Source organism: Citrobacter sp. RHBSTW-00887, from assembly GCF_013728095.1.
GTDB lineage: Bacteria > Pseudomonadota > Gammaproteobacteria > Enterobacterales > Enterobacteriaceae > Citrobacter > Citrobacter braakii.
In genome coordinates, this window is the sequence record NZ_CP056267.1 from 172,332 (window position 1) to 230,002 (window position 57,671).

A 57,671-nucleotide genomic window follows, 5' to 3' on the forward strand; every position below is an offset into this window, starting at 1 on the left:
TTTCAGCAGCCGCAATAGATCCGGAACCCATCGCGACGCTGTCTGCACCCTGGGCATTTGCATCGGCACCTGTTGAACTGGTCTTGAAGTATTTGGTGCTCCCCGTAGTGACAATATCGCCGACAGAGTTTTCGATATTGGTGACGCGAGTATCAAGGTTGCTAACCTGGGTATTCAGGTTATTGATGCTTTCGGTATTTGCGGCAACACGGCTGTCAGTGACTTTCAATTGACCAACGTTTACGGCATCGGTGTCTGCGCTTCCTGCTGCAACATTGGTGATCTGCCGCTGGCCATCGCCACTGCCTACAGAAACTTCGCCCACTGACGTTTGTGGCGTATCCATGTTGTAAGCGGTATAGCTGCTTTGTGCGCCGACGGTGGTTTGTGAATTGCTGCCGAGCGCGATGCTGTTGGCGTGATTTACCTGTGCGTTTGAACCAATGGCTATGCCGTTGAAGGCTGATTGACCCACGACTGCGCCATAGCCAATACCGACTCCCGAATCGCCATTGACGATGGTTTTCGCGCCGACGGCAATCGCGTTTTCACCCACCGCCAGGGAATCTTCCTCATCCGAGTTGGAGTGGAAATATTGTGCCGACGTCGTGGAAACGGCGGCGATAGCATTTTGTAACTGACGAACTGTTACCGCATCTTGCGCTTCAGAGCCGTCCGCAACGTTGGTAATTTGACGATAGCTTTCTCCATCCGTCCCCAATGACAACGCGCCCAGCAACTCTCTGTCTGTTGTATCGTAACCAATGACGACGCCATCGCTTGTTACGCTCGTTGCTTGTATGCCGGTTGTAATAGCGCGGTTAGAGCTGGAGCCACTGCCCAAGGCGATGCTGCCCTCAATGCTGCTGCTGCTGTTTTCTCCAAGCGCCAGACTCGAAGCACCGGATGCGACGGCGTTGTAACCCACTGCTGTTGCGCCGTCACCCGTTGCGTATGCATCCTGGCCTTCAAGCCCGTTATCGTTCGTGCGGATGTATTTCACGCCGGTACCATTTTCCGTGATATAGGTTTCGCTGGTATCACCGGTTATTTGGTTAATAGATTCATTATACTGAGAAATCAGCATGTTAGTTTCATGGAGCTGAGAGCCATTAACGGCGTCAGTACTGTCACTGGCGATTTCACCTGCTGCTACATTGGTTATCTTATTGGTACCGCTGGTACCGTGGCTGGCGCTGAACGCACCCTCTTCGTCATCCCAGCTCAGTGCATCGGTACCAAGGTTGGTGATGGACGTATTGATATCCGCAATAGCAGAGGTGTTTTGATCTACTTTCTGGTTGGTTTCATACAACTGTGAGCCGTTTACCGCGTCTGTACTGTCCTCAGAAAGCTCCCCGGTGGCGACATTGGTTATTTTACTGGTACTTCCACCGTGGTTTGCGCTAAAAGCCCCGATGTCTTCGTCCCATAACAGAACATTATCAGTGAGGCCGGTAATGGACGTATTAATGTCGGTGACAGAAGTATTCAGGTTCTCAATTGCGGTGCTGTTCTGAGATATGTTGGTGGTATTGGCGGCGATATCGGTCGTGTTCTGATCCACTTTTTCATTGGTTTCGAACAGCTGCGAACCGTTAACCGCGTCGGTGCTGCTCTCAGAAAGCTCCCCGGCGGCGACATTGGTGATTTTGTTTGGCGTACTACTTCCGTGGCTGGCGGAGAACGAATTGGTTGCCTCATCCCAGCTCAGTGCATCGGTACCAAGATTGGTGATCGTCGTATTAATATCTGCAATATCTGATGTGTTTTGATCTACCTTCTGGTTGGTTTCATACAACTGTGAGCCGTTCACCGCGTCTGTACTGTCCTCAGAAAGTTCCCCGGCGGCGACATTAATGATTTTGCTGGCGCTTCCCGCGTGGTTAGCGCTGAATGCTCCAGAGTCAGCATCCCACAGCAGGGCATCATCGGTTAGCGTGGTAACTGAGTTGCTCAGGTTATTGATATTGGTGGTGTTGGTGGCGATATCAGTGGTGTTCTGAGACACATTTTCGTTGGTGGCAAACAACTGGGAGCCGTTAACGGCATCGGTGCTGTCTGCGGCCAGAGTGCCTGCCGCCAGATTGGTGATCTTGCTGGCGCTTCCCGCGTGGTTAGCGCTGAATGCACCAGAGTTAGCATCCCACAGCAAGGCATCATTGGTGAGCGTGGTAACAGAGTCGCTCAGGTTATTGATATTGGTGGTGTTGGTGGCGATATCAGTGGTGTTCTGATTGATGCTGGTCGTATTAGCGGCGATATCAGTGGTGTTCTGATTGATGATGGTCGTATTAGCGGCGATATCGGTTGTGTTCTGGTTAATGCTGTCGGTATTGGTGGCGATATCAGTAGTGTTCTGATCCACTTTCTCATTTGTATCAAACAACTGGGAGCCGTTAACGGCATCGGTGCTGTCTGCGGCCAGGGTGCCTGCCGCCAGATTGGTGATCTTGCTGGCGCTTCCCGCGTGGTTAGCGCTGAATGCGCCAGAGTTAGCATCCCACAGCAAGGCATCATTGGTGAGCGTGGTAACAGAGTCGCTCAGGTTATTGATATTGGTGGTGTTGGTGGCGATATCAGTGGTGTTCTGATTGATGCTGGTCGTATTAGCGGCGATATCAGTAGTGTTCTGATCCACTTTCTCATTTGTATCAAACAACTGGGAGCCGTTAACGGCATCGGTGCTGTCTGCGGCCAGGGTGCCTGCCGCCAGATTGGTGATCTTGCTGGTGCTTCCCGCGTGGTTAGCGCTAAAGGCACTGGTGCTGTCATTCCACAACAGCGCGTCTTCGGTTAATCCTGCGACAGAGGCACCTGTGTTAATGATAGAAGTGTTAAGTGCACTTAATGCACTGCCTACGTTATTGTAGGTGCCTGTGCCTACCTCGTAGAGGGGAGCATTCACTGTACCATCAGAATTAACGGAAGCCCCTCCGCCGAGTCGGTTGGCGACGGATTGACTTAAAGAATGAATTTGCGCACCTGTGACGGCATCAGTACTGCTGGAATTGATGTCGCCTTTAGCAACATAGGTGATCTGCCGTTGAGTGGTGCTGTTACCCACGGCGACGGAATTGTCTTCCAGGGCGGTAGAGCCTGTGCCAAGGGCAACTGAGCTGGTGCCTATCGCTTTTGCGCCATTACCAAATGCAGTGCTGTCGTCACCGCTCGCAGTGGATTGATTACCTAATGCAACGGATGTTGCTCCGCTCGCAGTGGATTGATTACCTAATGCAACCGATTTTGCACCGCTCGAATTGGCATAAACACCCATTGCCATCGAATAACTTCCACCGGCTGAGGAAGAGGCTCCCATTGCAATGGCCCGGTCACCGGCAGAAACCGATTTTACGCCAAGCGCTAGCGAAGAGTCGCCGGAGGATTGGCTGTATGAACCAATGGCGGTACTCCATTTCCCCATCGCATCGGCCTTATAACCCATCGCGGCGCTTGCGCCATCTTCGCTGGTGTAAGTATTGGCTGTGGCATTGGTACCAATTGCAACCCACCCTGTTCCCGTTGTACCTGATACGGTAACACCGCTTCCGGTATCGTTCCCCGCGTTGGCCAGCGCATCCGCTGAGACCATAATACTGCCAAGACCGATGAGTGCGGAAACAGCCAGCTTTCTGCGACCGCTTTTTTTGCCGTGGCTTTTTGCGGTTTCGCTGGTGACAATAAATGTTCCCGTAGCGGCATTCCAGATGACTTTAAATATTTTGTTCATGGATAAGTGCTTTCCTTTTATAAAATAGTTGTATCAATGGCTATTATTTTTTTGATTTCTTTTTTGTATCTTTAATAGGTTGTATGCTGTCAAAAATAACATTTTTCATGTTAATGCCTATTTTTAGATACTTAAGATTATTGGGCGATACGCCTTTTAATGTCAGCGTGACGTTTGTCCATGCTCCCGGTAAGAGTTCTATTGTCGAATCCATTTGCGTGTTGAGCAGGAGTTGTTTCCAGCGAGGCAGATCTTTTGCCTCGGAAGGTTTTTTCGTACCCCATGTCATATTAAACGCCAGGTTTGATACGGGAATGCTGAGTAAGTTAACCAAATCAAGATGAATAACACTTCCATCATCTATTGGCTCAATAGATAGAATACGCCCGGCTAAGCCGATATTGCCGTTGTTAATAATAAAATAGTGTGTTTGTGATGGGTCCAGTTCTGTGTAGTCGAATAGCCGTTGTTTGCGTTCAATGCGTCCAACGACTTCGGCGACCTTCTGTGTCGCGTTAATAATCGTAGTTTGTTGTTTTTCTAATAAATTTATCTTTTCTTCTTGTTCTTTTTGTTGTTTTTTTAGTTCTTCGACAAGGTGTTTATCTGCAAAGTAATCACAACCCGATAACAAGAATGTGAATCCCAAAACAAGCAGCGGAACAAATTTTCCATTATTGTTCATATAAAATATCCTTATTTATAATTTATATGGTGTAAATAGTTGTCTGTTATTTATACAGCTAACTCACCATTCTGCGGGCATTGCCAATAACCCATTAACGTATGGTTATAATGAAAATATTCATTGCTTATATGAAATTTTGAAAATACCCAATATTATTTATTAATTACCCATAGCAATGCCTTATAAAAATATAATCATAATATTTATATATAGGGGCATTGTTTTATAGATGATAATGTTATTTAATTTTGTGGGTCAATTATATTCTGTGGGTCATGAAAAAAGAGGATGAAAAAATTCATTGTATAAATACAAACAGACATGATGGTGGGATTTTTTTTCTGAAAAGCAGAGATTGCCGTTAAAAATGAACTTGTATATAAGCGGTGTAAATATTTACAAGAAAAAATTCGGAATATAGCCCGATGCTCTCAAGCCACCCGCCGTTCGACGGGTGTCTTGAGAGCCTGTGATGCGGGAGTGCTTAGAACTCGCTCTTCGCGAAGCCCGTCATCTCTTTCAGGCCCATTTCACGGCCAAGCTCGGTCATCGGGTGAACGACGATCAGGCCGCGCACGCTCTTCTTCAGCTTGCCCATATCGGCCTGTTCTTTTTTGGTGATAGCACGACGGAAAGGAAGTTTCGCCAGCTTTTGCGCTTCTTTGCTCAGCTTCTGACCGTGGACGTCACGCAGACGCGCGATCTCGGTTTCCAGCGTTTCTTTCTCTTGCTCCAGCTCGGCATATTTGTCGGCGGCTTCCACCAGGGACAGGTCTGCCTGCTGGTGGCGGATAGCGTCCAGACGATCGCTCAGGCGTTTAATTTCGTTTTTTTCGACTTCTTTCATAGGATAGCTTCTGATAAAAATAGGATGAATATCCTATAGTATGCGCGCAGAGCGGGATTATTCACAACTAATCGAAGATAAATAATCAAATGTTGCAAGTATTATTCAGCTAATGAAAATACTAATATTTTGATTAATAAGGAATTTTAAGTGATAAGGTCGGCCGTGGTGCTTTTTATTGACGGGTTTATAGTGAAGCACGTTTTCCTCAATATAATCGCCCAACCGATCCTAAACTTAAATGAGCAACCACGCAGGCTGAGCGCGGTTAATACATGGAGGAGGGAAGATTATGGCGAAAATAGGTGAGAACGTTTCGGCCCTTATTGATAAGACGGTCGATTTTATGGCTTCAAGCCAGGCTTTTCGCGAATATCTGAATAAAACACCACCGCGCAACGTTGTCCCTACTGAAATACCGCAGGAGAATGCGCAGCTGTATCTGCAACGTCTGGCGTATTATCGGCAGCTGTATCGACCGCAGCAGGAAGAGAAGTAAGCCTGCAGGGTCTTATTTTTGAAAGGCTTTTTTTAAGCTGATTTTAGAAATCAGCTCTGTCAGGGAAAGTACCATCGTGGAGCGTACCATCTGCTGGTAGCGCTGAATCTGCATTGCGTGCAAACCTGAGTCTGAGGTATCAAACTGCGGTGGCGGCGGGAGTGCCGTCACGCAGTGGAGTTCGCCAAACGGGCCAAGAATTTCGTCGTCGGTGAACGCGTATTCATTACCGTCATGGTTTAACTCTTCCCGCAGCGCCATCAGAAGCTCCGCATCTTCATACTCCGGCCGGCTGAGTACGCCCAGACCGTAAATTAGCTTCAGACGAACGGAAAGATCGCCCAGCGGACCGTCGCCGTCGAGCAGGGGTTCTACGGCATATTTTACCGCATAGTCGTCTTTGCGAAATACCTGAAGCACAAGGATATTCACCGCTTCGGTGAGCAGTTCTACGGCGGTGATGAGGAAGCTGCGTACGGTTTTGCCAGCATTCAGACGCTCAAGCACACGATTTTCAAAGGCCTGCGTTTGTTCCATTATTGCCTGCATATCTGACAATCTGTCATTTGGGCGCAGGCTGACCTGCGCCACATTCTCTATCATTTGGTTGCGTTATATGCGTTAACCGCCTCCGCCACCACATCACTGTTGGCATCCAGACCGGAAACCTGCGCCAGCGCGGCCTGTGGACCTTTTTCGTCAATCAGCGCGGCCAGTTCCTGGGCCTGCGGATCTTCTTCACTGCGATAGTGCATCGCTGCAGCAATACCGGTGACCAGATTCGCGTGCGGCAGGCCATACTCCAGCGTGCCCAGCAGCGGTTTAATCAGACGATCGCCCGCGCTCAGTTTACGCAGCGGCTGACGACCCACGCGCTCAACGTCATCTTTCAGATACGGGTTTTCAAAGCGACCGAGGATTTTCTGAATGTATGCCGCATGTTTTGCTGCATCAAAGCCATAGCGTTTGATCAGTACCGCGCCGCTCTCTTCCATCGCACCTTTTACCACTGCACGGATTTTCTCGTCGAGAATCGCGTCACGGATGGTCTGATGACCGGTCAATTTTCCGAGGTACGCGGTTATAGCATGCCCGGTGTTCAGCGTGAAGAGTTTACGTTCGACAAATGCCATCAGGTTATCAGTTAATTCCATTCCCGGGATGTCAGGCAGTTCGCCTTTGAACTGTGTTTTGTCGACAATCCACTCACTGAAGGTTTCGACGGTGACTTCCAGCGGATCGTTGGTCGCAGAAGCCGAAGGGGGAACAATGCGGTCCACGGCGGAATCGACGAAGCCAACATGTTCTTCAACCCAGGATTTGTCTTCATCTGTCAGCGCGTTCATAACGTGGCCTTTCAACTGGGTGGTTCCGCGCACCATGTTTTCACAGGCGATAATATTCAGTGGAGTGGCGATACCCTGCGCCTTGCGTTTAACCAGCCCTTTGGCGATGGCCGGAGCGATACGCTCAAGCACGACCGGACCGACGGCGGTAGTGACTAAATCTACCTGGGCAATCAGGTCGACAACATCATCGCCGATGCTGCTCACGGCGTTGACGCCGGAAACGGTATCAACCTGCTCGTTTTCACCCACCACATGAACCTGATAGCTATGACGGGCATTCAGGGCATCGAGCACGACCTGGTTTACATCCGCGAACGTCAGTTGTATCCCCGCGTCCGCCAGCAGTTTGCCGATAAAGCCACGACCGATATTACCTGCGCCAAAATGTAATGCTTTCATAGTATTAACCTTCATTAATGTTTTTACCCAAGAGGGCTGGGGTGAGGCGTTTCCCTCAACCTAGCCCTCTCCACAAGGGAGAGGATATCGCCTTCATATTTCGAACTGCAGATGCGTTGGCTCTCCTCGCTCACCCCAGTCACGTACTTATGTACGCTCCTGGGGATTCGCTGCGTTGCCGCCTTTCTGCAGCTCGAACTATTTTGGAGATACTTAATGGTTAAGCTTTTTTACCTGCCAGCAGTTCCAGAACTTCATCCACGCTGGTGGTATGGGCCAGACGTTCGATCACGGATTCGTCATCCAGAGCGTTGGTCAGGCTGGTGATCACCTGGATATGTTCATTGTTACGTGCGGCGATACCAATGACCAGGCGGGCAATGTCGTCTTCTTCTTTACCGAAGCGCACGCCTTCCGGGTACTGGCAGAACACCACGCCGGTTTTCAGTACGCGGTCTTTGGCTTCAACCGTACCGTGCGGCACTGCGATGGACTCACCGAGGTAAGTCGGGGTTAGTTTTTCGCGGTCCAGCATCGCCTCGACGTATTCTGGCTCAACGTAGCCGCCTTTCACCAGTTGCTCACCGGCAAAGCGAATCGCTTCTTCTTTGTTAGTGGCTTTACGGCCGAGGAAGATATTCTCCGCACCCAGTTTGAACAGGTGGGTATCACCCTCTTCGAAGCTGTCTTTCAGGTGATCGCGGACTTTCTCTTCGTTCACGTTGTGGCGCTGTGCAGCAACCAGACGTTCGGTCAGGCTGGCGTACAGGCCGCTGTCGAGGAAGTTGGTCAGCGAAATGTGTTGTGCCTGAGGCACCTGGCGCATCGCACGTTCGGTCAGGTCACGGTGAGTAATGACCAGATCGACATCCGGCGGCAGATTGTTAATCGCGCTGTTGGTGACGGAAATCTGAGACAGACCGGCATCCTGCACTTTCTTGCGCAGTACGCCCGCCCCCATGGCGCTGGAGCCCATACCCGCATCGCAGGCAACGATGATTTTACGCACATGGCTCAGGTCGTTAGTCACGTCGCCAGCCGCCAGCGGAGATGCACCTTTGGATTCCGCTTTCATGTCGTGCATACGACGAGTAGCGGCATCAATGTCATCATCTTCTTTCACTTTGCTGGTTTTCAGCAGAATGGCTGAGACGACAAAGGAGACAGCCATTGCGGCACAGATAGCAGCGATGTTCGCGAAGTAAGCACCCTTCGGCGTCATTGCCAGTACGGCCAGGATAGAACCCGGAGAAGCCGGAGAAACCAGGCCGCCGTTCAGGATAGTCAGGGTAAATACGCCAGTCATACCGCCGAGGATAACGGCCAGGATCAGACGCGGGTTCATCAGCACGTACGGGAAGTAAATTTCGTGGATACCACCCAGGAAGTGGATGATAGCCGCGCCGCCTGCAGACTGCTTAGCGCTGCCGCGACCGAAGAACATGTATGCCAGCAGAACGCCCATACCCGGACCCGGGTTAGCTTCAATCAGGAAGAAGATGGATTTGCCCATCTCGTGGGACTGCTGAATACCCAGCGGTGAGAAAATACCGTGGTTGATGGCGTTGTTGAGGAACAGGATTTTCGCCGGTTCAACGAAGATAGACGCCAGCGGCAGCATGTCATGGACAACCATGAAGTTAACGCCTGCCGCCAGGATTTTGGACAGTGCTTCAACCAATGGGCCAATGCCAAGGAATGCCAGAATGGCGAGGATCATCCCGATGATGCCTGCGGAGAAGTTATTCACCAGCATCTCAAAACCGGACTTGATCTTACCGTCTACCCAGTTGTCGAAATGTTTGATAGCCCAGCCGCCCAGCGGACCTGCGATCATCGCGCCGAGGAACATTGGCATATCGGCACCGACGATAACGCCCATGGTGGTGATAGCACCCACCACGCCGCCACGCTCGCCGCCAACCAGCTTACCACCGGTATAACCGATCAGCAGCGGCAGCAGATAGGTGATCATTGGGCCGACAAGCTTCGCCAGCGTTTCGTTCGGCAACCACCCTGTCGGAATGAATAATGCGGTGATAATACCCCACGCGATAAACGCGCCGATATTTGGCATCACCATGTTACTGAGGAATCGACCAAAGCTTTGCACTTTGATCTTAATATCGGATGACATAAAAACACCCCTTCTTATGTTTGCTGTCGCGCAGGCTAAAAGCCCGAGGTTTGTTAATGTAGCGGCAGGAGGTAGCCGGACCCTGTAGATACTGCGAAATCTGGCACTGAATCGTTCAACTGTCCAGTCGATGACTTTTTATGTGACGTTTGTCACGTAAATATAGGGTGTATGGCGTTAGTTAATGTGATTTTCATCACAAAATATCGGTACAAAAAAACATCACAGGTCAAGAATTGGCTAAAAATGGGCGTTAAGTGTGAAGTTATTCACGTTTTTGCTTTGGCTGTTTGTTGGGTATTTGTGATCTACTTCTCAATAAATATTTGTCTGGATTTCTCCTGGTGTGATCTGGAGCGGATTCTGTTTCATCACCTATTTCTTGCAACTACCCCGCAAGCCATCAACCTGAAAATTTATACCCTGGTGGTATGGCGGAAATGGCTAACTGCAATTATGTTCAAATTACCAGCCATGACTCCTTTCGGCTGCCTGCAATTGAAAGCTCTGATTAGCGTGAATACGAGGCGGGTATGTTTCTAAACTATTTCGCGTTAGGTGTGCTGATCTTCGTTTTTCTGGTTCTGTTTTACGGAATCATCGCCATCCATGATATTCCCTATAACATGGCTAAGAAGCGCAACCATCCCCATGCCGATGCCATCCATACGGCGGGTTGGGTGAGCTTATTTACGCTGCATGTTATTTGGCCCTTCCTGTGGATCTGGGCCACGCTCTATCAGCCAGAACGAGGCTGGGGAATGCAGTCACACATCACGCCGTCCGGGAAGGAACCTGACCCTGAAATTGCCGCGCTGGCCGCGCGCATCACCCAGTTGGAAAATAGACTGGATGGGGAGAAAAAAAACGATAACTCCACCTTTCCGGAGATTTGATCATGGACTTGTTGATTGTCCTGACCTATGTGGCATTCGCCTGGGCCATTTTTAAAATATTCCGTATTCCGGTAAATCAATGGACGCTTGCTACCGCCGCATTAGGTGGGGTGTTTATTGTGGCGGGACTCATTTTATTAATGAACTATAACCACCCGTATACCTTTACGGCGCAAAAGGCGGTTATTTCAATTCCTGTTACCCCACAGGTCACCGGAATTGTTAGTGAGGTGACAGATAAAAATAATCAGCTGATTAAAAAAGGCGAGGTGTTATTTAAACTCGATCCCATTCGTTATCAGGCGCGGGTCGACAGGCTGCAGGCCGACCTGGTGACCGCTACGCATAACATCGACAATATGAAAGCGCAGCTGTCTGAAGCCGTAGCCAATACCACCCGCGTTTCCGCTGAACGAGATCGCCTGTATAAAGATTATCAACGCTATTTGAAGGGTAGTCAGGCGAAGGTTAATCCATTCTCTGAAAGCGACATCGACAATGCCCGGCAAAACTACCTGGCGCAGGATGCGCTGGTCAAAGGCTCCGTTGCTGAACAGACGCAGATTCAGAGCCAGTTAGACAGTATGGTCAATGGAGAGCAATCTCAGGTTGCGTCTCTGCGCGCCCAGCTCGCTGAAGCCAAATACAATCTTGAGCAGACTATCGTACGTGCGCCCAGCAACGGTTATGTAACACAGGTGCTTATCCGGCCCGGGACCTATGCCGCCGCGCTGCCTCTGCGCCCGGTGATGGTATTTATTCCGGAACAAAAACGGCAAATCGTGGCGCAATTCCGCCAGAATTCGTTGCTGCGCCTTAAACCGGGTGATGAAGCGGAAGTGGTCTTCAACGCGCTGCCAGGCCAGGTATTCTCCGGCAAGCTCACCAGCATTCTGCCGGTTGTTCCGGGCGGTTCTTATCAGGCGCAGGGAGCATTACAGTCCTTAACGGTGGTGCCGGGTACCGATGGCGTGCTGGCCACGATTGAGCTGGCTCCCAATGCCGATGTGGATGCGCTGCCGGACGGTATCTATGCCCAGGTGGCGGTCTATTCCGACCATTTCGCTCACGTTTCAGTGATGCGTAAAGTGCTGCTGCGCATGACCAGTTGGATGCATTACCTTTATTTGGATCATTGAGACCGCCATCACCTGCCATTTGCACTGACCTGAGCCATACTGATATTTTTGTTGGCAAAAAGGACCCGGCATGAAACTCATTGGCAGCTATACCAGCCCTTTTGTGCGTAAAATTTCTATTCTGTTACTGGAAAAGGGCATCACCTTCGAATTTGTGAATGAACTCCCCTATAACGCAGATAACGGCGTGGCACGCTATAACCCGTTAGGAAAAGTGCCCGCGTTGGTTACCGATGAGGGCGAGTACTGGTTTGACTCTCCGATTATCGCGGAATACATAGAACTGCTGGATATTGCGCCAGCGATGCTGCCGCGTGAACCACTGGCGGCGCTGAAGGTACGCCAGTTGGAAGCGCTGGCCGATGGCATTATGGATGCCGGTTTAGTCTCGGTACGCGAACAGGCTCGCCCCGCCGCGCAGCAGTCAGAAACCGAACTGTTACGCCAGCGAGAGAAGATTACCCGTAGTCTGGATATGCTGGAAGGTTATCTGGCGGAGGGTACGCTGAAAACGGATACGGTTAACCTGGCAACCATTGCGATTGCCTGTGCCGTCGGTTATCTCAATTTCCGTCGGGTTGCGCCCGGCTGGTGTGTTGATCGCCCGCGTCTGGTCAAACTGGTGGAAACGCTCTTTCAACGCGAAAGTTTTGCCCGTACGGAACCGCCAAAGGCTTGATACACATTATACTCGCCTGAGCAAAGTCACGGTACAATCCTTCCTATATCGATATCCCTCTCCACGGTGGAGAGGGCCACCAACAGCCAGGCCCTTTCATGACAACCGACATGCGTTCACTCTACAGCCAGCTTCCTGCTATCGATCGTTTATTGCGCGATAGCGCCTTCCCAGCTTTACGTGAGTCTCACGGTCATACCCGGGTGGTTGACCTGCTGCGTCACATGCTCGACGAAGCCAGAAAAGCTATTCGCGACACGCACGCGCTCCCGGTATGGTGTGAGGACTGGGCGCAAGAGGCCTGCGCCCGACTGGAACGAGAATCGCAAAGTGCGCTGCGTCCGGTGATTAACCTGACCGGAACGGTGCTGCATACCAATCTTGGTCGCGCATCGCAGGCCGAAGAAGCGATCGAGGCGGTGGTGCAGGCGATGCGCACGCCGGTGACGCTGGAATACAGCCTGGATGATGCCGGGCGTGGACATCGGGATCGGGCCCTGGCGGATTTACTCTGCCGTCTGACGGGGGCGGAAGATGCCTGTATCGTCAATAACAACGCGGCAGCGGTTTTGCTGATGCTGGCGGCCACGGCTAACGGCAAAGAGGTGGTCGTTTCACGCGGAGAACTGGTAGAAATTGGCGGCGCATTTCGTATTCCGGACGTGATGTGTCAGGCCGGATGTATTCTGCGCGAAGTGGGTACCACCAACCGGACCCACACGAAAGATTATCGTCAGGCGGTAAATGAAAACACCGGTCTGCTGATGAAAGTACATACCAGTAATTACAGCATCGAAGGCTTTACGAAGTCGGTGGATGAGGCAGAGCTGGCCACTATTGGCAAGGAGCTGGATGTTCCGGTAGTGGCGGATCTCGGCAGCGGCTCGCTGGTCGATCTCAGCCAGTATGGATTACCGCAGGAACCGATGCCGCAACAGCTGATTGCCGCTGGCGTCAGCCTGGTGAGCTTCTCTGGCGATAAATTACTGGGAGGGCCGCAGGCAGGGATTATTGTCGGTAAAAAAGAGATGATTGCGCGCTTACAGAGCCATCCGCTGAAACGTGCATTACGGGCTGATAAAATGACGCTGGCTGCGCTGGAAGCGACGCTGCGGCTCTACCTGCACCCGGAAGCGCTGGCAGCGAAGTTGCCGACGTTACGCCAGCTCACCCGCTCGCAGGAGGCTGTCCACGCGCAGGCACAACAATTACAGGCACGGCTTGCTGATCATTACGGCGACGAATTCGCCCTGAACGTTATGCCTTGTTTATCGCAGATAGGCAGCGGTTCGCTGCCTGTTGATAGGCTGCCCAGCGCGGCATTAACCTTTACGCCACATGACGGGCGCGGTAGCCGCCTCGAAGCACTGGCCGCCCGTTGGCGTGCGCTGCCCGTGCCGATCATTGGGCGAATTTATGATGGTCGCTTATGGCTGGATCTGCGCTGCCTTGAGGACGAGACCCGGTTTATGGAGATGATGCTGAAATGATTATTGCAACCGCCGGACACGTTGACCACGGAAAAACAACGTTATTACAGGCGATTACCGGCGTGAATGCCGACCGTTTGCCGGAAGAAAAAAAGCGCGGCATGACCATCGATCTCGGTTATGCCTACTGGCCGCAGCCGGACGGAAGGATTCTGGGATTTATCGATGTTCCCGGACACGAAAAGTTTTTGTCCAACATGCTGGCGGGTGTCGGCGGGATCGACCATGCGCTGCTGGTGGTGGCGTGTGATGACGGCGTGATGGCGCAAACGCGTGAGCATTTGCAAATTCTGCAACTGACGGGCAATCCGCAGATCACCGTGGCGCTCACGAAAGCCGATCGCGTGGATGACGATCGCATCAACGCGGTACGTACTGAGGTGCATACTGCGCTTGAGAACTATGGATTCGCCGATGCGGTTCTGTTCGTGACGGCTGCCAGTGAAGGTCGTGGAATCGAAGAACTGCGCGATCATTTACAGCAATTAACGTCGCGCGAGCATGCCCGCGATTGCAGCTTTCGCCTGGCGATTGACCGTGCCTTTACGGTCAAAGGCGCGGGTCTGGTGGTGACCGGGACGGCGCTTAGCGGTGAGGTGACTGTTGGTGACACGCTGTGGCTCACGGGCGTCAACAAACCGATGCGCGTACGTAGCTTGCATGCGCAAAATCAGGCCACCGATCGCGCGCAGGCGGGGCAACGTATTGCGCTGAATATTGCCGGTGATGCACAAAAAGAAGAGCTTAACCGCGGCGACTGGCTGCTGTCCGATGCACCGCCAGAGGCGTTTACCCGCGTGATTGTCTCTTTAGAGCATGCCGCGCCGCTGATGCAGTGGCAACCGCTGCATATTCACCACGCGGCCAGCCATGTCACCGGGAGAATCTCGCTGCTTGAAGGGACGCTGGCGGAACTGGTGTTTGATACACCGCTCTGGCTCGCCGATAACGACCGTCTGGTGCTACGCGATATTTCGGCCCGCACGACGCTGGCTGGCGCGCGCGTGGTAACGCTCAATCCGCCGCGTCGCGGGAAGCGTAAGCCGGAATATTTGCAATGGCTGGCAGCGCTGGAGAAGGTGCAGAGTGACGGCGAAGCTCTGGCGCTGCATCTGACGCGCGGGGCGGTGAATATTCCTGACTTCGCCTGGGCGCGTCAGCTCAACGGCAACGGTATGCGTCCGTTGATTGAGCTGCATGGCTTTATTCAGGCGGGATACAGTCTGTTGAATGCTGCCGTTGCAGCGCGCTGGCAGCGGAAAGTCCTTGAAACGCTGGCGACGTACCACGAACAGCACCGTGATGAACCAGGACCTGGGCGAGAACGCCTGCGCCGTATGGCTTTGCCGATGGAAGATGAAGCGCTGGTCCTGCTGCTGATTGAAAAGATGCGTGAGAGCGGCGCCATCCATAGCCATCATGGCTGGCTGCATTTGCCGGATCATAAGGCCGGTTTCAGTGAAGAGCAGCAGGCTATCTGGCAAAAAGCAGAACCGCTTTTTGGCGATGAGCCGTGGTGGGTGCGCGATTTGGCAAAACAGACGGGCACAGATGAGCAGATGATGCGTGTGGCGTTACGGCAAGCAGCGCAGCAAGGCATCATCACCGCGATCGTCAAAGATCGCTATTACCGTAACGATCGTATTGTGGCCTTTGCCAATATGATCCGCGAACTGGATCAGGAGAAAGGATCGACCTGTGCTGCCGATTTCCGCGACAGGCTTAACGTTGGACGCAAATTGGCTATCCAGATTCTGGAATATTTTGACCGCATTGGTTTTACGCGTCGCCGGGGAAATGATCATTTATTACGCGATGCTTTGTTGTTTCCCGAAAAGTAATGAAACAATTAATTCAGGAATTAAATGAATTAATACAAAATAAATATTGATTGAAATAAGCACATTAGATTATGAACCTAATGTGCTTTTTAATTGTGGGTGTTATTAAAATAACAACCACGATCATATTTTGTTGGATATTTCACTCGTATGCTTCCTGACTCTTTAGAGTAATTAAGGATCGTACAATGGCTGCTTCAACATTTTTTATTCCTTCCGTGAATGTAATCGGCGCTAATTCATTAAAAGACGCAATGAATATAATGGCGGAATATGGTTTTCGTCGTACGCTGATTGTCACGGATGCCATGCTGACAAAATTAGGTATGGCTGGCGAGATTCAAAAAGCATTACAGGAACGTGATATTTTCAGCGTAATTTTCGACGGTACGCATCCTAATCCCACGACCAGTAACGTCGCTGCTGGCCTGCATATACTGAAAGAAAACGAATGTGATAGCGTTATTTCCCTCGGCGGCGGTTCTCCGCACGATTGTGCGAAGGGCATTGCGCTGGTGGCGGCTAACGGCGGCGATATTCGCGATTACGAAGGTGTGGACCGTTCTGCAAAACCACAGCTGCCGATGATCGCCATTAACACCACCGCGGGCACGGCATCTGAGATGACCCGTTTCTGCATCATTACCGATGAAGTACGCCACATAAAAATGGCGATTGTGGATAAGCACGTTACGCCGCTGCTGTCCGTTAACGACTCCTCGCTGATGGTCGGCATGCCGAAGTCCCTGACAGCGGCAACCGGTATGGATGCGCTGACCCACGCCATTGAAGCCTACGTGTCTATTGCTGCAACGCCGATTACCGATGCGTGCGCGTTGAAAGCGGTCACCATGATTGCGGAAAACCTGCCGGTCGCCGTTGCAGATGGCAGCAATGCTCAGGCGCGCGAAGCCATGGCTTACGCGCAGTTCCTCGCGGGCATGGCTTTTAACAACGCTTCTCTTGGTTATGTGCACGCAATGGCGCACCAGTTGGGTGGCTTCTACGATCTGCCGCACGGTGTATGTAACGCAGTGCTGCTGCCGCATGTGCAGGTTTTCAATAGCAAAGTGGCTGCCGCTCGCCTGCGTGATTGCGCTGCGGCAATGGGCGTGGACGTTGCTGGCTTGAGCGCAGAGCAAGGGGCGGAAGCCTGCATCGCGGCGATCCGCGAACTGGCGCAGAAAGTGAATATCCCGGCCGGTCTGCGTGAGTTGAACGTGAAGGAAGAGGATATTGCCGTACTGGCGACCAATGCTCTGAAAGATGCCTGCGGTTTCACTAACCCGATTCAGGCGACTCATGAAGAAATCATGGCGATTTATCGCGCTGCTATGTAATTCGTGATACCTGTCGTAAAGCAGTAAATGGCTGGCGAATAATTCGCCAGCCCCGTCTACCCTTGTAGTACCCCTACAGCAAGGAGACGGTCATGACCAATAACCCCCCTTCAACGCGTATTTATCCCGGCGAGTATGGTTACCCTCTGAAGTTAAAAGCCCGATACGATAACTTTATCGGCGGTGACTGGGTTGCCCCGGTGGACGGCGAGTATTACCAAAACCTGACGCCGGTAACCGGGCAATTACTGTGCGAAGTGGCCTCTTCCGGCAAAAAGGATATCGATCTGGCACTGGATGCCGCGCACAAAGTAAAAGACAAGTGGGCGCAGACATCCGTGCAGGACAGGGCGGCGATACTGTTCAAAATCGCCGATCGTATGGAGCAAAACCTGGAACTGCTGGCGACGGCAGAAACCTGGGATAACGGTAAGCCCATCCGCGAAACCAGCGCGGCAGATGTTCCGCTGGCGATTGACCATTTCCGCTATTTCGCTTCCTGTATTCGTGCGCAGGAAGGGGGTATAAGCGAGGTTGATAGCGAGACCGTGGCTTATCACTTCCATGAACCTCTTGGCGTGGTAGGGCAAATTATCCCGTGGAACTTCCCGTTGCTGATGGCCAGCTGGAAGATGGCGCCCGCGCTGGCGGCGGGTAACTGCGTCGTGCTTAAACCCGCGCGCCTCACGCCGCTGTCCGTGCTGTTGCTGATGGAAGTCATCGGCGATCTGCTCCCGCCAGGCGTGGTGAACGTGGTAAACGGTGCGGGTGGGGAAATCGGTGAGTATCTGGCGACGTCTAAACGCATTGCGAAAGTGGCGTTTACCGGCTCAACGGAAGTTGGGCAGCAGATCATGCAATACGCCACGCAGAACATTATTCCCGTCACGCTGGAGCTGGGTGGGAAATCGCCCAATATCTTCTTCGCAGATGTGATGGATGAAGAGGATGCTTTTTTTGACAAAGCGCTGGAAGGTTTCGCGCTGTTTGCCTTCAATCAGGGTGAAGTGTGTACCTGTCCGAGCCGTGCATTAGTACAGGAATCTATTTACGAACGTTTTATGGAAAGAGCTATTCGCCGGGTGGAGAGTATTCGCAGCGGCAACCCGTTAGACAGCGTGACGCAAATGGGTGCGCAGGTGTCGCATGGTCAACTGGAAACTATTTTGAATTACATCGATATTGGTAAGAAAGAAGGGGCTGATGTTCTCACCGGCGGGCGGCGCAAGCAACTGGATGGCGACTTAAAAGAAGGTTATTACCTCGAACCAACCATTCTGTTTGGCAAGAACAACATGCGGGTTTTCCAGGAAGAGATCTTCGGGCCCGTGCTGGCCGTCACGACCTTTAAAACCATGGAAGAGGCGCTGGAAATCGCCAATGACACCCAATATGGGCTTGGCGCTGGTGTCTGGAGCCGTAACGGAAATCTGGCGTACAAGATGGGCCGTGGGATTCAGGCGGGGCGTGTATGGACCAACTGTTACCATGCTTACCCGGCCCATGCGGCATTCGGTGGCTATAAGCAGTCGGGCATCGGGCGCGAGACGCATAAGATGATGCTCGAGCATTATCAGCAAACCAAATGTCTGCTGGTGAGCTACTCAGATAAACCGCTGGGACTATTTTAATTTCTCATCACTTATTGCCCGGTTTTGCGCCGGGCATATCTTTATTCTGCAGTTATATATAAACCCATATATCGTTATATAAATAAGACGATTGCATCCAATCTGGTCATTCCACTACTATTATCAACTCTATTGTGTAAATCAAATTGCAGCCGAATTATTAATTTAAATCCCTGAGGCAAATATGTTCCTTAATTATTTTGCATTAGGAGTGCTTATTTTTGTATTCCTGGTCATTTTTTACGGGATTATTATTCTGCATGATATTCCCTATCTCATTGCAAAGAAACGTAACCATCCTCATGCTGACGCAATACATGTCGCGGGCTGGGTGAGTTTGTTTACCTTACATGTCATTTGGCCCTTTTTATGGATCTGGGCAACGCTTTATCGCCCGGAACGCGGGTGGGGTATGCAAAGCGCGGATTCTTCCCTGATCCAGTTGCAGGCCAGGGTTGCCGATCTGGAAAAGAAACTGGGTGAGGCGAAGACCTCTCCGGCGGAGTAATATCGATGGATTTATTGATCGTTCTGACCTATGTGGCGTGCGCATGGTCAATATTTAAGATTTTTAAAATTCCTGCCAATAAATGGACAGTACCCACTGCAGCATTGGGCGGTATATTCATTGTTTGCGGGCTTATATTACTGATGAATTATAACCATCCGTATACATTTAAGGCGCAAAAGGCAGTAATTTCTATTCCCGTAGTACCGCAGGTCACGGGGGTCGTAACGGAAGTGACGGATAAGAAGAATACGCTGATCAAAAAAGGTGAGGTACTGTTTAAACTTAATCCGGGACGTTATCAGGCACGAGTTGATCGCCTGAAAGCTGATATTGTCACCGCACAACATAAAGAGCAGGTGCTGGTGGCGCAGTTAGACGAAATGCATGCCAACACGCAGCGGGCAAAGGCTACGCGTGACAAGCTAGCTAAAGATTACCAGCGCTATGCGCAGGGGAGTCAGGCGAAGGTCAATCCTTTTTCTGAACGCGATATCGATGCGGCGCGGCAAAACTATTTGGCGCAGGAAGCAGCGGTGAAATCCTCCGTTGCGGAACAACAGCAAATCCAGAGTCAGTTAGACAGCCTGGTGCAGGGTGAGAATTCGCAAATTGCCAGCCTGAAAGCGCAGTTAGCCGAAGCGGAGTTCAACCTGGACCAGACAGTGGTTCGCGCGCCCAGCGATGGTTACGTTACGCAGGTGCTGATGCGACCGGGAACCTATGCCGCCGCGCTGCCTATGCGTCCGGTGATGGTGTTTATCCCGGATCAAAAACGGCAAATTATCGCCCAGTTCCGGCAAAACTCGTTGCTGCGATTGGAGCCAGGCGATGAAGCTGAAGTGGTGTTTAACGCCCTGCCGGGTAAGGTTTTCAGCGGCAAACTGGCTGCCATCAGTCCGGCCGTACCGGGGGGGACATACCAGTCGAATGGGGCGCTGCAATCCTTAAATTCTACGCCTGGATCGGAAGGGGTGATCGCCACGATTGAGCTGAATGATAATGTGGATGTGAACGCTCTGCCTGATGGGATTTATGCGCAGGTCGCGGTTTATTCTGATCACTTCACCCATGTGTCAGTGATGCGTAAGGTTCTGCTGCGTATGACCAGTTGGGTGCATTATCTGTATCTCGATCACTAGGCGCAGGCTATTTTGCTTACCATTTTGAACCTGGTACCCTAATTTCGCTTACTCAGGCTGCTGTTCCAGCGCCTGAGTAAGTTGCTGGCGGATCTCTGCCAACATCTCATCAAGAATAAACTGTACCCGCCATGGTTGATATTCACGTTTGCGGAAAATCACCACCAAATCCAGCCACCATTCATGTTGTTCTGAGAAACATGGAACCAGCGACCCGGATTCAATATCTTTTTGGATACTCGCATTTGGCGCAAAAACAATGCCCAGATGGTTACGTGCCAGCGCCAGTGCAGACTGTGTATTGTCGCAGACATAATTTCCGGTCACCCGATAATCGTGCATCTCCTTGCCTCCGGCAGAAGTGAAACGCCAGATATTAGCCTCATCTATCATCATGGAATCAATCAGGATACAGGAATGTTCTTCCAGTTCATCAGGGCTACTAATAGGATGTGCTTTGATATACTCAGGGCTGGCAAAAGCCGTCACTGCATATTTGGTAATGAAACTGGCAACCAGAGATTCATCTTTAGGATGGGCATAGGTGATTAAAATATCACAATCTTCAGGGAAGTCGACACCTTCAAAAAATGCCTTTCGTTCCAGGTTACATGTTTTAAGTGAGAGGCTAATTCCACCGATATCCTGAATTTTTGCGATCACATGTTGCGATAAATAAGCAATTATGCCCGTCGGAGCATATACGGTTACCCGGCCACGTTTTTCGTGCTTATAATCAGCAATGAAATTATTGAGCTGATCGTTTCTGTCCAACATGTCATTGATGTAAGGAAGCAGCGCTGTACCAAACGGTGTGAGGGTGAGCTGTCGAGTGGTGCGATCAAATACCTTTAGTCCAACTTTGGATTCAAAATCAGCAAGATACTTACTAACGTTGGCTTGTGCGATGCCGAGAACCGTAGCGGCATGACTGATGTTTTCACTGGCAGCAATTACCGAAATAATCTTCAGTTCCCGGTGTTTGAGTTGTAATTTGTTCATCGCCAAACCCAATATATATAATTTTGTATATATTACTATATAAATATGAATCTTGCATCGATGAAATTGTAAGCATTATTATGCACGCGTTTTGTATCTTATTTTAAAATGGAATGTGGGCATGTTAATTAAACGCAATATTGTGGCGCTATTCGCCTTTTCATTTATGGCGAGCGCAACTGCCGCAGAATTTTCTATTGGCGGCGGCGCTGTATATAACGAATCTCCTTATCGTGGATATAATGATAACGTTCACGCAGTACCGCTTGTCAGTTATGAAAGTGAATCATTTTATTTTAGGCAAACAACGTTAGGTTATATTCTTTCAAAAAATGAAAGTAATGAATTTAGCATTACTGCCTCGTACATGCCGCTTGAGTTTGATCCGGGTGATAACGACGATCAAGCGATGAAGCAACTGAACAAGCGTGACGCAACCGCGATGGCGGGTGCTGCATGGTATCACCATGAGAAATGGGGCAGCGTGAAAGTCTCCGCAGCAGCGGATGTGCTGGACAACAGCAACGGTTGGGTTGGGGAAATGTCTCTGTTTCGCCAAATGCCGATGGGCAAGCTGACGCTGACGCCGGCGATTGGCGTGCTCTACTATGACGAAAACTTCAACGAATATTACTACGGCATCTCTGGCAATGAATCCCGCCGTAGTGGGTTATCAAGTTACTCCCCTGGCGATAGCTGGACACCGTATGTTGGCCTTTCCGCTAAATACGCATTGACCAGCAATCTGACGCTGCTGGCCAGCGCCAACTATAGTGCGCTGCCAGATGATATTAAAAATAGCCCGATGGTTGACCGTGATGACAGCTTTACCTTTATGTCCGGTCTGACCTGGCGTTTCTGATTCTCACCCGTTTGTCCTCAGGGAGGAGGGCAATCTTTTCAATGCGGTAGACTGGATAAGACCCGAAGCATCGTCATCCGGCTCATTTCCAATGAACTGGGCTTTACCGCTCGCGATTAGGCGGATCGCCATAGTTGTTCAGGCACCTGACAATATTTAACCGTTTCCCCTGTCCGATCAAGGCGTCAGGGGCAACCTCTCTGGCACTCTGTGGTTTTCACGCAGACGGAGGGAGCAATGAACGAGTTTATTATGGCGGATGCGGCAAAATGTATTGGGTGTCGTACCTGCGAAGTTGCTTGCGTCGTCGCGCACCAGCAAAACCAGGACTGCGCGTCGGTCTCTTCCACTGCGTTTACCCCGCGCATCCGCGTGATCAAAGACGATACCTTTACGACGGCAGTCGCCTGCCATCAATGCGAGGACGCTCCCTGTGCAAATGTCTGCCCGACGCACGCAATTCGTCGTGAACATGGGCATATCTTCGTTGAACAGACGCGTTGTATTGGCTGTAAAAGTTGTATGCTGGCCTGCCCGTTTGGGGCAATGAATGTCGTCGCCCGCTCGTCACGGGTGCAGGCGATAAAATGCGATTTATGCTGGCACCGTGATGCGGGGCCGGCGTGTGTCGAAGCCTGCCCGACCAGCGCGTTGCAGTGTATTGATGCCGTCAGTATTCAGCGCCAGCGCCTGCGTTCACAGCCGCTGTGAAGTGAGCCCGACCCGCTCTGGGGTCGGGTTTGCGTTAGCCTTCCTGCCAGGCGCGTTCGATCTCTTCAGCCAGAATCTTCACTCCAGCTTCGATTTTCTCCGGTTCTGGCACGTAGTTCATCCGCATACACTGATGCGTATGCGGCCAGGGTTTATCCAGACCCGGGAAGAAGTAGTCACCAGGAACCATCAGCACGCCGCGCGCTTTCAGACGCTGATACAACAGCTCGGTGGTGATAGGCAAGTCTTTGAACCATAACCACAGGAAAATCGCGCCCTCCGGTTTATGAATAAGGCACCGATCTTCAGATAAATAGCGGCGAATGATCGCAATCGTCTCCTGAACGCGCTGATAATAAAACGGCTTAATCACCGTCTCGGACAGACGCAGAAGGTCGTTGCGCTTAATCATTTCGCACATGATTGCAGGACCCATTCCGCCAGGCGCGAGGCTGATAATGCCGTTCATGTTGGTGATGGCGGTGATGATTTTTTCATTCGCGATAATGATGCCGCAGCGGGAGCCTGGCAGACCCAGCTTGGAAAGGCTCATGCACAGCACAATGTTGGGATTCCACAGCGGGCGCGCTTCGCTAAAGATGATGCCGGGGAACGGTACGCCATAGGCGTTATCAATCACCAGCGGGATCCCATGCTGGTTGGCCAGCCGGTCCAGCTTCATCAGCTCTTCATCGGTGATCACGTTGCCTGTCGGGTTTGTCGGACGTGACACGCAGATCATGCCCGTCTCTTCACCGATGTGCAGGTGTTCAAAATCAACGTGATACTTAAACTGACCTTCTGGTAACAGTTCGATATTTGGACGCGCGGAGACAAAGAGATCCTCTTCCAGCCCGGAATCGGCATAGCCAATGTATTCCGGAGCTAACGGGAACAACACTTTTTGCGTTGTTCCGTCGGCGCGGCGTCCGGCGAACAGATTGAATAAGTAGAAAAATGCGCTCTGACTGCCATTTGTCAGTGCAATATTTTGTGGCTCGATATCCCAACCCTGCTTCTCACGTAGCAGTTTCGCCAGCTCAGTCAGCAGCTCGGTTTTACCTTGTGGACCATCGTAATTGCAAAGCGCATCAGTGGCTTTGCCGTTTTCCAGCATATCTGCCAGCAGAGATTGAAAGTAATTTTGCATCTCTGGAATTTGCGCCGGATTGCCGCCACCGAGCATGATGGCGCTTGGGGTGCGTAAACCGTCGTTAAGGTCCTCCATCAGGCGTGTGATGCCTGAATGGCGGGTAAATTTGTCGCCAAAAAGTGAGAATGTCATAGCAGGTGGTCTGTCGAACTGAGTAGTAAAGTGGCTAACCATAGCGCTACCCATGGCAGGGTGCAAATCAGGGGTATCAGGCCGGATTGAGATTTTGTGCTAATGATTTTTATTTGGCTGGTTTTTAATGTTGAGTAAGGCTTCCCGCTGCGTGCACAGCGAGAAGCCTGCCGGGATCAGGGCTGACCGGCCCACACCACCATCACCTTATCGTCGCCATGCTCACGAATAAATCCGTATCCCTGCGTCAGCGGCAGCGTGATTTGTTTACCGGCGCCAATGGCGGGATGCCTGGCCCTGAACTGACTGATTCGCTGCCAGTGGGCGACGCTGGCGGCAGATTTCCCGGTCACATCCTGCCAGTTCATTTCTGAGCGCGTACCCTGTAATGGGTCTGAGCCGGTTGGGCCAAAGGGGCGGGCCGACTCGTCGCCATAAAAGAGTTGAACCGCGCCAGGTGCCAGCAGCAATAGCTCGGCGGCGTTGTCTCCACCTTCGCGGAACAGACGTGTATCGTGCGAGGAGAGATAGCTCAGGACGTTGAAGTCCTGCAATTTATCCGCCATCTGCTGCCAGGTGGGGTCCATATTTGCCAGACAATCGACGGCCTTTGCCGCCTGCTCCTGGTAGTCGAAATTGATCATCGCATCGAAGCCGTGACGGTAATAGTCGCTTTGCATCACACCGTGACCCCAGGCCTCGCCAGTCATCCAGAAGGGGTTATCATCCAGCGCTTTTTCCGGATTGGCTTTCTTCCATTCGACCAGCGCCGCGCTGGCTTGTGTTTTTAGCTGCTGCCAGGCGGGAAGCTCGACGTGTTTAGCGGTGTCGACCCGAAAGCCGTCAATCCCATAATCACGCACCCACTGACTGAGCCAGTGCGTCAGATAATCCCGGGGCGTGTAACCGGCGATGGCTTTGGCGTGCGTATCCGGCTTGTGCTGATAAAAGTTTGGCAGCCCGGAAGGCGTGGTGGATTCGGTTTTCAGATCGGGCAGGAAAGCCAGCGACATCGTCAGGTCGTCAAAGCCAGGATTGTCGTAATCGCCAATATCGGTGCGGATCCAGTTTTTTCCCCACCATTTTTCCCAACCAGCTTTATCGCTAAAGTTGATGTAATCATTGAAACTATGCCAGCTTTGCCCGGCGGATGGCTGCCAGTCCGTCCAGCGTTCCCCGAGCGTTTTTTTCAGCTCATCGCCCGATAGGTACAGTGCCCCAAACTGATACTCCTGCATATCCGCCAGCGTGGCGTAGCCGGTATGGTTCATCACCACATCAAACAAGACACGGATGCCGCGCTGGTGTGCGCCATCAACCAGCGCGCGCAGGTCCGCTTCGTTTCCCATATTGGCGTCAAGCGTGGTCCAGTCCTGGGTGTAGTAGCCGTGGTAAGCGTAGTGGGGGAAGTCCCCTTTGGCGCCACCGCCGACCCAGCCGTGGATTTGCTCAAACGGCGCGCTGATCCACAGGGCGTTGACGCCTAACTGTTGCAGGTAGTCGAGTTTGCTGGCGAGCCCGCGCAAATCGCCACCGTGGAACGTGCCAATTTCTTGCATGCCGTCGTTGCGACGCCCATAGCTGTGGTCGTTATTCGGATCGCCATTCACAAAGCGGTCCGTCAGGACGAAATACACCGTGGCGTTATGCCAGTCGAAAGCTGCGGGGGCATCGGTTTCCGCCCGTTCCAGTAGCAACAGCCCGTTACTGGTTGCGGCGGGTTGTAGGGTAATCGACCCGTTTTTTACCGTTGCCGTTTGCTGGCTGTAGAAATCACGCACCACGGCACCTTCCGGGAAGGTCTGGCTCACGTCCAGCGTTAATGGTGAACCGTCCCATTTCGGGCATTGGCGAATCTGGGTGGTGACGGTGTCCTTAGCACTTTTTACCAACAGCATCAGCGTTGGCGTACCGGAGCGGGTATCGATTTCCAGCGTGTAATCGCCGTCTTTGAATAAACGCCACTGTGGCGGCGCGCCTTCACAAGGTTTTAGCGACAGCATCTGGTTGAGTTTTATCGCATCAGCAGGCTGCCAGCACTGTTGGTCAAAATTCAGGGTTAAAGGACGGGTACCCTTCGTCAACGCTGCATGGCTGACGAATTTACCCGTACCTTCCGCTTCGAAGGTGGGAAGTCCTTGAGACGTCCATGATGAGGCGATGGCAATGCCGGGCATTAGCGCCAGCGCAACGGCGGCAAGTTTCATAGTGCTGTCCTTGATGCTGCGATTTTCGCCAGTTTGCCAGCGAAATCAGGCCGGAAACTCCTCCTTTGAGTTGATTCCGCCAGGAGGAGAAGTGAGGGTGAGCGATCGCGCGCAAAAAATGAACTTATTTTGCGATAACCTCCACATTTTCTTCGAATTAATGGCACCCAGAACCGTTAATACGTGACATAGTTTCAGAATTGGACTATTCCTGTGGGTGCTCTTGACGGCTATTTTTGATATGATTTGAGATTCATCTCTCATTTTTGTGAAAAATATAAGGTGTTGGAATGTATAAATCCGACCAGGAGACCTAATGATATTGACTCCCATTCGACGATATGGGGCAATGATTCTTATGTTACTCACCGTTGCATTTTCGGGTGAGGTGCTGGCAAAGACACACACGGCGACAACGAGTCACAAGCCCCAGATAACCAAGGCAAGTAATAAACAGGTTAGCAGTAAACAAGAGTATTCTCGCAATAGTGCAAAGAGTAGTTCACTTCCTGATTTGCGAAAATACCCTTCCGGAACACCAAGGAAAAAAGCGTTTCTCCGGACAGTTATGCCTTATATTACCAGTCAAAATGCTGCCATTACGGCGGACCGTAACTGGCTGATTTCAAAACAGTACCAGAACCGCTGGTCACCGACTGAGCGTACGCGTATGAAAGACATCGCGAAGCGCTACAAGGTGAACTGGTCTGGTAACACGCGTAAAATTCCGTGGAATACGCTGCTTGAACGTGTAGACATTATCCCGACCAGTATGGTGGCAACCATGGCTGCGGCAGAAAGCGGCTGGGGTACGTCGAAGCTGGCGCGTAGCAACAACAACCTGTTTGGCATGAAATGTGGCAAGGGTCGTTGTAACAATGCACCGGGTAAGGTCAAAGGCTACTCACAGTTTGAATCAGTGAAAGAGTCGGTGAATGCTTACGTCATTAATTTGAATACGCATCCGGCCTACTCTTCCTTCCGTAAGTCACGTGCGCAGTTGCGTAAAGCCGATCAGGAAGTTACCGCCACCGCGATGATCCATAAGCTGAAGGGTTATTCCACTAAGGGACAGAGTTATAACAACTATCTGTTCGCAATGTATCAGGACAACCAGCGTTTAATCGCCGCGCATATGTAATTTCGAGTGCCGGATGGCGACTTCGCCCTCCGGCTATCATCCTTATAGCAACACTTCACTGTTCACATCGCGATACTCTTTTGGCGTCGTGTCGTACTCTTTCTTGAATACCGAATAGAAATACTGCAGAGACGGATAGCCGCACATCTGTGAAATTTCGTTGATTGAAAGCGTGGTAGAAATCAACAGGCTGCGCGCCTTTTCCAGCTTTTCGGCATGAATCACGGCGTGAATGGTCTCTCCGACCTCTTCTTTAAAGCGCTTCTCCAGATTCGAACGTGAAATCCCTACTGAGTCCAACACTTGATCAACCTTGATACCTTTGCAGGCATGGTTGCGAATGTAATGCATCGCCTGAATAACGGCAGGATCGGTAAGTGAACGATAATCTGTAGACTGACGCGCAACAACGCGTACAGGAGGAACCAGAATGCGCTGTAAGGGTATCTCTTCGTGAGCCAGCAGGCGGTGGAGTAGTTTGGCTGCCTGATACCCCATTTGTCTGGCCCCCTGAGCGACGGAGGACAAGGCGACTCGTGACAGGTAACGGGTCAGCTCTTCGTTATCGATACCAATGACGCACAGTTTTTCCGGTACCGGAATATGCAGATGTTCACAGGCCTGCAGAACGTGCCGCGCACGTGCGTCGGTGACGGCGATAATCCCGGTTTGCGGCGGCAGAGTTTGCAGCCAGTCCGCCAGCCTATTTTGCGCGTGCTGCCAGTTCTCCGGCGCGGTTTCCAGCCCCTGATAGACGACGCCGCGGTACTTCTCTTTGGCAACCAACTGGCAAAACGCATATTCACGTTCTGCGGCCCAGCGTTTACCGCTTGAGGCAGGCAGGCCGTAAAACGCAAAGCGGTTAATCCCTTTCTCTTTCAGATGCAGGAAAGCGCTTTCTACCAGCGCGTGGTTGTCGGTGGCAATGTAATGTACTGGTGGATAATCTTGCTGCAGATGGTAGGAACCCCCAACGCCAATGATCGGAACATCCACATCGACAAGTAATTGCGCAATATCATCATCGTCATAATCGGCAATAACGCCGTCGCCTAACCACTCTTTAATGTTATCAATGCGAGCACGAAAATCTTCTTCTATGAAGATATCCCACTCCGATTGCGACGCTTGCAGATACTCGCCAACCCCTTCAACCACCTGACGGTCGTAGGCTTTATTGGCATTAAATAACAACGTAATACGATGACGTTTATAAAACATGGTTCTTTTCCTGCTGAATCATGTAGATAAGACAATGCCGGTTGCATTAACCGGCATTGAGATACACCCACTTCTTAAATTCAGGAACGACGTTTGGTTGCTGAGTCCATCCATACCGCCAACAACAATATCGCCCCTTTCACTATGTATTGCCAGAAGGTGGGGACGTCCATCATACTCATTCCATTATCGAGAGAAGCCATAATGAATGCGCCCATGACGGCGCCGGCAACACTCCCGACCCCTCCCGCCAGGCTGGTTCCCCCGATGACACATGCGGCAATGGCATCCAGTTCTGCAATGTTCCCTGCGGAAGGGGAACCTGCGCCAAGCCGGGAGCTAAGAATGAGCCCGGCAATGGCGACCATCAAACCATTAATAGCGAAGACGGCAAGTTTGGTGCGTTCAACGTTGATACCTGAAAGGCGGGCGGCTTCCAGATTCCCGCCAATGGCGTAAATTCTCCGACCGAATGCAGTGCGCGTGGCCATAAACATCCCACCGAGCAGCAGCAGCGTCAGCAGCAGGACGGGCGTTGGAACACCACGATAATCGTTTAATAGCCAGATTGCCCCTAAGACGACAATGGCTGTGAATGCCTGGCGACCCACAGCCGACGTTGATGCGGGAGTGGCAAGGCCTAACGCCTGGCGACGCATACGGCCTCGCCATTGCCAGCCAACAAACGCCATTAAGCCGAGAGCACCGATGACAAAGCCTGTGCTATCAGACAAGTAGCTCTGACCAATCTGAGACATTGCTGCGCTGGTGGGGGATACGGTGGTGCCGTTGGTGATGCCAATCAGAATACCGCGGAAAGCCAGCATTCCCGCAAGGGTGACGATAAACGACGGAACCTTGCGGTAAGCAACCCACCATCCATTCCATGCCCCGAGGAGCAATCCCAGAGTCAAGGTTACGATCACCGTCAGCGGTAAAGGCCAGCCTAGCCAAACATCACAGATCGCCGCTACGCCGCCCAATAATCCCATCATGGAACCGACAGAGAGATCGATTTCAGCGGAAATGATCACAAACACCATACCCACGGCAAGAATACCGGTAATTGCAGTCTGTCGAAGCAGGTTCGAGACATTACGTGCGCTCAGGTATGCGCCATCAGTGGTCCACGTGAAAAACAGCATAATCACGATAATCGCCGCAATCATGACGAAGACTTGCAAGTTAAGCGATTTTATTGCTGGGAAACCACCTGTGATAGAGGGAGAAAGTTTCGCTTCAGACGGATTGTTTTTCGACATGATGTTCGCTCCTTAATGCGGCTTCCATCACCTGCTCCTGAGTCAGGTTATGATTTACCAGGTTAGCTTTCAGTTTTCCTTCATGCATCACGAGGATGCGATCGCTTAGTCCGAGCACTTCAGGTAATTCAGAGGAGATGACAATCACGGCAATGCCTTCCTGGACGAGCTGGTTGATGAGTTTGTAGATTTCATATTTGGCGCCGATATCAATACCCCTGGTGGGTTCATCAAGAATGAGAATCCGGGGATTTAACAGGAGGCAACGCGCGAGAATCGCTTTTTGCTGATTCCCTCCGCTCAGACGCCCGATCGCAAGGTCGGGGGACGATGTTTTTACTTTGAGCTGTTGAAGCGATTCCAGAATGCATTTTTGTTCAGCGGCATCATCAAGATGGCTCATGCCCCCGGTAAATTTATCGAGTGCAGCCAGCGTGATATTTTTCCCCACAGCCATCACCGGAACAATGCCATCTTTTTTTCTGTCTTCAGGCACCATGGCGATGCCATGAGCAATAGCTTGCTGGCAGTTATGGATATGCACCTGAGTGCCTTCAATAAAAATCTTTCCCTCCCAACGACCAGACCAGACGCCAAACAGACACTGTACGGCTTCGGTACGTCCTGCACCGACGAGTCCGGCAATGCCGAGAATTTCGCCCTGCTTGAGTGAGAAAGAAATGTCGTTGACGCGTTTTATATGGCGATTGACGGGATGCCAGGCTGTCAGATTCTCAACCCGTAAAATCTCTTCTCCCGTGGTATGAGGCTCGCTGGGGTAAAGTGCGGTGAGCTCACGACCAACCATCATGGTGATAATATCGTCTTCAGTCATGTTGGTCGCATCGCGTGTGCCGATGTGTTTACCGTCGCGAATAACGCAAATGGTATTCGAGATGGCCTTAACTTCATTCAATTTGTGTGAAATATAAATGCAGGCGATATCATGCTGTTGTAGGTCACGTATAATATTCAGCAGTATTGCAGTTTCCTGCTCGGTGAGGGAGGCCGTTGGTTCATCCAGAATAAGTAAGCGGACCTGCTTATTCAGCGCTTTTGCAATTTCTACCAGCTGTTGTTGCCCTAATCCTAAATCGCCCACGCGCGTATCTGGCGAAATAGACAAACTGACCTGATCGAGTAATTTTTGACAGCGTAACGTCATCATCTCGTAATCAAGAACGCCGTTACGGGTCATTTCGTTACCGAGGAAAATATTTTCCAGTATTGTTAACTCTTTCACCAGGGCTAATTCCTGGTGGATGATCGCAATACCCTTACGTTCGGTATCACGAATATGGCTGGCACGGATGGCTTCGCCAGCAAAAATGATCTCGCCTTCGTAGGTTCCATGCGGGTAAATTCCGCACAGAACTTTCATTAGCGTCGATTTACCCGAACCATTTTCACCGCATAATGAAATGATTTCGCCAGCATTGATCCTAAGGCTAACGTTATCAACCGCCTTCACTACGCCGAATGTCTTGGTAATGTTTTTCATTTCAAGAAGATATGGCATAACTGCTCCACATAAGCCAATAAGAGAACCCTGCGTGGACATTCACGTATATCCGTGGCGAATTTGACACCACGTTTTATTGCCCTCTGATTTGCAGAGGGCACATGGCTTACAGATCGCTTTTCTTGTGGAATCCGTCTTTAATGACGGTCTCGTTAATATTGTCTTTGTTAACATCAATAGGTGTGAGTAGTCGGGAAGGGACATCTTTCAGGCCATTATTCAGCGAAGTATCTGCTTTAGGCTGTTGATCATTTCCCAGTTCGACGGCGATTTCCGCAGCGGTATTTGCGAGCAATGTAATAGGTTTATAAACCGTCATGGTTTGAGTCCCGGCGACAATGCGCTTGATGCCTGCAAGGTCTGCATCTTGTCCGGAAATAGCGACTTTTCCTGATAATCCTTGCGCACTCAGCGCCTGAATCGCACCGCCAGCTGTGGCGTCATTTGAGGCAACTACTGCATCAATTTTGTTATTGTTGGCGGTTAGCGCATTTTCCATAATCTTCAACGCATTCTCCGGTAACCAGCCGTCAACCCATTGATCGCCCACTACCTTAATTTTTCCGCTGTCGATATACGGTTTTAATACTTTCATTTGTCCAGCGCGGAACAGCTTCGCGTTGTTATCAACGGGTGAGCCACCCATCAGGAAATAATTCCCTTCGGGGACAATATTGACTAATGATTGAGCCTGTAATTCACCTACTTTTTCATTATCGAAAGAGATATAAAAATCGATGTCAGCATCATTGATCATGCGATCGTAAGCCAGCACCTTGATCCCTTCTTGTTTTGCTTCTTTGATAACATTGCTTAATACCTGGCCGTTGTAAGGGATTATCACAAGGACATCCACGCCCCGGTTTATCATGTTTTCAATCTGCGACATTTGGGTTTCTTCATTACCATTCGCCGATTGTACAAATACTTTCGCACCAAGCGATTCAGCTTTGTTGACGAAAATATCGCGATCTTTCTGCCAGCGTTCCAGGCGGAGATCATCAATCGCCATACCGATTTTTACTTCTTTGGCATGACCTGCGACACTGGTGAGTAAAAGGGATGTGCAAACAGCAAGTAAAATGTTCTTCATCTTCATAATCGTGATGCCTTTTGTAGGGGAGAAATAGCAGTAAAAGTAACAATCACAGCATAAGACGTAGCAGAGTTTTAACAGGTAACGGCGGGAAGGCAATTATAGATTTTTATCTTCCAATTACGTTTTTTGGTTTATTTCTTGATTTATGACCGGGATCGTATTTTAAATGATTCGTTACCTGGGTTGCATTTAAGTTTGATAAGTAACAATTTTTAAATTGGTCAGATTTTATTTTGAGAAGTAGCGCACACTTGTGAATTATCTCAATGGCAGTATGAAATAACATAATTGAGCAATAGGTGGGGAGTGCCCAATATTACGACATTATCCATCACCCGCCGCATTACCTGATTATGGAGTTCATTATGCCAGCCTATTTTGACCAGCTTGAGCGCGTTCGTTATGAAGGCACCAAATCAACTAATCCATTAGCATTTCGCCACTACAACTCTGATGAGTTAGTGTTAGGCAAGCGTATGGAAGATCACCTGCGATTTGCTGCCTGCTACTGGCACACTTTCTGCTGGAATGGTGCAGATATGTTTGGTGTTGGTGCATTTAATCGCCCGTGGCAGCAGCCCGGTGAAGCGCTGGAATTAGCGAAGCGCAAGGCGGACGTGGCGTTCGAGTTTTTCCACAAACTGAACGTGCCCTACTACTGCTTCCATGACGTGGATGTCTCGCCGGAAGGTGCGTCGCTGAAAGAGTACAAAAACAATTTTGCGCAGATGGTTGATGTACTGGCGGCAAAACAGGAGCAGAGCGGCGTGAAGCTGCTGTGGGGAACGGCAAACTGCTTCACCAACCCACGTTACGGCGCGGGCGCGGCCACGAACCCGGATCCAGAAGTGTTCAGCTGGGCCGCCACGCAGGTGGTTACGGCTATGGATGCCACGCATAAATTAGGCGGTGAAAACTACGTTCTGTGGGGCGGTCGTGAAGGCTATGAAACGCTGCTGAATACCGATCTGCGTCAGGAACGTGAGCAAATTGGTCGCTTCATGCAACTGGTCGTGGAACACAAACACAAAACCGGTTTCCAGGGCACTTTGCTTATCGAGCCGAAGCCGCAGGAACCGACCAAGCACCAGTACGATTACGATGCGGCGACCGTATACGGATTCCTCAAGCAGTTCGGTCTGGAAAAAGAGATCAAACTGAATATCGAAGCCAACCACGCCACGCTGGCGGGTCACTCGTTCCATCACGAAATCGCCACCGCTATCGCGCTGGGTCTGTTTGGCTCTGTCGATGCCAACCGTGGGGACGCGCAACTGGGCTGGGATACTGACCAGTTCCCGAACAGCGTAGAAGAGAATGCGTTGGTGATGTACGAAATCCTGAAAGCCGGCGGCTTCACCACCGGTGGCCTGAACTTCGATGCCAAGGTTCGTCGTCAGAGTACCGATAAATACGATCTGTTCTATGGTCATATTGGTGCGATGGATACCATGGCGCTATCGCTGAAAATTGCGGCGCGTATGATTGAAGACGGTGGTCTGGATCAGCGCGTGGCTAAACGTTATGCCGGTTGGAATGGTGAGCTGGGCCAGCAAATTCTGAAAGGGCAGATGACGCTGACGGAAATTGCGCAGTACGCTGAACAACACAACCTGGCGCCAGTGCACCAGAGCGGTCATCAGGAATTGCTGGAAAATCTGGTGAACCATTATTTGTTCGACAAATAACGGGTCTCTGAGCATGTCCGTAAGCCCGGTCAGCTCGCGCGACCGGGCCTTTCTTTAAGGAACGATGCCCTATGTATATCGGGATAGATCTTGGCACATCAGGCGTAAAGGCCATTCTGCTCAACGAGCAGGGCGATGTGGTCGCTTCGCAAACAGAGAAACTCACCGTCTCGCGCCCGCACCCGTTATGGTCAGAACAAGACCCAGAGCAGTGGTGGCTGGCAACGGATCGCGCTGTGAAAGCCCTGGGTCGGCAGCATTCACTTCGCGAGGTGAAAGCGTTGGGGATTGCCGGACAGATGCACGGCGCGACGCTACTGGATGAACAACAGAAGGTATTGCGCCCGGCTATCCTGTGGAACGATGGTCGCTGCGCCGAAGAGTGCGTCATGCTGGAGAGTCTGGTTCCGCAGTCTCGTGCCATCACCGGCAACCTGATGATGCCTGGCTTTACCGCGCCAAAGCTGCTGTGGGTACAGCGCCACGAACCGGAGATTTTTAGCCGGGTTGATAAAGTCTTGCTGCCGAAAGATTACCTGCGCCTGCGTATGACCGGCGATTTCGCCAGCGATATGTCTGATGCGGCTGGTACCCTGTGGCTGGATGTTGCGAAGCGTGACTGGAGTGATGTCATGCTGGAAGCCTGTAAGCTGACTCGTGCGCATATGCCTGCGCTCTATGAAGGCAGTGAGATTACCGGAACATTGTTGCCAGCAGTCGCCAGGGCCTGGGGAATGCAGGAGGTTGCGGTGGTCGCCGGAGGCGGGGATAACGCAGCGGGGGCAGTTGGCGTGGGCATGATGAATGCCGGTCAGGCGATGCTATCGCTGGGTACTTCCGGGGTCTATTTTGCGGTCAGCGACGGCTTTCTCAGCAAACCGGAAAGCGCGGTCCATAGCTTTTGCCATGCATTGCCTGAACGATGGCACCTGATGTCCGTGATGTTAAGTGCGGCATCCTGCCTGGACTGGGCGGCAAAATTAACCGGACTGGCGAGCGTTCCTGCGTTGATTGCCGCAGCGCAACAGGCGGATGAACACGCTGAGCCGGTCTGGTTTTTACCCTATCTGTCCGGTGAACGTACGCCGCACAACAACCCGCAGGCGAAGGGCGTATTTTTCGGTCTGACGCATCAGCATGGTCCGGCGGAGCTGGCTCAGGCGGTGCTGGAAGGCGTTGGTTTTGCATTGGCTGAGGGTATGGACGTGGTACACGCCTGCGGCGTGCAGCCCTCCAGCATTACGCTGATTGGCGGCGGGGCGCGCAGCGAATACTGGCGTCAGATGCTGTCTGACATCAGCGGATTGCAGTTGGATTACCGTACCGGCGGCGATGTTGGTCCTGCTCTCGGTGCGGCGCGTCTGGCGCAGATTGCCATTAATCCGCAGCAGCCATTATCAGATCTTCTACCTCAGCTTACGCTGGAGCAGGCGCATTATCCTGATGTCGAGCGCCATGCCCTTTACCAACAGCGTCGGGAAACCTTCCGCCGAATCTATCAGCAATTACACCCGCTGATGTCCTGACCCTAAATCCCCTCTGGTAAACAGAGGGGATTTATCAAATATATATTTCAATCTAATTAATAATTAGCGCGCATGAATTTATTCTGAAAGTCCGGCGTAGTGGCCTTTTCTGTGTTGTCTTTAGTGGGTTATTCATATTTTATCCATGATGGATAAGGAGGTCCCAATGAAGACGACAAGGCTGTTGCCATGGATATTATTCTTCTCTGGTGCATTGATTTACGTTATTGGCTTATGGCGGGCATGCCCGTTATTGAGTAGCAAAGGCTATTTTTTCGCCGTGCTGATGACGGGAATGTTTGTGACGTACGTTTATCAGCGTGCAGAAAATCTCAATCAGAACGATGAACACTTCGCCTCTGTATGTCAGATGGTGGCGCTCATCACGGTAGGGGTGCTGTTGGTGGGCGTATTGAATGTCCCATTATCACCCCTCGAAAAGGGGCTGTTCCCGCTGGCATTCATCGTATGTTTACTGGGGCAAGTTTTACTCATGCGTTCAGCAGAATATTTATCTAAAGGACCGGAACTCTAAATGGAAAACAGGACATCAACTTATTCACCGGCATTTAGTATTGTGTCATGGGTCGCGCTTCTCGGCGGCATTGTGGTTTATCTGCTGGGGTTGTGGAATGCCGATATGCAGTTGAACGAAAAGGGGTATTACTTTGCTGTTTTGGTGCTTGGTTTGTTTTCTGCTGCGTCGTATCAAAAGACGGTACGGGATAAATATGAGGGGATCCCGACAACGCCGATTTACTACATAACCTGTCTTGCCGCGTTTATTATTGCGGTTGCATTGTTGGTTATCGGTTTGTGGAATGCCACGCTGCTGCTAAACGAGAAAGGGTTTTACGGCCTGGCCTTCTTTTTAAGCCTGTTTGGTACCGTTGCGGTGCAGAAAAATATCCGTGATAGTGGCTTTGAGCATCCAAAAGAAACGCTGGCAGTCGCAGACGATTTTACGGAGTGATCGTATGCCCTCGATGGTTACCGATCGAGGGCTTTTATTGTTAGCTCACCAGTCTGCGCGTATCGATGCGCTGTAACAATACAGACAACAGTAAACTTCCCGCCAGCGTGGCGCTAAAAATCCACAACATATCCAGCGGCGGCCAGTTTTTGAGTTCTACACCGTTGGTGCGTAGCGCGTGAATGATCAGCGCATGAAAGCCATAAATGCCCAGAGAGTGGCGGGAAATAAGGCCCAGTACCGGCAGAGTGCGCGTACTGAGCGTATTTTTGACCAGCGTCAGGAGGGAGGCGGCACAAATAAACACCGCCGGGCCGCAATAGAGATACCAGGTATCGGCAAAATTGCCTCGCCAACGCAGTTCATGCAACGTGCCTCGAGAAATAATAAACACTGCGGTGATAAACAACGCCGCACAGAGCCAGGTAAGCGCGCGCTTGTGCGTATCCATCATACCAATCGCTCGGCCTAGCATACCGTACACGATGTAGTAGAACGTGTCGCCACTGATGTACAGGTTGATGGGAAGCCACTCAAAACCGCCAATTTTTTGTGAGACGGTATTGGGATTGGCAATCACCCCAATCACCACCATAAGCGCCAGCAGCATCTTGCCGCTGATATTTTTTACCTGTATCAGCGGGGAAACCAGGTAGATTACGGCGATCGCGAAGAAAAACCACAGGTGGTAGAACACCGGCTTTTGCAGCAGGTTTTTCAGCGACAGCTCAGCGTTGATCGAGGTAAACAGCAGGATGTAGGCCAGCGCCACGCTGCTGTAAAACAGGATGCAGAGCGCAATGCGCATGAAATGGCGCGGTTTGGCGCTGCGCTCGCCAAAAAACAGATAGCCCGAAATCATAAAGAACAACGGGACGCTGACGCGAGAAGCTGAATTGAGCACATTGGCCAGATCCCAATTCAATGGGCTGACGCTTTGCGCATTGGTGATGTACCAGGCCGTGGTGTGGATCATCACAACCATGAGACAGGCTATCCCGCGCAGGTTATCAATCCAGAATATTTTGGGCTGCATCAGTTCCTCTGTATTCATTAAAAAAAGTCTGACCGAAATTTTGCGAGCGTAGCTCACTGGAAAAATCCGAGTTCTTACGCTAAAGCTTGAGATGGTCTGATGAGATTCTCAAAATAGCATCCGTTTCCAGACACTTAATAATAAGACTGACCAGCAAACCAGGCGGTAATAAAATGATGATGAAGTATTTCTTTTCCGCGATCGTTACCCTTTTACTGGTTGCGTGCGCCGACACCCAGCCGCCTGCACCCGCGCAGAAGGCGCAAAAGATCAAAGTCAGTGCAACACGTTCGCTGGATATGGAGTCACTGTGTAAAAATGAGGCGGCACAAATCTACAACACTGGTGTGCAGAAAATTGATATCTCCGGTCTGGAACAATTTCAGGGCAGCTATGAGATGCGTGGTTCTACCTTCCGTAAAGAGAGTTTTGTCTGCTCTTTTGATGCAGACGGGCAGTTTTTACACCTTTCCATGCGCTAAGTTCCCCCTTTTTCCCGTTTCGTACTGTATATCTTGCAGCCAGCGGGTATACTGACCGCTTCCTTTAAATCCACACGTATCCAGCACGAAATAATATGCAAAAGTTTGATACCAGGACCTTCCAGGGCTTGATCCTGACCTTACAGGATTACTGGGCTCGCCAGGGCTGCACCATCGTTCAACCATTGGACATGGAAGTCGGCGCGGGGACATCTCACCCAATGACCTGCCTGCGGGCGCTGGGGCCGGAACCGATGGCGACTGCTTATGTGCAGCCTTCTCGTCGTCCGACCGACGGCCGCTATGGCGAAAACCCGAACCGCTTACAGCACTACTATCAGTTCCAGGTAGTGATTAAGCCGTCTCCGGACAACATTCAGGAGCTGTACCTGGGTTCTCTGAAAGAGCTGGGTATGGACCCGACCATTCACGATATCCGTTTCGTAGAAGATAACTGGGAAAACCCAACGCTGGGTGCCTGGGGTCTGGGTTGGGAAGTGTGGCTGAACGGCATGGAAGTCACGCAGTTCACCTACTTCCAGCAGGTTGGTGGTCTGGAATGTAAACCAGTGACCGGGGAAATTACCTACGGTCTGGAACGTCTGGCCATGTACATTCAGGGCGTAGACAGCGTTTACGACCTGGTCTGGAGCGACGGCCCGCTGGGTAAAACCACTTACGGCGACGTGTTCCATCAGAACGAAGTGGAGCAATCCACCTACAACTTCGAATACGCCGACGTGGACTTCCTGTTCACCTGCTTCGAGCAGTACGAGAAAGAAGCGCAGCAGCTGCTGGCGCTGGAAAATCCGCTGCCGCTGCCTGCGTATGAACGTATTCTGAAAGCCGCCCATAGCTTCAACCTGCTGGATGCGCGTAAAGCCATCTCCGTCACCGAGCGTCAGCGCTATATCCTGCGTATTCGCACCCTGACCAAAGCAGTGGCAGAAGCTTACTACGCTTCCCGTGAAGCCCTTGGCTTCCCGATGTGCAACAAAGACAAATAAGAGGCGGCCATGTCTGAGAAAACTTTTCTGGTGGAAATCGGCACTGAAGAGCTGCCACCAAAAGCACTGCGCAGCCTGGCTGAGTCCTTTGCTGCGAACTTTACCGCGGAGCTGGATAATGCTGGCATCGCGCACGGCAACGTGGAGTGGTTCGCCGCGCCGCGTCGTCTGGCGTTGAAAGTCGCTGCCCTGGCTGAAGCACAACCCGACCGTGAAGTAGAAAAACGCGGCCCGGCCATCGCCCAGGCGTTTGACGCCGAAGGTAAACCGAGCAAAGCGGCCGAAGGTTGGGCGCGTGGCTGTGGCATCACGGTTGATCAGGCTGAGCGTCTGACCACCGACAAAGGCGAGTGGCTGCTGTATCGCGCGCATGTGAAAGGCGAAAGCGCTGAAGCGTTGCTGCCGAATATGATCGCCACCTCACTGGCGAAGCTGCCGATCCCGAAACTGATGCGCTGGGGCGCGTCTGACGTTCACTTCGTGCGTCCGGTTCACACCGTGACGTTGCTGCTGGGCGACAAAGTTATTCCGGCAACTATTCTGGGTATTCAGTCCGATCGCGTGATCCGCGGGCATCGCTTTATGGGCGAGCCGGAGTTCACCATCGATAATGCCGATCAGTACCCAGAAATTCTGCGTGAGCGCGGCAAAGTGATTGCGGATTACGCTGAGCGTAAAGCCAAAATCAAAGCCGATGCCGAAGACGCGGCGCGTAAAATTGGCGGCAACGCCGATCTGAGTGAAAGCCTGCTGGAAGAAGTCACCTCGCTGGTGGAATGGCCGGTCGTGCTGACCGCGAAGTTCGAAGAGAAATTCCTCGCTGTTCCGTCCGAAGCGCTGGTTCACACCATGAAAGGTGACCAGAAGTACTTCCCGGTATACGCGAACGACGGCAAACTGCTGCCGAATTTTATCTTCGTTGCCAACATCGAATCCAAAGACCCGCAGCAAATCATCTCCGGTAACGAGAAGGTGGTTCGTCCGCGTCTGGCGGATGCCGAATTCTTCTTCAATACAGACCGTAAAAAACGTCTGGAAGACCATCTGCCGCGTCTGCAAACCGTGCTGTTCCAACAGCAACTGGGTACGCTGCGCGACAAGACTGACCGTATCCAGGCGCTGGCGGGCTGGATTGCTGGTCAGATTGGCGCTGACGTTAACCACGCAACGCGTGCTGGCCTGCTGTCCAAGTGCGACCTGATGACCAACATGGTCTTCGAGTTCACCGATACTCAGGGCGTGATGGGCATGCACTACGCGCGTCACGATGGTGAAGCGGAAGATGTCGCTGTGGCGCTGAACGAGCAGTATCAGCCGCGTTTTGCCGGTGATGACCTGCCGTCTAACCCGGTTGCCTGTGCCGTGGCGATTGCCGATAAGATGGACACACTGGCGGGTATCTTCGGTATCGGTCAGCATCCGAAAGGCGACAAAGACCCGTTTGCGCTGCGTCGTGCCGCGCTGGGCGTACTGCGTATCATCGTTGAGAAGAACCTGAATCTGGATCTACAAACGTTGACCGAAGAAGCGGTTCGTCTGTATGGCGACAAGCTGACTAACGCCAACGTGGTGGATGATGTGATCGACTTTATGCTCGGTCGATTCCGCGCCTGGTATCAGGATGAAGGTTACACCGTCGATACCATTCAGGCAGTACTGGCGCGTCGTCCGACTCGTCCGGCTGATTTCGACGCACGTATGAAGGCGGTTTCGCACTTCCGTACGCTGGAAGCCGCGTCCGCGCTGGCTGCAGCGAACAAGCGTGTATCGAACATCCTGGCGAAGTCTGAAGAGACGCTGAATGACCGCGTAAATTCGGCAACGCTGAAAGAGCCGGAAGAAATTGCGCTGGCGCTGCAGGTTGTGGTGCTGCGCGATAAGCTGGAGCCTGTCTTTGCAGCTGGTCGTTACCAGGAAGCGCTGGTTGAGTTGGCGGAACTGCGTGAACCGGTTGATGCGTTCTTCGAGAAAGTGATGGTCAACGTGGAAGATAAAGATCTGCGTATTAACCGTCTGTCTATGCTCGCAAAACTGCGCGAACTGTTCCTGCGCGTAGCGGATATTTCTCTGCTGCAGTAACGCTCCTGAGCTGACTTAGAAAAGCCGGATAAGCATTGTGCCATCCGGCTTTTTTGTATGTAGTTAGCGCAGCTGTAATTTTGTCAGACAGGTCTGGCTGTCTTCCATCGTCTTGATGGGATACTCCGCCGTTTTACCGTTGTAACTTACCGCGATTGTGCCTGCCATATTGCGCGGTAGCCATACCCCGACGAAGCCATTTCGACCGCTCTTCATCACTTTTTGTACCACCACCTCACCCTTGTTATCCGTCACTTTGACATTGAATGCCTTCTCCGGCATTTCGCCCTGGCAGCCAGAAAGGCTGTGGTTGAAGCAAGGATGTGTTTGCCATTCATAGGGGGCAAATGACAGATAGAACTTGTCACCGAGCGGTAGGGTATAAATCTGATCGCCCGAAGAGAGCTTCAGTTCGGTACTGGTGATAGATGCTGAGTACGGCAGCGGGCGGTTCTGTGGCGACTGGTCAATGGTCTCGACGATTTGCTCGACGGATTTACCGCTGAGCCCGTGTTCCGCCAGAAAAGCAGCTTCCGGAGTTGCTGCGAACGCGCTACCGGTTGTGAGCAAACCTAAAACCAGCAGCAGTGAGGATTTCGACATAGCTTCAATTCCTTGTGAATGTTGTGGAATACAGACTGGCTCACTATAAAGCTTGCCCTTAGGGAAAGGTCAAAGGGAGGACGGGTAAAGTAATGCAAAGAAGCGTTTGGGCGGGGAGTCTTGCGAAGTACAGATAAAAAAAATCCCCGCCGTTTGGCAGGGATTCAGAATTTTGAGCTTTTTAAGCTTACAGGCTGGTTACGTTGCCAGCTGCCGGGCCTTTAGCGCCGCTTTCGATGGTGAAGGAAACTTTCTGACCTTCGTCCAGAGATTTGTAGCCATCGTTCTGGATAGCAGAGAAGTGTACGAACACGTCTTTAGAGCCATCGTCAGGAGTGATGAAGCCGAAACCTTTGTCAGCGTTGAACCATTTTACGATACCAGTCATTTTACCGGACATAGTGTATTACCTTTTAAAAAATAAGTGTGCCTTTCGGCGATATGGCGTGCTTTACAGATTTTTTAACAGTAAAGGAAATGCTCACTACGAAGGGTATCAACGATAACTCTTGAAGGGACTTGCCTTACTAACTGCTGTAATGGTCTGTACGTCAAACCGTTGAGGGCATTAACTCATTTTACGCATGTGGATGCAACTACTATTTTCTTTTTTGTGGATAACCTCCTTAAGGGAACGGCCCTTTTACAGGACCGTTCATAAGTAAAATTGAAAAATAGTTCAATCCATCAGTTGCTTACTTAATCTTGGGTCTGCCTGAATCAGGCGCATTAACTTCAATTCGGTATTGGAAGGCTTTACGCGTTTAGACTCCCATTCATGAACCGTCGCGACCGTCACGCCCATCACCCGGGCAAAATCATCTGTTTTTAAACCTGTCCCTCGTCGTAGCTGTTCAAATTCGGTGAAAGGGTTGGTTTTTTGCGTCAGAGTAACCGTCTGCGATACATCTTTAAAAACAATCTGCTCCAGACTGCTCAGCAGTTCAAACATAGGATCTTTGTATTCCATTGAGAACTCCTACAAATCACACAGCGGGATCGTGAATTTCATCGAAGCTCATTAAGAGTAGTCGGAAAAAATGAAGCCGAATTTTAGGTTTGTGTGATGGATTCGTTTCAGCGGATCGGGGTCGACAATCTTTTGCAGGCTAACGAACTGATAAAGGTCGTGATCTGCGAACGATCGATCCCGATTGTAAAGATGACTAAAATATGACGTCGTGTGGTAAATGGCGCATTGTTTAGCAAAACGATGGGTGGCGGGAGCGGTTATTTTCCCCCACAAGATTACGCGGAAAGGGTATCTTGCGGGGCTGACCTGGACTATCCTTGTCAACGTCAGGCACGCGGGTGTCGTTGTGCGCATTTTTGGGTGAAAGGAGTATTAAAATGGCGACAGGTAAGTCCTGCTCTCGCTGGTTTGCGCCTGTTTTGGCGCTCTTAATGGTAGTTGGCCTGAGTGGGTGTTTTGATAAAGAAGGCGATCAACGCAAAGCGTTTATCGATTTTCTGCAGAATACTGCAATGCGTAGCGGAGAGCGTTTACCAACGCTGACCGCCGATCAGAAAAAACAGTTTGGCCCGTTTGTGTCCGATTACGCGATTCTGTATGGCTATTCGCAGCAGGTTAATCAGGCAATGGACTCCGGTCTGCGCCCGGTGGTTGATAGCGTAAATGCGATTCGTGTTCCTCAGGATTATGTGACTCAGCGTGAACCGCTGCGTCAGGCAAATGGTGCGTTGGGCGTATTAGGGCAACAGTTGCAGAATGCGAAACTGCAGGCAGATGCTGCGCATGGCGCGCTGAAGCAGGGCGAGGATCTGAAGCCGGTCTTTGACCAGGTCTACAATAAAGTCGTCACTGTACCTTCAGAGGCGCTACAGCCGCTGATCCCTGCCGCGCAAATCTTCACGCAGCAGTTAGTGCAGGTCGGTGATTTTGTGGCACAGCAGGATACGCAGGTGAGCTTTGTCGCTAACGGTATCCAGTTCCCAACTTCACAGCAGGCAAGTCAGTACAACACGCTGATTGGCCCGTTGGCCTCTCAGCATCAGGCATTTAATCAGGCCTGGACTGCTGCGGTGAATGCCGCTCAGTAATGAAGGCGCTGTAATACATAAAAGGCCGGGTAAGCGTAAGTGCTACCCGGCCTTTTGTTTATGGCGCGACCTGCGGGTTCACGCAATTCTTCTCAACGCGTCCTTGCAGCGCATCGATTAAGTTATCCACCGCACAGGCCGCCATGTTATAGCGCGTTTCATGCGTCGCTGAACCTATGTGCGGTACGGCTACCACGTTTGGCTGCGCCAATAGCGGTGAGTCTGCTGGTAATGGCTCCTGCTCAAACACATCAAGGCCTGCGGCATGAATTTCCCCGCTTTGCAGGGCGGCAATCAGCGCTTTTTCATCGACCACCGGCCCACGCCCGGCGTTAATGAAAATGGCGGAGGACTTCATTTTGGCAAACTGTTCGGTACTAAACAGATGATGCGTTTCTTCGGTTAACGGCAGGATCAGGCAGACAAAATCGGACTCCTGCAACAGCGTATCGAGGTCGCAGTAACGCGCGTTGAAGCGTTCTTCCGCCTCCTGGTGATGACGGCGCGCGTTATAAAGAATCGGCATGCTAAAACCAAAATGCGCGCGTTGCGCCAGCGCCAGACCAATACGGCCCATGCCGACAATCCCCAGCGTTTTGTGGTGTACATCCGTACCAAACCAGTCCGGCCCGATACTTTTGGTCCATTCGCCAATTTTCACCCGTTCAGCAACTTCTACCACGCGGCGAGCGGTGCTTAACACCAGCGCCATTACCGTATCGGCGACAGTTTCCGTCAGCACGGTTGGCGTGTGCATCAACAGCACCTTGCGCGCGTTGAGGGCATCGACGTCGAAATTGTCATAGCCTACGGAAATCGTGGATGTCGCACGTAGCCTGGGCATTCTCTCCAGTAGGGCGGTATTGACGGCTTCACTGGAACCCAGCAGACCTTCCGCGTTGGCAAAAGCCTCGGCGTGCTGTGCGACCGTTTCCGGGCGCAGGTTAGGCACATGAGTCACAGTAAAATGCTCTTCCAGGCGATGCAGTAAATCGTCAGGTAACGCTTTATAGAGAATAATGGACGGCTTCATGCGAATCTCCGTAAGTTAAAATTTAAGCGTGGCGTGCGCCAATAGGTAATTGCTGATTATTAGCAGGCTTAACAATTAAAGTTAGCCATACTGAGACAAAAAGCGCTACCCCCATAAAAATGTACGAGGCGGATGGGCTGCCGGTTGCGCCATTGAGGTAGCCGACAAACCATGAACCAAAGAATGAGCCTAGCGCGCCCATGCTGTTAATCAGCGCCATTGCACCCCCGGCGACGTTGCGCGGCAGCATTTCCGGGATGATGGCGAAGAAGGGGCCATATGGGGCGTACATTGCCGCACCCGCAATAACTAACAGCGTGTAAGAAATCCAGAAGTGGTCTGCACCCACGGCCCAGGAGCCGATAAAAGCGAAAGCGGCTATCAATAACAGCGGCCAGACAAACAGTTTACGGTTTTGCAGCTTATCGGAGGCCCAGGAGACGAGGATCATCGCCGCCGTCGCCGCCAGATAAGGTACGGATGACAGCCAGCCAACCTCTACCATGCCCAGATTTGCGCCGCCGTTGCGGATAATCGACGGTAGCCACAGGACAAAACCATAGACGCCAATACTCCAGGCGAAATACTGCATGCACAGCAGGATGACGTTACGTGAGCGGAAGGCCTCGCTATAGTTACGCACGGCTTTGATGCCTTGCTGCTCTTTTTCCAGTTGCGCCTGAAGGGCGGCTTTTTCAGATTCTGACAGCCAGCCGACCTGAGACGGTTTGTCTTTTACCAATACCCACCAGCAGAACGCCCAGATGATGGCCGGGAAGCCCTCGATGATAAACATTTCCCGCCAGCCCAGCGCCTGGATCAGATAACCGGAAACCACAGACATCCACAGGACGGTAACCGGGTTACCGAGGATCAGGAAAGTGTTAGCGCGCGAGCGCTCGGATTTCGTAAACCAGTTGCTGATATAAATCAGCATTGCGGGCATCACCGCGGCTTCAACGACGCCAAGAATAAAGCGGATGGCGGCAAGCATTGGAATATTGCTGACCATACCGGTTAACGACGCGCATGCGCCCCAGAGGATCAGACAGACAAAAATCAGTTTTCGTACGCTGCGCCGTTCTGCGTAAATCGCGCCTGGGATCTGAAAGAAGAAATAGCCGAGGAAAAACAGAGCGCCCAGCAGGGAAGAGATCCCTTTGGTAATGCCGAGGTCCTCGTTGATACCGGCGGCGGAGGCGAAGCTGAAGTTCGCACGGTCAAGGTACGCCAGGCTATACGTGATAAACACGATTGGCATAATGTACCACCAGCGTTTTGCTGCATTAGTTGAGCTATTCATAGACTGCCCTCTGGTTATGCTGATACGCCGCCTCTGTATGTAGGGTACAGAGACAGAGTTGGCCGGGAGTTTATTCCCCTAATTGTTCACGTGTGGGTAATCCTTCGCTGTCGCCCTGAACCTGAATGGCCAGTGCGCCGATTTTATTGCCGCGGGTCACCGCCTGATGCAGCGAACGGCCTTCCAGCAGGGCGCTGATAACGCCTACGGCAAAGCCATCGCCTGCGCCGACCGTATCGACCACGTTGTCGACTTTTACCGGTGCAACGCAACCTTGTTCACCGCTGGCTGTTTTGTACCAGGCACCATCAGCCCCGGTTTTGATGATCACGGCCTTCACCCCGTGGCGCAGATAAAAGTCGGCGATGGCTTCAGGCGTCTGTTGGCCGGTTAAAATCATCCCCTCTTTTAATCCAGGTAAAACCCAGTCAGCCTGGAATGCCAGCCGGTTCAGTTTTTCCACCATTTCGGCTTCGCTTTTCCACAGCACCGGACGCAAATTTGGGTCGAACGAGATGGTCTTCCCCTGGGCTTTCAGCGTGCGGGCGGTGTGCGCCAGTAGTTCATAGGAGCTGGCAGAAAGCGCTGCCGCCACGCCGCTCAGGTGCAAGTGGCGCGCGCTGGCGAAATAGTCCTCGTGATAATCCTCAACGCTGAGGTGGCTGGCGGCGGAACCTTTGCGGAAATACTCCACAATGGGATCGGTTCCATTTTCGACCTTAGATTTAAGCTGAAAGCCGGTAGCGTAACGCCCGTCCTGGGTAACTCCCTGCGCATCAATCCCTTCTTTTTCCAGCGACTTAACGATAAAACGACCAAAACTGTCATTGCCTACGCGGCTCACCCAGCCGACCTTCAGGCCCAGACGAGCAAGACCGGTCGCCACGTTGAGTTCAGCGCCTGCAACGCGCTTGATAAACTGCTCTACATCCGTCAGTTCGCCGGTTTGCGTGGCGACAAACATCGCCATCGCTTCACCAATAGTGACCGCATCCAGTGAATTTTTCATGTGTTACTCCTCGCGTAACAGCTCGACGTAGTGGCGGGTAACCGCCGTCAAATCCTGCCCTTCCAGGGGGAACTCAATACCGCGCGGAACATCGTTGGGCAGCGTTTTTAACAGCGCCAGCCAGCGTGAATCTGCTTCATCAGGCGGTACGGCACGGTAGCTATCGCGATGCGTAACTGCGGCTTTGACATGGATATATCCGACGGTTGGCGCCAGGTTCTGCGCGGCCTGTTCCGGGGAGTCGCCAACCCACAGCCAGTTGCCCATATCGAAAGTCAGAGATATCGGCAGGTTTTGCGTCTGACAGGCTTCATTGAAACGTTGCATCGGCTGCAGGCGTCCGCAGGCGGTCTGATCGTTTTCCACAACCAGCTCCATTCCGCTGTTGTTCAGCCATTCACGTAAATCGTCGAACTGTTCGGTATGGGAAAAATGACCGAGAGAGACTTTTAACCACAGCGCCTGTAGGGCCTGCGCTTCTTCGAGGAGCTGCGGAAGTCGGGGATTCAGGTTCCCATCCTCAAGGAATAACGGTTCAGGCGCTGAATAACAGGCCAGCAGGCCGAAGAGTTCGATTGCAGAGGCCATTGTGGACAGCGTTTTCAGCTCGGCGTCGGTTAATAACTCGCGGCGGATTTCGACGCCGTCAGCACCGGCTTCGGCAATGATGGGCAACATTGCCGTTTGCCCGCCTGCGGCCCGCACCTGGTCGTAGCCGTAGGCGGCGGTAACCACCATAATTTTTCTTTTCATGGAAACTCCAGACTAGCATTCTTGTTATAACGCTAGATGGAACCGGTTCCAAAGAAAAGCTCATGATGTCGAATTTATGATCACCATCACGAAGGAAATTTAACGGGCAGTTGAGCCGCGCACGATCAGCTCGCCGGAGAATACCTGTTCCTGAATGGCAGCAGAACCGCCATCAATTCGGCGTACAACCTGCTCAACGGCGGTGTAGCCAATCTGCCATGTGGGTTGTTTCAACGTGGTGATACCGACGCCCGCCAGCTCCGCCCATTCCAGTTCGTCAAAACCGAGCAGGCCGATATCGCTGCCCCAGTTAAGGCCAATGCGCTTCAGGGCGCGGGCAACCTGCAGCGTGAGAGCGCCGTTGGCAGAGATAACGGCTTTGCGCATCCCCCGATGCTGCTGGTGAAACTGGCGCAGCGTGTCATCCAGTTGCGTATTGTCCGTTAGCGGGACTTCGGCATTTTGCGCGATAACGCCGGGGTACTGTGCGAGCGTAACGCGAAAAGCGCTCAGGCGTTCGCGGCGGGTATTCACCATGCCCAGCGGCTCGCTGAGGAACAGGATGGCTTCAAAACCTTGCTCGACCAGATGTTCAGTGGCAACCGTTGCCGCCTGGGTGTTATCCAGCCCGACCATATCACAGGCAAAATCGGGAATTTTACGGTCAATCAGAACCATCGGCAGCGCAGACTGTTGCAGGCGGTTCAGCCCCTCTTCGCGCATTCCAACGGCGTTGACCACAATCCCTTCGACCTGGTAGCTGCGCAGCAGGTCGAGATAATGCAGCTCCTGATCCACTTCGTTGTTGGTGTTACACACCAGCGGGGTAAAGCCCTTATCGCGACAGGCGGCTTCAATCCCGCTTAACACGTTGACGGAGTAGGGATTAGTAATATCGGCGATGATCAGACCAATCAGACGGGTACGACCGTGTTTCAGACCTCTTGCCATCAGGCTGGGACGATAGTCGAGATCGGCAATGGCTTGTTCAATGCGGGCCAGTAGCGCGTCGGAAAGCAGGTGCTTTTCACCGTTGAGGTAGCGTGAAATGCTGGTCTTGCCGGTTTTTGCGGCTTTCGCCACATCGCTGATGGTTGCCCGTGTTGATTTGCTCATCGCTGATTTCCCTAAATTTGGTGACAACACCTTAACGCGAAAATCAACGATGGCAAGTGCTTCATGCCGGATAAGACGCTGCCATTATCCGGCACAAAACGTTACTGGAGCGGGCTTAAGGTGATCTCTACGCGGCGGTTTTGCGCTTTCCCTTCCGCCGTGCTGTTGCTGGCGATCGGATTTGCCGGGCCCATACCCTGAGTGCGGATACGGTTAGCGGCGACGCCTTGAGTGATTAAGGCGCTGGCCACAGAGTCCGCGCGCTGCTGCGACAGGCGCATATTCAGATCCTGACTGCCGGTGCTGTCGGTGAAGCCGAGCACGTTGACGGCGGTTTTATTGTACTCTTTCAGTACCATTGCCACGCCGGTCAGGGTGTTGGCACCCGCAGGTTTCAGATTGCTGCTGTTGCTGTCGAAGGTGACGTTATTTGGCATATTCAGGATGATGTTATCCCCACTGCGCGTCACGCTGACGCCCGTTCCTTGCATTTTGTCGCGCAGTTTTGCTTCCTGCACGTCCATGTAATAGCCGACACCGCCGCCAACGGCCGCGCCAGCCGCCGCACCAATCAGCGCGCCTTTGCCGCGATCTTTCTTCGAAGAAGAGAGTGCGCCAATACCCGCGCCGACCAGAGAGCCAATACCCGCGCCAATGCCGGATTTACCCGCTTCGCGTTCTCCGGTGTAAGGGTTTGTTGTGCAGCCAGAAACCGCCAGGGCGCCGCTCACGATGGCAGCAATAACAAAAACACGTTTCTTCATCTTAATTCCTTAATGACTTTTTCTTCTTTACCACAGCGACCGTGGCGGTTGATTATGACGTGTGAACATGAAGAAAATTCCAGGGAAGACTCTGAAATTTGTAAGTAACATTGAACGGCATAATAAATAAGCCGTCACATCGCATTCAGGAGCGCCATCTTGGCTAATTCACCCGCACATTACTCGGTGTTAACCGCCGCCCACTGGGGACCTATTCTCGTCGAAACCGATGGCGAGACGGTTTTCTCCTCTCGCGGCGCGCTGCCCACCGCCCATCCCAACTCTTTGCAAACCGTGGTGCGCGACCAGGTACACAGTAAAACGCGGGTACGTTTTCCCATGGTGCGTAAAGGCTTTCTCGCCTCGCCGGAGGCGCCGCAGGGTGTGCGCGGGCAGGATGAATTTGTTCGTGTCAGTTGGGACGACGCGCTGAATCTTATCCATACGCAGCATAAACGCATCCGTGACAGCTACGGCCCGGCCTCGATTTTTGCCGGTTCCTACGGCTGGCGTTCCAACGGTGTGTTACACAAAGCAGCGACCCTGCTACAGCGTTATATGGCGCTGGCGGGCGGTTATACCGGGCATCTGGGGGATTACTCGACGGGTGCTGCGCAGGCCATCATGCCGTACGTGGTGGGCGGTAACGAAGTTTACCAGCAGCAGACCAGTTGGCCGGTGGTGCTGGAGAACAGCGAAGTGGTGGTGTTATGGAGCGCCAATCCACTGAATACCCTGAAAATTGCCTGGAACGCCTCCGACGAGCAGGGCCTCGCTTACTTTGAGGCACTGCGTGGCAGCGGGAAGCGGTTGATCTGTATCGATCCGATGCGATCGGAAAGCGTCGATTTCTTTGGCGAGAAGATGGAATGGATCGCTCCGCATATGGGGACCGACGTGGCGCTGATGCTGGGTATCGCGCATACGCTGGTGGAAAACGGCTGGCACGACGCGGACTTTCTTGCCCGGTGTACGACCGGATATGACCGTTTTGCCGACTATCTGCTGGGCAAATCTGACGATGTTGCAAAAACGGCAGAATGGGCCGCTGAAATTTGTGGTGTTCCGGCGGCGAAAATACGTGAACTTGCGGCGATATTTCACCAAAACACCACCATGCTGATGGCGGGATGGGGCATGCAACGCCAGCAGTATGGCGAGCAGAAACACTGGATGATAGTCACGCTGGCTGCCATGCTCGGGCAAATCGGGACGCCTGGCGGCGGCTTTGGGCTGTCGTACCATTTTGCCAACGGCGGCAACCCAACGCGCCGCGCTGCGGTGCTGGCTTCAATGCAGGGCAGCGTTAAAAACGGCACCGACGCGGTGGATAAAATCCCGGTGGCGCGAATTGTTGAAGCGCTGGAGAACCCGAGTGGTTTTTATCAGCACAACGGTATGGACCGCCATTTCCCGGACATCCGTATGCTGTGGTGGGCGGGCGGCGCTAACTTCACCCATCATCAGGACACCAACCGTCTGATTCGCGCCTGGCAAAAACCGGAGCTGGTGGTTATCTCAGAGTGTTTCTGGACAGCCGCAGCGAAGCATGCCGATATCGTGCTGCCGGCGACGACGTCTTTTGAGCGTAATGATTTGACCATGACTGGCGATTACAGCAACCAGCATCTGGTGCCGATGAAGCAGGTTGTATCGCCGCAGGATGAAGCGCGAAATGATTTTGATGTCTTTGCCGAGCTGAGTGAACGCTGGGAGAAGGGCGGATATGAGCGATTTACCGAAGGCAAAAGCGAGCTGGAATGGCTGGAGACTTTTTACAACATTGCCGGGCAGCGTGGGGCTAGCCAGCAGGTGACGTTGCCGCCATTCACCGAGTTTTGGCAGCGGAATGCGCTGATCGAAATGCCAGAAAACGCCGCCAGCGCGCAGTTTATCCGTTTCGCGGATTTTCGCCGCAACCCACAGGCGCATCCGCTGAAAACGGACAGCGGTAAAATTGAAATCTACTCCGCGAGGATTGCCGGTTACGGTTACGCGGACTGTGCGGGGCATCCGATGTGGCTGCAGCCGGATGAGTGGTTCGGTAACGCCGAGCCGGGCCAGTTACAGCTGCTTTCCGCCCATCCGGCGCACCGTTTGCACAGTCAGCTAAATTACAGCGCGTTGCGCGAACAGTATGCGGTAGCGGATCGTGAGCCCGTCACGATTCATCCGCAGGATGCCAAAGCGCGCGGTATTGCGGATGGCGACACGGTCAGGGTGTGGAACCAGCGTGGGCACGTTCTGGCGGGAGCGGTCGTGACGACGGGAATTAAACCCGGTGTCATCTGTATTCATGAGGGCGCCTGGCCTGATTTGGATCTCGCTGCCAACGGTATTTGTAAAAATGGCGCCGTCAACGTGCTGACCAAAGATCTCCCCAGCTCGAAGCTGGGGAATGGCTGTGCGGGCAACACTGCGCTGGCGTGGCTCGAAAAATACAGCGGACCAACGTTGACGCTTACGGCGTTTGATCCGCCTGCCAACCCATAATCCACGTGGGATGGTGAGTCTCTTCCTGCCATGCGCCATCTTCAATGCGAAAACCCAGCGCATGGTAGAAGTTCACCGCTGATTGATTCTTCTGGTAAACCTCGAGGCTGAGTAACGAAAAGCGCTGCTGCACATGCTGCACCAGCGCTTTGCCGATCCCGCTTCTGATGGCGGCAGGCGCGACGAACAGTGCGCCGAGAAAGCGGTCGTCAATGACGCTGGCAAAGCCTTTGAGCACCCCTTCTTCTTCCCATACCCAGGTTTGTGCGGCTGGCAGATAAACATCTCGCACGATGGATTCACTTTCGCGCCAGTAGCGTTCTTCGATAAACGGATGGGCATGGATCGTGCTTTCCATCCACAGCGCCAGAATCGACGGTAGATCATCAGCCTTTGATTCACGAATCATGTTGTTCTCCCGGGTAACAGATACAGGTGGTGACATGGTCGTTGACCAGGCCGCATGCCTGCATAAAGGAGTAACAGATGGTGGTGCCGACAAACTTAAATCCGCGTTTTTTTAACGCTTTAGACAGTGCATCTGACGCCGGTGTAGAGGTGGGGATATCACTCAGGTTGGCGGCGCGGGTCACTTGCGGTTGGTTATCAACAAATGACCAGACGAACTCGCTAAACGATTCTCCGTTTTGCGCCATGGTCAGAAAGGCGCGAGCGTTGCCGATAATGGCCTGAATTTTTCCTCGATGGCGAATAATGCCGGCATCCAGTACCAGTCTTTCCACATCCTCTTCGGTCATGGCCGCCACTTTTTCCGGGTCAAAATGGTGGAAGGCGTGGCGATAATTTTCCCGTTTCTTTAGTACGGTGATCCACGATAAACCGGCCTGTTGGCCTTCCAGACAGATCATTTCGAACAGCTTGTTGCCATCTGTTTCGGGGACGCCCCATTCCTTGTCGTGGTAGGCAATGTAAAGTGGGTCCTGGCTGACCCATCCGCAACGCTGCATATTCTTCCTCGCTGTTTTTACTGGCGTAAAAATTTCATTCGGCCCGCCTTGACGCGCCAGCTAAAAAGACAATATTTAATACAGGGCCTGATGGGCCCGATATCCTTCACACAATGACAATAATATCGCCGAATTCGGCTCTTTTCTGGAGTCGCGTTGATGATTATAAGAAACAGTAGTGGTCGCCAAAGGTTAACTCTGGCGAGCGTCGTAGTTTGTGCGCTGTTCATCAATACAGCATATGGCTGGCAACAAGAATATATCGTTGATGCGATGTCAGGGCATACGGCTGAACGTTATACATGGGACAGCGATCACCAACCACGTTATAACGACATTCTGGAAGAACGTATTCGCTCCACTCAAAACGTGGCGGGTCCCGTGGTGAATCTGGCGGATGAAACGCCTATGGATGCGACCAGCGGCATGAGTATGGGCTGGAACTTTCCGCTTTCAAGGCAGGTGATGACCGGTCCGGTGGCCGCGCTGCATTATGACGGTTCGACCACGTCTACTTACAACGAATTTGGCGATAGCGTGACGTCGGTAACGCAGAACGATCCGCTGTGGCATGCCAGCGTCAGCACGTTAGGCTGGCGAGTCAATTCTCAGTTCGGTGATGTGCGACCGTGGGCGCAAATCAGCTATAACCAGCAGTTTGGCGAGAATATCTGGAAAGCGCAGTCGGGCCTCAGTCGCATGACGGCGGCGGGTCAAGACGGTAACTGGCTGGATGTTACCGTTGGCGCAGATATGCTGTTGAACCGGCACATGGCGGCTTACGCGGCGCTTTCGCAGGCGGAAAATAGCACCAATAACAGCGACTATATGTACACCATGGGAGTGAGTGCTAAATTTTAACGCAAAAAATCATCAGCTAAACATCTCTGTTACATATTGAGATCAACAATCACACGCCCCTCAGCGATAGCGTGTACTAACTCTTACGATAAAATTCAGTAACCCGACTTTTTGTCTCGTCATTCATTCCGCATTCCAGGCATTTCATTCCGTCCTGGCGGCATTTCATGCCGTTTTCTCCTGGCCATAAAAGCGCTTCGGTATGGTTGTTGGCAGAGAATTTCCCATTTTGCTTATGCAGGAAGACTGCCATGAAAACTTCTGATTATCAGCGTACTCGCTGGCTAACACTGATCGGCACGATTATTACCCAATTTGCTTTAGGTTCTGTTTATACCTGGAGCCTGTTTAATGGCGCGCTCTCTTCTAAGCTCGATGCGCCGGTAAGTCAGGTGGCATTTTCCTTTGGCCTGCTGAGCCTCGGGCTGGCGATTTCCTCTTCCGTTGCCGGCAAGCTGCAGGAGCGTTTTGGCGTGAAACGCGTCACCATGGCCTCCGGTATTTTACTCGGCGTCGGTTTCTTCTTAACCGCCCATTCCAACAGCCTGATTATGCTGTGGCTGAGCGCTGGTGTGCTGGTTGGTCTGGCGGATGGCGCAGGTTACCTGTTAACGCTTTCCAACTGCGTAAAATGGTTCCCTGAGCGTAAAGGGCTGATTTCCGCCTTTGCCATCGGTTCTTATGGCCTTGGCAGCCTCGGTTTTAAATTTATCGACAGCCAACTGCTGAGCACCGTGGGCCTGGAAAAAACCTTTATGATTTGGGGCGCGATCGTACTGGTGATGATCGTCTTTGGCTCCACGCTGATGAAAGATGCGCCGAATCAGGAAGTGAAAGCGAAGAATGGCGTAGTTGAGAACGACTACACCCTGGCGCAGTCCATGCGCAAACCGCAGTACTGGATGCTGGCAGTCATGTTCCTGACGGCGTGTATGAGCGGTCTGTACGTCATTGGCGTGGCGAAAGATATCGCACAAAGCCTGGCGCATATGGATGTGGCGACGGCGGCGAATGCGGTTACCGTCATTTCTATCGCGAACCTGTCGGGTCGTCTGGTGCTGGGGATTCTGTCCGATAAAATCTCCCGTATTCGCGTGATCACCATTGGTCAGGTCGTTTCGCTGGTCGGTATGGCTGCACTGTTGTTCGCGCCGCTGAATGACGTAACCTTCTTTATGGCAATTGCCTGTGTCGCATTTAACTTTGGCGGCACCATCACCGTATTCCCGTCACTGGTCAGCGAGTTCTTCGGTCTGAATAACCTGGCTAAAAACTACGGTGTTATTTACCTGGGCTTCGGTATCGGTAGCATTTGCGGTTCCATTATCGCCTCGCTGTTTGGCGGGTTCTATGTGACCTTCTGCGTCATCTTTGCGCTGTTAATCATTTCGCTGGCGCTTTCTACCACTATTCGTCAGCCACAACGTAGCGTCTATACCGAGGCGCACGCCTAAATCTATTAGTAGTATGATTAATACCTGGCGCATATATTTACAAAAATTTATGCGCCATTTTCATTCTCTATAAGCACTTTTGCTCCTTCCTGTGGTCTACTTACCCGCGCCCGTAGACATTTCACCTCTGCTGTTGTCGCATTTTTCCTCTGTCAGGTCTGATTGATCGCTGCTCAGGGTTTTTTATCCCGATTTCCAGGGTTTGTTTGCATGAGATACATTAAGTCGATGACGCAGCAGAAACTCAGTTTCTTGCTGGCAATCTATATCGGTTTGTTTATGAACTGTGCTGTATTTTTCCGTCGCTTTAGCGGATATGCGCACGATTTTACCGTCTGGAAAGGACTCTCCGCGGTTGTTGAATTGGCCGGCACTGTGCTGGTGACTTTCTTTTTACTACGACTTCTCTCTTTGTTTGGCCGCCGCGCCTGGCGTGTCCTGGCAACCTGTTTGGTGCTGTGTTCTGCCGGCGCCAGTTATTATATGACCTTCCTGAACGTGGTAATTGGTTACGGTATTATCGCCTCCGTAATGACCACGGATATTGATTTATCGAAAGAAGTCGTCGGCTGGCATTTCATCGTGTGGCTGGTTTCGGTCAGTATTATTCCCTTGGTGCTGATTTGGAGTAACCGCTGCCGCTACACGTTGATGAGACAAATTCGTACACCGGGCATGAGGTGGCGTAGCGTAGCGGTAGTTTTACTGGCCGGCCTGATGGTGTGGGCGCCGATTCGCCTGCTGAGCATGCAACAGAGAAGCGTAGAGCGAGAAACAGGTATCGATTTACCCAGCTATGGCGGGGTTGTGGCGAACTCTTACTTGCCGTCAAACTGGCTCTCTGCGCTGGGTTTGTACGCCTGGGCACAGGTGGATGAATCCTCAGACAACAAATCGCTGATGAACCCGGCGAAGAAATTTACCTATGTTGAGCCTAAGAACCTCGACGACACCTATGTGGTCTTTATTATCGGCGAAACCACCCGCTGGGACCATATGGGGATTTTTGGCTATGAGCGAAATACCACGCCAAGGCTCGCCCAGGAGAAAAATCTGGCCGCGTTCCGTGGATATTCCTGTGACACGGCGACCAAGCTTTCGCTGCGCTGTATGTTTGTGCGTGAAGGTGGAGCGGAAGAAAACCCGCAGCGTACCCTGAAAGAACAAAACGTCTTTTCCGTGCTCGGTCAGTTAGGGTTCAAGACAGACCTCTACGCGATGCAAAGCGAGATGTGGTTCTACAGCAATACCATGGCGGAGAACATCGCTTACCGAGAGCAGATTGGCGCAGAGCCGCGTAACCGTGGCAAGAACGTTGACGATATGCTGTTGATTACCGAAATGCAGCAGTCTCTGCAACCGACGGATGATGATGGCAAACGTCTGATTATTCTGCATACCAAAGGTTCGCATTTTAACTACACGCAGCGCTACACCCGCGAATATGCGCAGTGGAAGCCGGAGTGTGTCAATGTGGATAGCGGTTGCTCGAAAGCCGAGATGATTAACTCTTTTGATAACTCGGTAACCTATGTTGATCACTTTATTACCAAAGTGTTTGATCAACTGCGGGATAAGAAAGCGATAGTGTTCTACGCCGCGGATCACGGTGAGTCGATTAACGAGCGTGAGCACCTGCACGGTACGCCGCGTAAAATGGCTCCGCCAGAGCAGTTCCGCGTTCCAATGCTGGTGTGGATGTCAGACAAATATCTGGAAGACCCAGACCATGCGAAGGCGTTTGCACACCTGAAGCAAGAAGCGGATATGAAGGTGCCGCGTCGTCATGTGGAACTGTACGACACTATTTTGGGTTGCCTCGGTTATACCTCGCC

At 52.0% G+C, this 57,671-nt stretch carries 51 protein-coding genes (2 of these 51 cut by a window edge); 25 read left to right on the plus strand and 26 right to left on the minus strand.

Annotation, left to right across the window (positions count from 1 at the left end; translation table 11 throughout):
• The 3 genes from sadA to HV314_RS00815 form a co-directional block, all read right to left on the minus strand.
• Window positions 1-3,730 carry the 5' portion of a trimeric autotransporter adhesin SadA gene (gene sadA / locus HV314_RS00805; protein ID WP_181547094.1) on the minus strand. Its footprint begins 608 nt before the window's first position, so the window shows 3,730 of its 4,338 coding nt (coding positions 1-3,730); its start codon is at window positions 3,728-3,730; its stop codon lies beyond the left edge, outside the window.
• A gap of 43 nt (window positions 3,731-3,773) precedes the next feature.
• The gene (locus HV314_RS00810) at window positions 3,774-4,415 is read right to left on the minus strand and encodes a DUF3251 domain-containing protein (RefSeq protein WP_047358810.1); all 642 of its coding nucleotides are present in this window, start codon (window positions 4,413-4,415) and stop codon (window positions 3,774-3,776) included.
• 487 nt (window positions 4,416-4,902) lie between these two features.
• Window positions 4,903-5,265 carry a YibL family ribosome-associated protein gene (locus HV314_RS00815; RefSeq protein WP_016154959.1) on the minus strand — a complete coding sequence of 121 codons (363 nt, stop codon included), beginning with the start codon at window positions 5,263-5,265 and terminating at the stop codon, window positions 4,903-4,905.
• 292 nt (window positions 5,266-5,557) lie between these two features.
• Between HV314_RS00815 and HV314_RS00820 the strand changes: the two genes are divergently transcribed.
• Entirely contained in the window at window positions 5,558-5,764 is a 207-nt protein-coding gene (locus HV314_RS00820) for a hypothetical protein (protein WP_016154958.1), read from the plus strand.
• 12 nt (window positions 5,765-5,776) lie between these two features.
• On the opposite strand, the gene mtlR is transcribed toward HV314_RS00820, so the two are convergent.
• From mtlR to mtlA, 3 genes are all read right to left on the minus strand, one after another.
• Window positions 5,777-6,367 carry a mannitol operon repressor MtlR gene (gene mtlR / locus HV314_RS00825; protein WP_005120486.1) on the minus strand — a complete coding sequence of 197 codons (591 nt, stop codon included), beginning with the start codon at window positions 6,365-6,367 and terminating at the stop codon, window positions 5,777-5,779.
• Window positions 6,364-7,512, minus strand: coding sequence for a mannitol-1-phosphate 5-dehydrogenase (gene mtlD / locus HV314_RS00830; protein WP_181547097.1), 1,149 nt, complete (start codon window positions 7,510-7,512; stop codon window positions 6,364-6,366). Before mtlD ends, mtlR begins: the two co-directional genes overlap by 4 nt.
• Window positions 7,513-7,732: 220 nt before the next feature.
• The gene (gene mtlA / locus HV314_RS00835) at window positions 7,733-9,649 is read right to left on the minus strand and encodes a PTS mannitol transporter subunit IICBA (protein ID WP_181547099.1); all 1,917 of its coding nucleotides are present in this window, start codon (window positions 9,647-9,649) and stop codon (window positions 7,733-7,735) included.
• A gap of 533 nt (window positions 9,650-10,182) precedes the next feature.
• Here mtlA and HV314_RS00840 point away from each other — a divergent pair.
• The 9 genes from HV314_RS00840 (at window position 10,183) to HV314_RS00880 (ending at window position 20,315) form a co-directional block, all read left to right on the plus strand.
• The gene (locus HV314_RS00840; RefSeq protein ID WP_016154955.1) at window positions 10,183-10,545 is read left to right on the plus strand and encodes a DUF3302 domain-containing protein; all 363 of its coding nucleotides are present in this window, start codon (window positions 10,183-10,185) and stop codon (window positions 10,543-10,545) included.
• Between the two features lie 2 nt (window positions 10,546-10,547).
• Entirely contained in the window at window positions 10,548-11,684 is a 1,137-nt protein-coding gene (locus HV314_RS00845; protein WP_181547101.1) for an HlyD family secretion protein, read from the plus strand.
• Between the two features lie 70 nt (window positions 11,685-11,754).
• Window positions 11,755-12,363 carry a glutathione S-transferase gene (locus HV314_RS00850; protein WP_047501319.1) on the plus strand — a complete coding sequence of 203 codons (609 nt, stop codon included), beginning with the start codon at window positions 11,755-11,757 and terminating at the stop codon, window positions 12,361-12,363.
• Window positions 12,364-12,461: 98 nt separating this feature from the next.
• Window positions 12,462-13,853, plus strand: coding sequence for an L-seryl-tRNA(Sec) selenium transferase (selA, locus tag HV314_RS00855; RefSeq protein WP_181547103.1), 1,392 nt, complete (start codon window positions 12,462-12,464; stop codon window positions 13,851-13,853).
• On the plus strand, window positions 13,850-15,694 hold the full coding sequence (gene selB / locus HV314_RS00860; protein WP_142418065.1) for a selenocysteine-specific translation elongation factor: 1,845 nt from the start codon (window positions 13,850-13,852) through the stop codon (window positions 15,692-15,694). The genes selA and selB overlap by 4 nt, the downstream gene beginning before the upstream one ends.
• Before the next feature lie 188 nt (window positions 15,695-15,882).
• Window positions 15,883-17,034 carry an L-threonine dehydrogenase gene (gene yiaY, locus HV314_RS00865; protein ID WP_181547105.1) on the plus strand — a complete coding sequence of 384 codons (1,152 nt, stop codon included), beginning with the start codon at window positions 15,883-15,885 and terminating at the stop codon, window positions 17,032-17,034.
• A 92-nt stretch (window positions 17,035-17,126) separates the two neighbouring features.
• The gene (gene aldB / locus HV314_RS00870) at window positions 17,127-18,665 is read left to right on the plus strand and encodes an aldehyde dehydrogenase AldB (protein ID WP_019078065.1); all 1,539 of its coding nucleotides are present in this window, start codon (window positions 17,127-17,129) and stop codon (window positions 18,663-18,665) included.
• 184 nt (window positions 18,666-18,849) lie between these two features.
• Window positions 18,850-19,173 carry a DUF3302 domain-containing protein gene (locus tag HV314_RS00875; protein WP_003024200.1) on the plus strand — a complete coding sequence of 108 codons (324 nt, stop codon included), beginning with the start codon at window positions 18,850-18,852 and terminating at the stop codon, window positions 19,171-19,173.
• Between the two features lie 5 nt (window positions 19,174-19,178).
• Window positions 19,179-20,315, plus strand: coding sequence for an HlyD family secretion protein (locus HV314_RS00880; RefSeq protein ID WP_181547107.1), 1,137 nt, complete (start codon window positions 19,179-19,181; stop codon window positions 20,313-20,315).
• Window positions 20,316-20,363: 48 nt separating this feature from the next.
• On the opposite strand, the gene HV314_RS00885 is transcribed toward HV314_RS00880, so the two are convergent.
• Window positions 20,364-21,317, minus strand: a complete 954-nt coding sequence (locus tag HV314_RS00885; protein ID WP_115190065.1) for a LysR family transcriptional regulator — start codon at window positions 21,315-21,317, stop codon at window positions 20,364-20,366.
• 121 nt (window positions 21,318-21,438) lie between these two features.
• Between HV314_RS00885 and HV314_RS00890 the strand changes: the two genes are divergently transcribed.
• Window positions 21,439-22,179, plus strand: a complete 741-nt coding sequence (locus HV314_RS00890; protein WP_016154944.1) for a MipA/OmpV family protein — start codon at window positions 21,439-21,441, stop codon at window positions 22,177-22,179.
• Between the two features lie 237 nt (window positions 22,180-22,416).
• Window positions 22,417-22,890, plus strand: coding sequence for a 4Fe-4S dicluster domain-containing protein (locus HV314_RS00895; protein WP_181547109.1), 474 nt, complete (start codon window positions 22,417-22,419; stop codon window positions 22,888-22,890).
• 34 nt (window positions 22,891-22,924) lie between these two features.
• Here HV314_RS00895 and avtA read toward each other — a convergent pair whose 3' ends face one another.
• Together avtA and malS are read right to left on the minus strand one after the other, a co-directional pair.
• Window positions 22,925-24,175, minus strand: coding sequence for a valine--pyruvate transaminase (avtA, locus tag HV314_RS00900; protein ID WP_423064582.1), 1,251 nt, complete (start codon window positions 24,173-24,175; stop codon window positions 22,925-22,927).
• Window positions 24,176-24,351: 176 nt separating this feature from the next.
• Window positions 24,352-26,382: an alpha-amylase gene (gene malS / locus HV314_RS00905; protein ID WP_181547113.1), complete on the minus strand. Its 2,031-nt coding sequence runs from the start codon at window positions 26,380-26,382 to the stop codon at window positions 24,352-24,354.
• A gap of 316 nt (window positions 26,383-26,698) precedes the next feature.
• Between malS and HV314_RS00910 the strand changes: the two genes are divergently transcribed.
• Window positions 26,699-27,523 (plus strand): protein bax, encoded by an 825-nt coding sequence (locus tag HV314_RS00910; RefSeq protein WP_016154930.1) that lies wholly within the window; start codon window positions 26,699-26,701, stop codon window positions 27,521-27,523.
• A 42-nt stretch (window positions 27,524-27,565) separates the two neighbouring features.
• Here the strand turns inward: HV314_RS00910 and xylR are convergent, their stop codons facing one another.
• The 4 genes from xylR to xylF all read right to left on the minus strand — a co-directional run bounded on the left by xylR (window position 27,566) and on the right by xylF (window position 32,627).
• Window positions 27,566-28,744: a D-xylose utilization transcriptional activator XylR gene (gene xylR / locus HV314_RS00915; RefSeq protein ID WP_016154929.1), complete on the minus strand. Its 1,179-nt coding sequence runs from the start codon at window positions 28,742-28,744 to the stop codon at window positions 27,566-27,568.
• A gap of 80 nt (window positions 28,745-28,824) precedes the next feature.
• The gene (gene xylH, locus HV314_RS00920; RefSeq protein ID WP_181547115.1) at window positions 28,825-30,006 is read right to left on the minus strand and encodes a xylose ABC transporter permease XylH; all 1,182 of its coding nucleotides are present in this window, start codon (window positions 30,004-30,006) and stop codon (window positions 28,825-28,827) included.
• On the minus strand, window positions 29,984-31,525 hold the full coding sequence (locus HV314_RS00925; protein WP_046275786.1) for a xylose ABC transporter ATP-binding protein: 1,542 nt from the start codon (window positions 31,523-31,525) through the stop codon (window positions 29,984-29,986). Before HV314_RS00925 ends, xylH begins: the two co-directional genes overlap by 23 nt.
• A gap of 109 nt (window positions 31,526-31,634) precedes the next feature.
• Window positions 31,635-32,627 carry a D-xylose ABC transporter substrate-binding protein gene (gene xylF / locus HV314_RS00930; RefSeq protein ID WP_016154926.1) on the minus strand — a complete coding sequence of 331 codons (993 nt, stop codon included), beginning with the start codon at window positions 32,625-32,627 and terminating at the stop codon, window positions 31,635-31,637.
• Window positions 32,628-32,992: 365 nt separating this feature from the next.
• Between xylF and xylA the strand changes: the two genes are divergently transcribed.
• From xylA to yiaA, 4 genes are all read left to right on the plus strand, one after another.
• On the plus strand, window positions 32,993-34,315 hold the full coding sequence (gene xylA / locus HV314_RS00935; protein WP_016154925.1) for a xylose isomerase: 1,323 nt from the start codon (window positions 32,993-32,995) through the stop codon (window positions 34,313-34,315).
• Window positions 34,316-34,386: 71 nt separating this feature from the next.
• A complete protein-coding gene (gene xylB, locus HV314_RS00940; RefSeq protein ID WP_149382176.1) occupies window positions 34,387-35,841 on the plus strand; it encodes a xylulokinase in 1,455 nt (484 codons plus the stop codon).
• Window positions 35,842-36,007: 166 nt separating this feature from the next.
• Window positions 36,008-36,376: an inner membrane protein YiaB gene (yiaB, locus tag HV314_RS00945; RefSeq protein ID WP_047415855.1), complete on the plus strand. Its 369-nt coding sequence runs from the start codon at window positions 36,008-36,010 to the stop codon at window positions 36,374-36,376.
• Window positions 36,377-36,814 carry an inner membrane protein YiaA gene (gene yiaA, locus HV314_RS00950; protein WP_016154922.1) on the plus strand — a complete coding sequence of 146 codons (438 nt, stop codon included), beginning with the start codon at window positions 36,377-36,379 and terminating at the stop codon, window positions 36,812-36,814. It begins immediately after the preceding gene.
• Between the two features lie 40 nt (window positions 36,815-36,854).
• On the opposite strand, the gene HV314_RS00955 is transcribed toward yiaA, so the two are convergent.
• Window positions 36,855-37,850 (minus strand): acyltransferase, encoded by a 996-nt coding sequence (locus tag HV314_RS00955; RefSeq protein ID WP_181547117.1) that lies wholly within the window; start codon window positions 37,848-37,850, stop codon window positions 36,855-36,857.
• A 173-nt stretch (window positions 37,851-38,023) separates the two neighbouring features.
• On the opposite strand from HV314_RS00955, the gene HV314_RS00960 reads away from it, so the two are divergent.
• The 3 genes from HV314_RS00960 (at window position 38,024) to glyS (ending at window position 41,418) form a co-directional block, all read left to right on the plus strand.
• Window positions 38,024-38,332, plus strand: a complete 309-nt coding sequence (locus tag HV314_RS00960) for a YsaB family lipoprotein (protein WP_016154920.1) — start codon at window positions 38,024-38,026, stop codon at window positions 38,330-38,332.
• 95 nt (window positions 38,333-38,427) lie between these two features.
• A complete protein-coding gene (gene glyQ, locus HV314_RS00965; protein ID WP_001168551.1) occupies window positions 38,428-39,339 on the plus strand; it encodes a glycine--tRNA ligase subunit alpha in 912 nt (303 codons plus the stop codon).
• 9 nt (window positions 39,340-39,348) lie between these two features.
• Window positions 39,349-41,418 (plus strand): glycine--tRNA ligase subunit beta, encoded by a 2,070-nt coding sequence (gene glyS, locus HV314_RS00970; protein ID WP_016157728.1) that lies wholly within the window; start codon window positions 39,349-39,351, stop codon window positions 41,416-41,418.
• 63 nt (window positions 41,419-41,481) lie between these two features.
• Here the strand turns inward: glyS and cueP are convergent, their stop codons facing one another.
• The 3 genes from cueP to HV314_RS00985 form a co-directional block, all read right to left on the minus strand.
• Window positions 41,482-42,021 (minus strand): copper-binding periplasmic metallochaperone CueP, encoded by a 540-nt coding sequence (gene cueP / locus HV314_RS00975; protein WP_046275781.1) that lies wholly within the window; start codon window positions 42,019-42,021, stop codon window positions 41,482-41,484.
• A gap of 187 nt (window positions 42,022-42,208) precedes the next feature.
• Window positions 42,209-42,421: a transcription antiterminator/RNA stability regulator CspE gene (gene cspE, locus HV314_RS00980; protein WP_000014594.1), complete on the minus strand. Its 213-nt coding sequence runs from the start codon at window positions 42,419-42,421 to the stop codon at window positions 42,209-42,211.
• A gap of 279 nt (window positions 42,422-42,700) precedes the next feature.
• Entirely contained in the window at window positions 42,701-42,991 is a 291-nt protein-coding gene (locus HV314_RS00985; RefSeq protein WP_016157726.1) for an HTH-type transcriptional regulator, read from the minus strand.
• 380 nt (window positions 42,992-43,371) lie between these two features.
• Between HV314_RS00985 and HV314_RS00990 the strand changes: the two genes are divergently transcribed.
• Window positions 43,372-44,082, plus strand: a complete 711-nt coding sequence (locus HV314_RS00990) for a DUF3053 domain-containing protein (protein ID WP_016154915.1) — start codon at window positions 43,372-43,374, stop codon at window positions 44,080-44,082.
• A gap of 58 nt (window positions 44,083-44,140) precedes the next feature.
• On the opposite strand, the gene ghrB is transcribed toward HV314_RS00990, so the two are convergent.
• From ghrB to HV314_RS01020, 6 genes are all read right to left on the minus strand, one after another.
• Complete coding sequence (gene ghrB, locus HV314_RS00995; RefSeq protein WP_181547119.1) at window positions 44,141-45,115, minus strand: glyoxylate/hydroxypyruvate reductase GhrB; 975 nt, start codon at window positions 45,113-45,115, stop codon at window positions 44,141-44,143.
• Between the two features lie 22 nt (window positions 45,116-45,137).
• Window positions 45,138-46,418 carry an MFS transporter gene (locus HV314_RS01000; RefSeq protein ID WP_003827389.1) on the minus strand — a complete coding sequence of 427 codons (1,281 nt, stop codon included), beginning with the start codon at window positions 46,416-46,418 and terminating at the stop codon, window positions 45,138-45,140.
• A gap of 70 nt (window positions 46,419-46,488) precedes the next feature.
• Window positions 46,489-47,427, minus strand: coding sequence for a sugar kinase (locus HV314_RS01005; RefSeq protein WP_046275780.1), 939 nt, complete (start codon window positions 47,425-47,427; stop codon window positions 46,489-46,491).
• Window positions 47,428-47,430: 3 nt separating this feature from the next.
• Window positions 47,431-48,180: a sugar phosphate isomerase/epimerase family protein gene (locus HV314_RS01010; RefSeq protein ID WP_181547121.1), complete on the minus strand. Its 750-nt coding sequence runs from the start codon at window positions 48,178-48,180 to the stop codon at window positions 47,431-47,433.
• A 99-nt stretch (window positions 48,181-48,279) separates the two neighbouring features.
• Window positions 48,280-49,296 carry a LacI family DNA-binding transcriptional regulator gene (locus HV314_RS01015; RefSeq protein ID WP_047415862.1) on the minus strand — a complete coding sequence of 339 codons (1,017 nt, stop codon included), beginning with the start codon at window positions 49,294-49,296 and terminating at the stop codon, window positions 48,280-48,282.
• Between the two features lie 101 nt (window positions 49,297-49,397).
• Window positions 49,398-50,060: an OmpA family lipoprotein gene (locus HV314_RS01020; RefSeq protein ID WP_016157720.1), complete on the minus strand. Its 663-nt coding sequence runs from the start codon at window positions 50,058-50,060 to the stop codon at window positions 49,398-49,400.
• Between the two features lie 159 nt (window positions 50,061-50,219).
• On the opposite strand from HV314_RS01020, the gene HV314_RS01025 reads away from it, so the two are divergent.
• A complete protein-coding gene (locus HV314_RS01025) occupies window positions 50,220-52,553 on the plus strand; it encodes a molybdopterin guanine dinucleotide-containing S/N-oxide reductase (protein ID WP_181547123.1) in 2,334 nt (777 codons plus the stop codon).
• Here the strand turns inward: HV314_RS01025 and HV314_RS01030 are convergent.
• Both HV314_RS01030 and tag read right to left on the minus strand, forming a co-directional pair.
• A complete protein-coding gene (locus HV314_RS01030) occupies window positions 52,522-52,962 on the minus strand; it encodes an N-acetyltransferase (RefSeq protein ID WP_016157718.1) in 441 nt (146 codons plus the stop codon). The genes HV314_RS01025 and HV314_RS01030 overlap by 32 nt on opposite strands.
• A complete protein-coding gene (gene tag, locus HV314_RS01035) occupies window positions 52,952-53,521 on the minus strand; it encodes a DNA-3-methyladenine glycosylase I (RefSeq protein WP_046275777.1) in 570 nt (189 codons plus the stop codon). The genes HV314_RS01030 and tag overlap by 11 nt, the downstream gene beginning before the upstream one ends.
• Before the next feature lie 159 nt (window positions 53,522-53,680).
• Here tag and HV314_RS01040 point away from each other — a divergent pair, with 159 nt between their 5' ends.
• Complete coding sequence (locus tag HV314_RS01040; protein WP_016154907.1) at window positions 53,681-54,382, plus strand: autotransporter outer membrane beta-barrel domain-containing protein; 702 nt, start codon at window positions 53,681-53,683, stop codon at window positions 54,380-54,382.
• Between the two features lie 76 nt (window positions 54,383-54,458).
• Here the strand turns inward: HV314_RS01040 and HV314_RS01045 are convergent, their stop codons facing one another.
• Entirely contained in the window at window positions 54,459-54,635 is a 177-nt protein-coding gene (locus HV314_RS01045; RefSeq protein WP_165500021.1) for a hypothetical protein, read from the minus strand.
• Here HV314_RS01045 and HV314_RS01050 point away from each other — a divergent pair.
• Together HV314_RS01050 and eptB are read left to right on the plus strand one after the other, a co-directional pair.
• Window positions 54,634-55,836: an L-lactate MFS transporter gene (locus HV314_RS01050; protein ID WP_016154906.1), complete on the plus strand. Its 1,203-nt coding sequence runs from the start codon at window positions 54,634-54,636 to the stop codon at window positions 55,834-55,836. The two genes, HV314_RS01045 and HV314_RS01050, sit on opposite strands and share 2 nt — an antisense overlap.
• A gap of 210 nt (window positions 55,837-56,046) precedes the next feature.
• Window positions 56,047-57,671, plus strand: partial view of a kdo(2)-lipid A phosphoethanolamine 7''-transferase gene (gene eptB, locus HV314_RS01055; protein ID WP_016157716.1) — the 5' portion only. It continues 70 nt past the right edge of the window; only the first 1,625 of its 1,695 coding nucleotides appear in the window; its start codon is at window positions 56,047-56,049; its stop codon lies off the right edge, out of view.

Bases quoted from the DNA above. Each gene is read 5' to 3' on its own strand.
- HV314_RS00810 (WP_047358810.1), bottom strand. From the start codon at position 4,415: ATGAACAATAATGGAAAATTTGTTCCGCTGCTTGTTTTGGGATTCACA.
- HV314_RS00815 (WP_016154959.1), bottom strand. From the start codon at position 5,265: ATGAAAGAAGTCGAAAAAAACGAAATTAAACGCCTGAGCGATCGTCTG.
- HV314_RS00820 (WP_016154958.1), top strand. From the start codon at position 5,558: ATGGCGAAAATAGGTGAGAACGTTTCGGCCCTTATTGATAAGACGGTC.
- mtlR (WP_005120486.1), bottom strand. From the start codon at position 6,367: ATGATAGAGAATGTGGCGCAGGTCAGCCTGCGCCCAAATGACAGATTG.
- mtlD (WP_181547097.1), bottom strand. From the start codon at position 7,512: ATGAAAGCATTACATTTTGGCGCAGGTAATATCGGTCGTGGCTTTATC.
- mtlA (WP_181547099.1), bottom strand. From the start codon at position 9,649: ATGTCATCCGATATTAAGATCAAAGTGCAAAGCTTTGGTCGATTCCTC.
- HV314_RS00840 (WP_016154955.1), top strand. From the start codon at position 10,183: ATGTTTCTAAACTATTTCGCGTTAGGTGTGCTGATCTTCGTTTTTCTG.
- HV314_RS00845 (WP_181547101.1), top strand. From the start codon at position 10,548: ATGGACTTGTTGATTGTCCTGACCTATGTGGCATTCGCCTGGGCCATT.
- HV314_RS00850 (WP_047501319.1), top strand. From the start codon at position 11,755: ATGAAACTCATTGGCAGCTATACCAGCCCTTTTGTGCGTAAAATTTCT.
- selA (WP_181547103.1), top strand. From the start codon at position 12,462: ATGACAACCGACATGCGTTCACTCTACAGCCAGCTTCCTGCTATCGAT.
- selB (WP_142418065.1), top strand. From the start codon at position 13,850: ATGATTATTGCAACCGCCGGACACGTTGACCACGGAAAAACAACGTTA.
- yiaY (WP_181547105.1), top strand. From the start codon at position 15,883: ATGGCTGCTTCAACATTTTTTATTCCTTCCGTGAATGTAATCGGCGCT.
- aldB (WP_019078065.1), top strand. From the start codon at position 17,127: ATGACCAATAACCCCCCTTCAACGCGTATTTATCCCGGCGAGTATGGT.
- HV314_RS00875 (WP_003024200.1), top strand. From the start codon at position 18,850: ATGTTCCTTAATTATTTTGCATTAGGAGTGCTTATTTTTGTATTCCTG.
- HV314_RS00880 (WP_181547107.1), top strand. From the start codon at position 19,179: ATGGATTTATTGATCGTTCTGACCTATGTGGCGTGCGCATGGTCAATA.
- HV314_RS00885 (WP_115190065.1), bottom strand. From the start codon at position 21,317: ATGAACAAATTACAACTCAAACACCGGGAACTGAAGATTATTTCGGTA.
- HV314_RS00890 (WP_016154944.1), top strand. From the start codon at position 21,439: ATGTTAATTAAACGCAATATTGTGGCGCTATTCGCCTTTTCATTTATG.
- HV314_RS00895 (WP_181547109.1), top strand. From the start codon at position 22,417: ATGAACGAGTTTATTATGGCGGATGCGGCAAAATGTATTGGGTGTCGT.
- avtA (WP_423064582.1), bottom strand. From the start codon at position 24,175: ATGACATTCTCACTTTTTGGCGACAAATTTACCCGCCATTCAGGCATC.
- malS (WP_181547113.1), bottom strand. From the start codon at position 26,382: ATGAAACTTGCCGCCGTTGCGCTGGCGCTAATGCCCGGCATTGCCATC.
- HV314_RS00910 (WP_016154930.1), top strand. From the start codon at position 26,699: ATGATATTGACTCCCATTCGACGATATGGGGCAATGATTCTTATGTTA.
- xylR (WP_016154929.1), bottom strand. From the start codon at position 28,744: ATGTTTTATAAACGTCATCGTATTACGTTGTTATTTAATGCCAATAAA.
- xylH (WP_181547115.1), bottom strand. From the start codon at position 30,006: ATGTCGAAAAACAATCCGTCTGAAGCGAAACTTTCTCCCTCTATCACA.
- HV314_RS00925 (WP_046275786.1), bottom strand. From the start codon at position 31,525: ATGCCATATCTTCTTGAAATGAAAAACATTACCAAGACATTCGGCGTA.
- xylF (WP_016154926.1), bottom strand. From the start codon at position 32,627: ATGAAGATGAAGAACATTTTACTTGCTGTTTGCACATCCCTTTTACTC.
- xylA (WP_016154925.1), top strand. From the start codon at position 32,993: ATGCCAGCCTATTTTGACCAGCTTGAGCGCGTTCGTTATGAAGGCACC.
- xylB (WP_149382176.1), top strand. From the start codon at position 34,387: ATGTATATCGGGATAGATCTTGGCACATCAGGCGTAAAGGCCATTCTG.
- yiaB (WP_047415855.1), top strand. From the start codon at position 36,008: ATGAAGACGACAAGGCTGTTGCCATGGATATTATTCTTCTCTGGTGCA.
- yiaA (WP_016154922.1), top strand. From the start codon at position 36,377: ATGGAAAACAGGACATCAACTTATTCACCGGCATTTAGTATTGTGTCA.
- HV314_RS00955 (WP_181547117.1), bottom strand. From the start codon at position 37,850: ATGCAGCCCAAAATATTCTGGATTGATAACCTGCGCGGGATAGCCTGT.
- HV314_RS00960 (WP_016154920.1), top strand. From the start codon at position 38,024: ATGATGATGAAGTATTTCTTTTCCGCGATCGTTACCCTTTTACTGGTT.
- glyQ (WP_001168551.1), top strand. From the start codon at position 38,428: ATGCAAAAGTTTGATACCAGGACCTTCCAGGGCTTGATCCTGACCTTA.
- glyS (WP_016157728.1), top strand. From the start codon at position 39,349: ATGTCTGAGAAAACTTTTCTGGTGGAAATCGGCACTGAAGAGCTGCCA.
- cueP (WP_046275781.1), bottom strand. From the start codon at position 42,021: ATGTCGAAATCCTCACTGCTGCTGGTTTTAGGTTTGCTCACAACCGGT.
- cspE (WP_000014594.1), bottom strand. From the start codon at position 42,421: ATGTCCGGTAAAATGACTGGTATCGTAAAATGGTTCAACGCTGACAAA.
- HV314_RS00985 (WP_016157726.1), bottom strand. From the start codon at position 42,991: ATGGAATACAAAGATCCTATGTTTGAACTGCTGAGCAGTCTGGAGCAG.
- HV314_RS00990 (WP_016154915.1), top strand. From the start codon at position 43,372: ATGGCGACAGGTAAGTCCTGCTCTCGCTGGTTTGCGCCTGTTTTGGCG.
- ghrB (WP_181547119.1), bottom strand. From the start codon at position 45,115: ATGAAGCCGTCCATTATTCTCTATAAAGCGTTACCTGACGATTTACTG.
- HV314_RS01000 (WP_003827389.1), bottom strand. From the start codon at position 46,418: ATGAATAGCTCAACTAATGCAGCAAAACGCTGGTGGTACATTATGCCA.
- HV314_RS01005 (WP_046275780.1), bottom strand. From the start codon at position 47,427: ATGAAAAATTCACTGGATGCGGTCACTATTGGTGAAGCGATGGCGATG.
- HV314_RS01010 (WP_181547121.1), bottom strand. From the start codon at position 48,180: ATGAAAAGAAAAATTATGGTGGTTACCGCCGCCTACGGCTACGACCAG.
- HV314_RS01015 (WP_047415862.1), bottom strand. From the start codon at position 49,296: ATGAGCAAATCAACACGGGCAACCATCAGCGATGTGGCGAAAGCCGCA.
- HV314_RS01020 (WP_016157720.1), bottom strand. From the start codon at position 50,060: ATGAAGAAACGTGTTTTTGTTATTGCTGCCATCGTGAGCGGCGCCCTG.
- HV314_RS01030 (WP_016157718.1), bottom strand. From the start codon at position 52,962: ATGATTCGTGAATCAAAGGCTGATGATCTACCGTCGATTCTGGCGCTG.
- tag (WP_046275777.1), bottom strand. From the start codon at position 53,521: ATGCAGCGTTGCGGATGGGTCAGCCAGGACCCACTTTACATTGCCTAC.
- HV314_RS01040 (WP_016154907.1), top strand. From the start codon at position 53,681: ATGATTATAAGAAACAGTAGTGGTCGCCAAAGGTTAACTCTGGCGAGC.
- HV314_RS01050 (WP_016154906.1), top strand. From the start codon at position 54,634: ATGAAAACTTCTGATTATCAGCGTACTCGCTGGCTAACACTGATCGGC.
- HV314_RS01045 (WP_165500021.1), bottom strand. From the start codon at position 54,635: ATGGCAGTCTTCCTGCATAAGCAAAATGGGAAATTCTCTGCCAACAAC.